This is a genomic window from Flexithrix dorotheae DSM 6795 (genome assembly GCF_000379765.1).
Taxonomy (GTDB): Bacteria; Bacteroidota; Bacteroidia; order Cytophagales; family Flammeovirgaceae; genus Flexithrix; species Flexithrix dorotheae.
Window position 1 is genome coordinate 57672 of the sequence record NZ_KB903443.1, and the last position, 57671, is coordinate 115342.

Annotated in this window: 54 protein-coding genes and 1 pseudogene (1 of these 55 only partly in view); 20 read left to right on the forward strand and 35 right to left on the reverse strand. The window is 35.8% G+C overall.

The window, feature by feature from the left end; genetic code table 11:
- The first annotated feature begins 55 nt into the window (after window positions 1-55).
- Window positions 56-649, forward strand: a complete 594-nt coding sequence (locus A3EM_RS0115640) for a hypothetical protein (protein WP_020529166.1) — start codon at window positions 56-58, stop codon at window positions 647-649.
- A 2-nt stretch (window positions 650-651) separates the two neighbouring features.
- A complete protein-coding gene (locus tag A3EM_RS45875) occupies window positions 652-1566 on the forward strand; it encodes a DUF6048 family protein (protein ID WP_157637918.1) in 915 nt (304 codons plus the stop codon).
- Here the strand turns inward: A3EM_RS45875 and A3EM_RS0115650 are convergent.
- Window positions 1563-2549, reverse strand: coding sequence for a lytic transglycosylase domain-containing protein (locus A3EM_RS0115650; RefSeq protein ID WP_020529168.1), 987 nt, complete (start codon window positions 2547-2549; stop codon window positions 1563-1565). The two genes, A3EM_RS45875 and A3EM_RS0115650, sit on opposite strands and share 4 nt — an antisense overlap.
- 223 nt (window positions 2550-2772) lie before the next feature.
- Entirely contained in the window at window positions 2773-3483 is a 711-nt protein-coding gene (locus A3EM_RS0115655) for an LOG family protein (RefSeq protein ID WP_020529169.1), read from the reverse strand.
- A 403-nt stretch (window positions 3484-3886) separates the two neighbouring features.
- Here A3EM_RS0115655 and recG point away from each other — a divergent pair, with 403 nt between their 5' ends.
- Window positions 3887-5980, forward strand: a complete 2094-nt coding sequence (recG, locus tag A3EM_RS0115660; protein WP_026210329.1) for an ATP-dependent DNA helicase RecG — start codon at window positions 3887-3889, stop codon at window positions 5978-5980.
- Window positions 5981-6080: 100 nt separating this feature from the next.
- Here recG and A3EM_RS0115665 read toward each other — a convergent pair whose 3' ends face one another.
- Both A3EM_RS0115665 and A3EM_RS0115670 read right to left on the reverse strand, forming a co-directional pair.
- A complete protein-coding gene (locus A3EM_RS0115665) occupies window positions 6081-6464 on the reverse strand; it encodes a hypothetical protein (RefSeq protein ID WP_020529171.1) in 384 nt (127 codons plus the stop codon).
- A gap of 93 nt (window positions 6465-6557) precedes the next feature.
- Complete coding sequence (locus tag A3EM_RS0115670) at window positions 6558-7109, reverse strand: REP-associated tyrosine transposase (RefSeq protein WP_020529172.1); 552 nt, start codon at window positions 7107-7109, stop codon at window positions 6558-6560.
- A gap of 101 nt (window positions 7110-7210) precedes the next feature.
- On the opposite strand from A3EM_RS0115670, the pseudogene A3EM_RS0115675 reads away from it, so the two are divergent.
- Window positions 7211-7405: pseudogene (locus A3EM_RS0115675) on the forward strand (hypothetical protein); the annotation flags it as partial.
- Between the two features lie 566 nt (window positions 7406-7971).
- Here A3EM_RS0115675 and A3EM_RS0115685 read toward each other — a convergent pair.
- From A3EM_RS0115685 to A3EM_RS0115715, 6 genes are all read right to left on the reverse strand, one after another.
- Window positions 7972-8514, reverse strand: coding sequence for a DUF1697 domain-containing protein (locus tag A3EM_RS0115685; protein ID WP_020529175.1), 543 nt, complete (start codon window positions 8512-8514; stop codon window positions 7972-7974).
- Between the two features lie 14 nt (window positions 8515-8528).
- Window positions 8529-9164 (reverse strand): polysaccharide deacetylase family protein, encoded by a 636-nt coding sequence (locus A3EM_RS0115690; protein ID WP_020529176.1) that lies wholly within the window; start codon window positions 9162-9164, stop codon window positions 8529-8531.
- 94 nt (window positions 9165-9258) lie between these two features.
- A complete protein-coding gene (locus A3EM_RS0115695; RefSeq protein WP_020529177.1) occupies window positions 9259-9768 on the reverse strand; it encodes an FKBP-type peptidyl-prolyl cis-trans isomerase in 510 nt (169 codons plus the stop codon).
- Between the two features lie 194 nt (window positions 9769-9962).
- Window positions 9963-10625 carry a DUF5683 domain-containing protein gene (locus A3EM_RS42580; protein ID WP_157637919.1) on the reverse strand — a complete coding sequence of 221 codons (663 nt, stop codon included), beginning with the start codon at window positions 10623-10625 and terminating at the stop codon, window positions 9963-9965.
- A 218-nt stretch (window positions 10626-10843) separates the two neighbouring features.
- A complete protein-coding gene (locus A3EM_RS0115710; protein ID WP_020529180.1) occupies window positions 10844-11782 on the reverse strand; it encodes a ParB/RepB/Spo0J family partition protein in 939 nt (312 codons plus the stop codon).
- 415 nt (window positions 11783-12197) lie between these two features.
- Window positions 12198-12974, reverse strand: a complete 777-nt coding sequence (locus A3EM_RS0115715) for a ParA family protein (protein ID WP_020529181.1) — start codon at window positions 12972-12974, stop codon at window positions 12198-12200.
- A gap of 250 nt (window positions 12975-13224) precedes the next feature.
- Between A3EM_RS0115715 and A3EM_RS0115720 the strand changes: the two genes are divergently transcribed.
- Window positions 13225-14922: an ABC transporter substrate-binding protein gene (locus A3EM_RS0115720; protein WP_020529182.1), complete on the forward strand. Its 1698-nt coding sequence runs from the start codon at window positions 13225-13227 to the stop codon at window positions 14920-14922.
- Window positions 14923-14994: 72 nt separating this feature from the next.
- Window positions 14995-15732 (forward strand): lysoplasmalogenase, encoded by a 738-nt coding sequence (locus A3EM_RS42585; protein ID WP_020529183.1) that lies wholly within the window; start codon window positions 14995-14997, stop codon window positions 15730-15732.
- Here the strand turns inward: A3EM_RS42585 and A3EM_RS0115730 are convergent.
- The gene (locus A3EM_RS0115730) at window positions 15719-16213 is read right to left on the reverse strand and encodes an NUDIX domain-containing protein (protein ID WP_044238722.1); all 495 of its coding nucleotides are present in this window, start codon (window positions 16211-16213) and stop codon (window positions 15719-15721) included. The genes A3EM_RS42585 and A3EM_RS0115730 overlap by 14 nt on opposite strands.
- 136 nt (window positions 16214-16349) lie before the next feature.
- Between A3EM_RS0115730 and A3EM_RS0115735 the strand changes: the two genes are divergently transcribed.
- Window positions 16350-17159, forward strand: a complete 810-nt coding sequence (locus A3EM_RS0115735; RefSeq protein WP_020529185.1) for a ThuA domain-containing protein — start codon at window positions 16350-16352, stop codon at window positions 17157-17159.
- A gap of 216 nt (window positions 17160-17375) precedes the next feature.
- Window positions 17376-18596, forward strand: a complete 1221-nt coding sequence (locus A3EM_RS0115745; RefSeq protein ID WP_044238636.1) for a glycosyltransferase — start codon at window positions 17376-17378, stop codon at window positions 18594-18596.
- Window positions 18597-18605: 9 nt separating this feature from the next.
- Here the strand turns inward: A3EM_RS0115745 and A3EM_RS0115750 are convergent, their stop codons facing one another.
- The 3 genes from A3EM_RS0115750 to A3EM_RS0115760 form a co-directional block, all read right to left on the reverse strand.
- Window positions 18606-19928, reverse strand: coding sequence for an oligosaccharide flippase family protein (locus A3EM_RS0115750; protein ID WP_083925246.1), 1323 nt, complete (start codon window positions 19926-19928; stop codon window positions 18606-18608).
- Between the two features lie 115 nt (window positions 19929-20043).
- Complete coding sequence (locus tag A3EM_RS45880; RefSeq protein ID WP_020529189.1) at window positions 20044-20754, reverse strand: FISUMP domain-containing protein; 711 nt, start codon at window positions 20752-20754, stop codon at window positions 20044-20046.
- A gap of 584 nt (window positions 20755-21338) precedes the next feature.
- Window positions 21339-21581 (reverse strand): hypothetical protein, encoded by a 243-nt coding sequence (locus A3EM_RS0115760; RefSeq protein WP_020529190.1) that lies wholly within the window; start codon window positions 21579-21581, stop codon window positions 21339-21341.
- Window positions 21582-21958: 377 nt separating this feature from the next.
- Between A3EM_RS0115760 and A3EM_RS0115765 the strand changes: the two genes are divergently transcribed.
- From A3EM_RS0115765 to A3EM_RS0115790, 5 genes are all read left to right on the forward strand, one after another.
- Complete coding sequence (locus A3EM_RS0115765) at window positions 21959-22753, forward strand: SDR family NAD(P)-dependent oxidoreductase (RefSeq protein WP_020529191.1); 795 nt, start codon at window positions 21959-21961, stop codon at window positions 22751-22753.
- A 14-nt stretch (window positions 22754-22767) separates the two neighbouring features.
- Window positions 22768-23625 carry a fumarylacetoacetate hydrolase family protein gene (locus A3EM_RS0115770; protein WP_020529192.1) on the forward strand — a complete coding sequence of 286 codons (858 nt, stop codon included), beginning with the start codon at window positions 22768-22770 and terminating at the stop codon, window positions 23623-23625.
- A gap of 222 nt (window positions 23626-23847) precedes the next feature.
- On the forward strand, window positions 23848-24201 hold the full coding sequence (locus A3EM_RS0115780; protein WP_020529194.1) for an L-rhamnose mutarotase: 354 nt from the start codon (window positions 23848-23850) through the stop codon (window positions 24199-24201).
- Window positions 24202-24220: 19 nt separating this feature from the next.
- The gene (locus A3EM_RS0115785) at window positions 24221-25060 is read left to right on the forward strand and encodes an amidohydrolase family protein (protein ID WP_020529195.1); all 840 of its coding nucleotides are present in this window, start codon (window positions 24221-24223) and stop codon (window positions 25058-25060) included.
- Between the two features lie 39 nt (window positions 25061-25099).
- The gene (locus A3EM_RS0115790) at window positions 25100-25885 is read left to right on the forward strand and encodes an L-fucose dehydrogenase (RefSeq protein ID WP_020529196.1); all 786 of its coding nucleotides are present in this window, start codon (window positions 25100-25102) and stop codon (window positions 25883-25885) included.
- A 98-nt stretch (window positions 25886-25983) separates the two neighbouring features.
- On the opposite strand, the gene A3EM_RS0115795 is transcribed toward A3EM_RS0115790, so the two are convergent.
- Together A3EM_RS0115795 and A3EM_RS0115805 are read right to left on the reverse strand one after the other, a co-directional pair.
- On the reverse strand, window positions 25984-26364 hold the full coding sequence (locus A3EM_RS0115795) for a hypothetical protein (RefSeq protein ID WP_020529197.1): 381 nt from the start codon (window positions 26362-26364) through the stop codon (window positions 25984-25986).
- A 208-nt stretch (window positions 26365-26572) separates the two neighbouring features.
- Window positions 26573-28180: an alpha/beta hydrolase family protein gene (locus tag A3EM_RS0115805; protein WP_020529199.1), complete on the reverse strand. Its 1608-nt coding sequence runs from the start codon at window positions 28178-28180 to the stop codon at window positions 26573-26575.
- A 154-nt stretch (window positions 28181-28334) separates the two neighbouring features.
- On the opposite strand from A3EM_RS0115805, the gene A3EM_RS47575 reads away from it, so the two are divergent.
- Window positions 28335-28511, forward strand: a complete 177-nt coding sequence (locus A3EM_RS47575; protein ID WP_020529201.1) for a hypothetical protein — start codon at window positions 28335-28337, stop codon at window positions 28509-28511.
- On the opposite strand, the gene A3EM_RS0115815 is transcribed toward A3EM_RS47575, so the two are convergent.
- Together A3EM_RS0115815 and A3EM_RS0115820 are read right to left on the reverse strand one after the other, a co-directional pair.
- A complete protein-coding gene (locus A3EM_RS0115815; RefSeq protein WP_020529202.1) occupies window positions 28508-29620 on the reverse strand; it encodes a hypothetical protein in 1113 nt (370 codons plus the stop codon). The genes A3EM_RS47575 and A3EM_RS0115815 overlap by 4 nt on opposite strands.
- A gap of 32 nt (window positions 29621-29652) precedes the next feature.
- Window positions 29653-30177 (reverse strand): hypothetical protein, encoded by a 525-nt coding sequence (locus A3EM_RS0115820; RefSeq protein WP_020529203.1) that lies wholly within the window; start codon window positions 30175-30177, stop codon window positions 29653-29655.
- A 238-nt stretch (window positions 30178-30415) separates the two neighbouring features.
- Between A3EM_RS0115820 and A3EM_RS0115825 the strand changes: the two genes are divergently transcribed.
- A complete protein-coding gene (locus A3EM_RS0115825) occupies window positions 30416-31174 on the forward strand; it encodes an alpha/beta fold hydrolase (RefSeq protein WP_020529204.1) in 759 nt (252 codons plus the stop codon).
- A gap of 18 nt (window positions 31175-31192) precedes the next feature.
- Here the strand turns inward: A3EM_RS0115825 and A3EM_RS0115830 are convergent, their stop codons facing one another.
- From A3EM_RS0115830 to A3EM_RS0115855, 5 genes are all read right to left on the reverse strand, one after another.
- Window positions 31193-32740: a hydroxymethylglutaryl-CoA reductase gene (locus tag A3EM_RS0115830; protein ID WP_020529205.1), complete on the reverse strand. Its 1548-nt coding sequence runs from the start codon at window positions 32738-32740 to the stop codon at window positions 31193-31195.
- A gap of 423 nt (window positions 32741-33163) precedes the next feature.
- Complete coding sequence (locus A3EM_RS0115840; protein WP_020529207.1) at window positions 33164-34654, reverse strand: sensor histidine kinase; 1491 nt, start codon at window positions 34652-34654, stop codon at window positions 33164-33166.
- A 112-nt stretch (window positions 34655-34766) separates the two neighbouring features.
- Window positions 34767-36122: a lysophospholipid acyltransferase family protein gene (locus A3EM_RS0115845; RefSeq protein WP_020529208.1), complete on the reverse strand. Its 1356-nt coding sequence runs from the start codon at window positions 36120-36122 to the stop codon at window positions 34767-34769.
- Window positions 36123-36338: 216 nt separating this feature from the next.
- Window positions 36339-36590: a hypothetical protein gene (locus A3EM_RS0115850; RefSeq protein WP_020529209.1), complete on the reverse strand. Its 252-nt coding sequence runs from the start codon at window positions 36588-36590 to the stop codon at window positions 36339-36341.
- 3 nt (window positions 36591-36593) lie between these two features.
- A complete protein-coding gene (locus tag A3EM_RS0115855; RefSeq protein ID WP_020529210.1) occupies window positions 36594-37928 on the reverse strand; it encodes a dihydrolipoamide acetyltransferase family protein in 1335 nt (444 codons plus the stop codon).
- A gap of 483 nt (window positions 37929-38411) precedes the next feature.
- On the opposite strand from A3EM_RS0115855, the gene A3EM_RS0115860 reads away from it, so the two are divergent.
- Together A3EM_RS0115860 and A3EM_RS0115865 are read left to right on the forward strand one after the other, a co-directional pair.
- Window positions 38412-39038, forward strand: a complete 627-nt coding sequence (locus A3EM_RS0115860) for an RNA polymerase sigma factor (protein WP_020529211.1) — start codon at window positions 38412-38414, stop codon at window positions 39036-39038.
- Window positions 39013-40365 carry a hypothetical protein gene (locus A3EM_RS0115865; protein WP_020529212.1) on the forward strand — a complete coding sequence of 451 codons (1353 nt, stop codon included), beginning with the start codon at window positions 39013-39015 and terminating at the stop codon, window positions 40363-40365. Before A3EM_RS0115860 ends, A3EM_RS0115865 begins: the two co-directional genes overlap by 26 nt.
- Before the next feature lie 132 nt (window positions 40366-40497).
- Here the strand turns inward: A3EM_RS0115865 and A3EM_RS0115870 are convergent, their stop codons facing one another.
- Window positions 40498-41559 carry a glucosaminidase domain-containing protein gene (locus tag A3EM_RS0115870; protein WP_020529213.1) on the reverse strand — a complete coding sequence of 354 codons (1062 nt, stop codon included), beginning with the start codon at window positions 41557-41559 and terminating at the stop codon, window positions 40498-40500.
- Between the two features lie 144 nt (window positions 41560-41703).
- Window positions 41704-42738, reverse strand: coding sequence for a glucosaminidase domain-containing protein (locus A3EM_RS0115875; RefSeq protein ID WP_020529214.1), 1035 nt, complete (start codon window positions 42736-42738; stop codon window positions 41704-41706).
- A gap of 358 nt (window positions 42739-43096) precedes the next feature.
- Here A3EM_RS0115875 and A3EM_RS42595 point away from each other — a divergent pair, with 358 nt between their 5' ends.
- Entirely contained in the window at window positions 43097-43792 is a 696-nt protein-coding gene (locus A3EM_RS42595; protein ID WP_020529215.1) for an XRE family transcriptional regulator, read from the forward strand.
- 11 nt (window positions 43793-43803) lie between these two features.
- Here A3EM_RS42595 and A3EM_RS0115885 read toward each other — a convergent pair whose 3' ends face one another.
- Complete coding sequence (locus A3EM_RS0115885) at window positions 43804-45501, reverse strand: DUF6909 family protein (protein WP_020529216.1); 1698 nt, start codon at window positions 45499-45501, stop codon at window positions 43804-43806.
- A gap of 325 nt (window positions 45502-45826) precedes the next feature.
- Here A3EM_RS0115885 and A3EM_RS0115890 point away from each other — a divergent pair, with 325 nt between their 5' ends.
- Window positions 45827-46444, forward strand: coding sequence for a DUF3137 domain-containing protein (locus A3EM_RS0115890; RefSeq protein WP_020529217.1), 618 nt, complete (start codon window positions 45827-45829; stop codon window positions 46442-46444).
- Between the two features lie 55 nt (window positions 46445-46499).
- Here A3EM_RS0115890 and A3EM_RS0115895 read toward each other — a convergent pair whose 3' ends face one another.
- From A3EM_RS0115895 to A3EM_RS0115915, 4 genes are all read right to left on the reverse strand, one after another.
- Window positions 46500-47642, reverse strand: a complete 1143-nt coding sequence (locus A3EM_RS0115895) for a cystathionine gamma-synthase (RefSeq protein ID WP_020529218.1) — start codon at window positions 47640-47642, stop codon at window positions 46500-46502.
- 231 nt (window positions 47643-47873) lie between these two features.
- Window positions 47874-48245, reverse strand: coding sequence for a hypothetical protein (locus A3EM_RS0115905; protein WP_020529220.1), 372 nt, complete (start codon window positions 48243-48245; stop codon window positions 47874-47876).
- A 336-nt stretch (window positions 48246-48581) separates the two neighbouring features.
- The gene (locus A3EM_RS0115910) at window positions 48582-49166 is read right to left on the reverse strand and encodes a hypothetical protein (RefSeq protein WP_020529221.1); all 585 of its coding nucleotides are present in this window, start codon (window positions 49164-49166) and stop codon (window positions 48582-48584) included.
- A 659-nt stretch (window positions 49167-49825) separates the two neighbouring features.
- The gene (locus tag A3EM_RS0115915; RefSeq protein WP_020529222.1) at window positions 49826-51868 is read right to left on the reverse strand and encodes a M3 family metallopeptidase; all 2043 of its coding nucleotides are present in this window, start codon (window positions 51866-51868) and stop codon (window positions 49826-49828) included.
- 368 nt (window positions 51869-52236) lie between these two features.
- Between A3EM_RS0115915 and A3EM_RS0115920 the strand changes: the two genes are divergently transcribed.
- Window positions 52237-52746, forward strand: coding sequence for a DUF2480 family protein (locus tag A3EM_RS0115920; RefSeq protein ID WP_020529223.1), 510 nt, complete (start codon window positions 52237-52239; stop codon window positions 52744-52746).
- Between the two features lie 239 nt (window positions 52747-52985).
- On the opposite strand, the gene A3EM_RS0115925 is transcribed toward A3EM_RS0115920, so the two are convergent.
- The 5 genes from A3EM_RS0115925 to speA form a co-directional block, all read right to left on the reverse strand.
- Window positions 52986-53654, reverse strand: a complete 669-nt coding sequence (locus tag A3EM_RS0115925) for a hypothetical protein (RefSeq protein WP_020529224.1) — start codon at window positions 53652-53654, stop codon at window positions 52986-52988.
- A gap of 62 nt (window positions 53655-53716) precedes the next feature.
- Entirely contained in the window at window positions 53717-54100 is a 384-nt protein-coding gene (locus A3EM_RS0115930) for a GntR family transcriptional regulator (RefSeq protein ID WP_020529225.1), read from the reverse strand.
- Window positions 54101-54102: 2 nt separating this feature from the next.
- A complete protein-coding gene (locus A3EM_RS0115935; RefSeq protein WP_026210333.1) occupies window positions 54103-54864 on the reverse strand; it encodes a hypothetical protein in 762 nt (253 codons plus the stop codon).
- Between the two features lie 89 nt (window positions 54865-54953).
- Window positions 54954-55790 carry an ABC transporter ATP-binding protein gene (locus tag A3EM_RS0115940; RefSeq protein WP_020529227.1) on the reverse strand — a complete coding sequence of 279 codons (837 nt, stop codon included), beginning with the start codon at window positions 55788-55790 and terminating at the stop codon, window positions 54954-54956.
- Between the two features lie 183 nt (window positions 55791-55973).
- Window positions 55974-57671, reverse strand: partial view of a biosynthetic arginine decarboxylase gene (gene speA, locus A3EM_RS0115945; protein ID WP_020529228.1) — the 3' portion only. The gene runs 195 nt beyond the window's last position; 1698 of the gene's 1893 nt are visible here — the last part of the coding sequence; its start codon lies off the right edge, out of view; the stop codon is at window positions 55974-55976.

Consider the following 57671-nt stretch of genomic DNA (forward strand, 5'->3'; position numbering starts at 1 on the left):
GAAAATAGAGGTGGATTTTAAAATACCTTTAAATTTGCCCCTAAATTTTTTGCAGATGAGAATTATTTTGAAATTTGGTTGGGTTTATATTTTTCTACTTTTTGCTGGATGTAATGATTGTGAACCAGTAGCAGATCCTGGGAATACACTTATTGTATCTTTTTATGAAGTGAAAAATTATTTATGTGATGACAAACTCGTAAGACAAAAAGTCCCTTTCTTATCTATTAAAGAAAAAGACAACGACAATATCCTTTATCCTGCAGATACTCCTGAAAGTGATTCCTTGATAACGACCGACAATATTACCTATGCATTGCCAATGCCTTTTGATAAAGATAACTCCACTTATGAATTTGTTTACCCTAAGCCATTAATCAAAACCTATACTTTTGAAGGAGAAACAAGATCAGATACATTGGCTAATCTAAGTCCGGATTTTTTAGAGGTTTCCTTTCTAAGAAAAGTAATTTTTGAAAGTCCTGATTGTGGCCTCATTCAACAATTGAGTAACATAAAATTAAATTCTGAATATCCTTCAACCTCATGTGATAAAGAGGCTAAGAAACTGATTGGGTTTGAGGCTGGAGAGGTTTTTATCGATGCCTTACAATCAAATGACACCACAAATATTAGAATATTCTTTTAGACATGACCTTAATACGACCACTATATAAAAAGAAACCTGTGATGAATTGGTGCTCTAAAAGCTATTCCCGGTTATACAAACCCAATATAGTAATATCCCTCATTTTTATGCTACTATTGGTTTCCAGCATTTCCAAGGCGCAGAAACCTGAAATTGAGCAGGCAGAGAAGGACAAAAAGGTAAAAGAAGAAAAGCCCAGGAAAGAAAAAAAAGAGTGGGAAAATCTCCAGATTTATGGGGTAAGACTTGGGACGGATATTGTGCGGCTGTCAAGTTTAATTTTTGATTCGAATGTAGACCATCAGGAATTCAATTCTGATTTGATTTTAAACAATAAATATTTTATTGCCTTCGACTTTGGAGCATCACAAATCAACCGAAACAACCAATTTAATGATTTTGATACCTACAAAAGCGAAGGTACTTATTTTAGAATTGGAGCGGATTACAACCTGATCAGGAAAGCTACAGATGATGACGGTGTCTCCCTTGGTCTTCGGTATGCCAGGTCATCGTTCAAACACACTTCTACCTATAGAATTGAAGATCCGTATTGGGGAACAACTGGAGAGGAAGGTACCTCCAGCTATTATACAAATACAGTTGAGGAAAATAAATTAAGTGCTGACTGGATCGAATTTGTAGTAGGTCTTAAATTAATGGTTTTTAATAATTTTTACCTTTCTCCCAATCTTAGATTTATGTTTAAATATTCTGTGGATGATCCTCAGGAAATTCTGGAAATTGCTGAAATTCCGGGGTATGGCAAGGCTAAAAACAATACCAATGTGAATACGAGCCTTACCCTGAGTTACAGAATTCCTCTGGTGAAGAAATTGAGAAATCCAGGCAAAAAGAAAAAGGAAACAGCACCAATAGAAGGCACTGCCCCTACTGAGGAAAATCCGAACAATTAATGTCCAATCATTTCTTCTGAAATTGAATCTTCGATTTCAGAGGAAGTATTCAATTCTGATTGCAAATCAAATGAGGCAGGTACAATTACCGGAATTTTTAAAATCACGGGTTCATCCACGGTAAGTGTTTTTCCCTTTATCCAGGGGTTATGCCTCACCAACAGTTTGTAATTGATGCCCTGACCCAGTGCAAAATCCACCAGATTATCAATACTTTCAGTAATTTGAATTTCTTTGGTATCCTCAATTTTATACTTCTGGCTGTCTTTCAGGTTAAATTTGTATTTGTCAGGATTGGTGAAAATTTCTTTAAAAGCCATTGCTTTAAAGACATACCTGGCCGTTTCACTATTTAGATTTAAATCGTAATAGGAATTTACTTTTTGGTCTCTCAGGCGCCTTTCTATGCCGGTAATGCCCAGATTGTAGGAAGCCGCAGCCAAAGTCCAGCTACCAAACTTTTTATAAGCCTGTTTAAAATATTTACAAGCCACATGGGTGGATTTGATGGGGTCATACCTTTCGTCTATTTCCTCATTGATCACAAGACCAAATTCTCTTCCGGTTGTTTCCATGATTTGCCAGAAACCTGTAGCTCCAACCGGAGAAACTGCGTTGGAGAAGGCACTTTCAATAATGACCAGGTATTTTAAATCTTCGGGCAAACCATAACTCTCAAAAACCTTTTCCATCTTGGGGAACCATCGATTGGCTCTTTTAAGCATCAGATTGGTATTGGCATAATGAAATACATTTTCATGGATTTCCCTGTCAAATTTCTCACTGATATCTGGCTCTTTTAATGGCACTTTTTCCCCACAAAAAATAAACTCACTTGGGAGTTCTATATTAAAAATTTCAGATTCATACCTCAGTTGAGAATTGATCTGGGTATTTTCTTTGCCCTTAATTTTATCAAAAATCGTATAGGCAAGAAGCCCCAGAAACAACAAAAGGATTACCGAATTTTGTAGCGCTTTCAAAAGAATTAATTTTAAAGTTAGAGACCAATGCCAATAAAATATAGAACCAGTGCCACAGGAGCTTAATTAATACAATAAATTATCCTCTGATAATCAATTGATTAACATCACTAAAGCACGTGCGTGTTTTGTGCTGGTCACACTAATATTTTATCAATATGCTGTTCCTATCATATTAGATTGAAAATCAGCACAGGTCTGTACATAACGATAAAAAGCCTCTTTAGAAGTTTGGTGACAATAAATATTTCGAATAAAAATCATCAATCACCTTCACGGCCTCGGTTGGGGAATCTACAAGGTTAAATAATTCCTGATCCCCAGGACTGATAAACTGATATTTATCCAGTAAGACTTTATTTATCCAGTTGAGCAACCCCGACCAATAATCTTTTCCCACCAATACAATTGGGAACCTGCCAATTTTTTTAGTCTGAATTAGAGTAAGTGCTTCAAAAATTTCATCTAATGTTCCAAAACCACCGGGCATTCCAATAAAACCCTGAGAGTATTTTACAAACATCACTTTTCGCACAAAAAAGTAATCGAAATTCATCAGTTTATCCGGATCGATATAAACATTAGCTCCCTGTTCGAAAGGTAATTCTATATTTAAACCTACCGATTTTCCATCCTCACTTTTTGCACCTTTATTACCGGCTTCCATTACACCGGGGCCACCACCAGTGATCACCCCATATCCATGTCTTACCAGCTTCGCAGCGATTTCTTCAGACATTTTATAAATTTCGCTATCCCGCTTGGCTCTGGCTGTGCCAAATATTGAAACACAGGGGCCTATTCTTTCCATTTTTTCAAAACCTTCCACAAATTCCGCCATCACCTTAAAAATCACCCAGGAATTTGCACTTTTTATTTCACTCCAGTTCTTTCGCTCGAACGCTTTTCTAATCTTGTTTTCTTCTTCACTCATAAGATTCTTGTGGTTAATTTATGATATTTGATTAAGTAGTACACAACTGATCAAAATGGCCAAATTAAAACCAATGTCATTATAAATCAGTTCAAACAGATTTTATATCCATTTTCCGAATACATCTATAATTTATTGGCTAAAACCTGAATTTTTAACTGTAAGAAAATCGAAAAATGGCCTTCACAAAAAATTTGCTTTATTTACTCAAATAATGCTAAAAAAATTTGGACAACGGGATTTTTAACGTAAAATATACTAATAAAGTTTTATAATCCATTAAATCGAATCAAAAGAAACCGTATCTTAAAACTATTGAATTATTAACGCAATTGATCAGTCGATTTGGGTAATTCAAATCCTATGAGTTTTTTTGTACTACATTACCATTACCTTTCTTTTGATATTGAACTACTTTGAAACCAAAATAGAATTCCTTAAAGGTGTAGGACCACAAAAAGCAGCCCTGCTTAAAAAAGAACTGAATATCCATACCTTTGAGGATTTACTTGCCCATTATCCCTTCCGGCATGAAGACAGGACCAGGTTTTATAAAATTGGAGAAGTAAATGATACCCTGCCCTACGTACAGATAAAAGGTGTAATTAAGTCCATAGAAACTGTAGGTGAGGGCAGAAGGCAAAGACTGGTGGCCACTTTGCAGGATGAAACCGGATGGCTGGATTTGGTTTGGTTTCAGGGAATTAGATGGGTAAAACCAAAATTGAAAGTTGGAGTGTCTTATATCGTTTTTGGTAAACCTGCCAGGTTTGGTAAAAATTATAATATTTCCCACCCTGAGTTTGAAGTACTTACCCTTGCCAATGAAGCCAAAGGAGGTTTAGAACCAGTCTATTCTACTACTGAAACACTTAAAAACAAATTTTTAGATTCCAGGGGGATAGCCAAATTACAAAGGGTTTTATTACCACAAGCCTTTGATAAAATCCCGGAGACCTTGCCTAATTACATCCTTGAGCGTTACAAATTTATTCCCAGAAATGTGGCCATCGCCAATGTGCATTTCCCTAAGGATACCAAAATTCTTGCTCAGGCAGTTTCCAGGCTTAAATTTGAAGAGCTATTTTATGTTCAGCTCAAAATGCTGAATCTCAAGCAACATCATCATGCAAAATTCAAAGGTCAGGTATTTGCCCACATCCCTACCGTTACAGAATTTTACAATAATCATTTGCCTTTCGATCTTACCAATGCCCAAAAAAGAGTAATACGGGAAATATACAAGGATATGAAAACCGGCCACCAAATGAACCGTTTGCTTCAGGGAGATGTGGGAAGTGGGAAAACCATTGTAGCTTTTATTTGTATGCTGATGGTACTTGACAATGAAGCACAGGCATGTATGATGGCCCCAACGGAAATTCTTGCCGATCAACATTACCAGGGGCTAAAAGAATATGCTGATAAACTGGGAATCAGGATTGCCAAACTAACAGGTTCTACCAGAAAAAAAGAGAGAGCGGTAATTCATGAAGGACTATTGAATGGGGAAATTAAAATTATTGTAGGAACACATGCACTCATTGAAGATACAGTAGATTTCCAAAATCTTGGACTTTGCGTGATTGATGAACAACATCGTTTTGGAGTAGCTCAGCGGGCAAAGTTGTGGAATAAAAGAAGTGAAGCTTACCCGCATATTTTGGTGATGACAGCCACTCCCATCCCCAGAACACTAGCCATGACTTTATATGGTGACCTGGATGTTTCTGTAATTGATGAATTACCTAAAGGCAGAAAACCTATTCAGACTGTTCATTATTTCGATTCTAACCGACTAAGAGTTTGGGGCTTCATAAAGTCTCAGGTGAAATTAGGCAGGCAGGTTTATATTGTTTATCCATTGATTGAAGAGTCTGAAAAAATGGATTATAAAAACCTGATGGATGGCTATGAAAGTGTTTGCAGGGCATTCCCTGATTATCAGATCAGCATTGTGCATGGGAAAATGAAAGCGAAGGACAAGGACTTTGAAATGCAGCGCTTCATTAAAAAAGAAACTCAGATTATGGTGGCTACCACTGTAATTGAAGTAGGGGTAAATGTGCCCAATGCCTCCGTAATGATCATAGAAAATGCCGAAAAATTTGGACTGGCACAACTCCACCAGCTTAGAGGAAGAGTAGGAAGAGGAGCCGATCAATCCTATTGTTTATTGATGACCAGCTTTAAATTGAGCAAGGAGGGCAAAATCAGAATAGACACTATGGTAAGAACCAACAATGGTTTTGAATTAGCCGATGTGGATTTAAAACTAAGAGGACCAGGAGATTTAAGTGGTACGCAACAAAGCGGTGTGCTGGATTTGAAATTTGCAGACTTGGGCAAGGATGGGAAAATTATTCAGGAAGCCAGGAATTTAGCCAAAAGGATTTTAGAAGCCGATGCGACACTGGACAAACCAGAAAATCAGATATTAAAAAACAGATTGAGGAAACTAGAAAAAACCCAGACTAACTGGAGTAGGATTAGTTGAACCACCGAATGTAAGCTTTTTAGGTTATCACCTTCCTCCAAACTTTTTTAATTACAAGTCTTGATATCGCTAAGACTTATACCAGTTGGAGGTATATAAATTATCTTACAGGTGGAATAAAAGGTACTTCTTTCCATCCTTCTTTTGGAGCTTTAATATACTCTGGTAATTTCTTTTTTAAATAAATTTTGTTAAAGCTAGGATTTTCCGTTGAAAATTTCACAATATACCTTCCTCCTTTTTCTTGAGCCTCCCATCCATATATATCACTCCCAATATAGTCTTCATCCAAATATCTAAATTTGAATCTAATATTTTGTCCTCCTCTAGATGTGCTATATTTTTCGATAGTTTCACCAATAGTAAACCGTGGAAATTTCCTCAAACTTTTTTCTTTTTTAAAAGCCTTGTATGAAAAAAAGACAAAGAATAATAGAAGAATTGTAAAACTAATAATGCCTACAATAGAGTTCTTGCCTTTCATTTATTTTTGATCGTAAATTTTTTAAAAAAATTATTTGTTAATCCCCCATCGCTGGTGCACGCGTGTCGCGTGTACCAATTCCACAATGCCTTTCTAACCATCAATAAAGTCAATTTCCAAAAGGCCCTTTCCACCGCTGTAATCTATGGCACTACTATACTTCCAATGCCAAGGTTCAGCCACAAAGCCAGCAACTACCGGATTGGCATGAATGTATGAAACTTTTTGTTCGATCACTTCAGGACTCCACAATTCAATAGGTTTGTTATGATGCTGCCATACTTGACTTCTCGATACATTACTACTCTTTTTTGCCGCTCGCTCCATCATCCAAAGAAGCCATTCTTTTCTACTTTCCTGAGGATTATCTGCTATTGATTTTCTTAAAGCTTTTGAGGTAAATTCTTTAAAACGACCAAGAACCTGAGCTGGATTGTTGTCACTGGCTCGCATAATCAAATGTATGTGACTCGGCATGATACAATAGCAAAATATTTGCAAACCCAGATTTTTTCTGCAATAATCAAGGCTATTAATGAGCAGGTTAAAGTAATCCTCACGTACCATAATATCCATCCAATATACGGTTGCAAAACTCACAAAATACAAACCTTCCTGATTTAAAAACTTATATTTTCGACTCATTTAGCTAATATACAGAACATTAGAAAATTTATCATGGATGTGATTGGCTTAATAATAGACACACGCGACACGCGTGCGCCAGCTTGTGAGATTTAAGTGGTACGCAACAAAGCGGTGTGCTTGATCTGAAATTTGCAGACTTGGGCAAGGATGGGAAAATTATTCAGGAAGCCAGGAATTTAGCCAAAAGGATTTTAGAAGCCGATGCGACACTGGACAAACCAGAAAATCAGATATTAAAAAACAGATTGAGGAAACTAGAAAAAACCCAGACTAACTGGAGTAGGATTAGTTGAAACACCTTTATTCTAGCATTCTCTATTTCCAACAGTTTATAGTTCAAGTTTTTCACAGGAAGGTCTTCGCCAGTGACCTTGCACCAGTTGGGGAATTAATCCCCTATAAAGCTAGTGAATAAAGCAGAAAAATCACATAACTATCTCTAAACCATCCTTTATTTGTAGCATTAACTTCATCTAATTTTTTTTTGAAAAATTTGGGGTCTTTAAACACTAAATAATGTCCATAGAATAAAAATCCTGCAAAAATTGACAAACATAAAAAAGACAATATCAAGGGGAATTTTTCCTTAAAGAAAATTTTATTCAATGCCCTTAAAATAATCATAATTAAACTAGATAAATAAATTCCTCCCTGTAATGCCGAAAAACCCAATTCAGCATTAAATGAAATTTTTATAATGATATTTATTCTGTAAAAAAAATTGGTAATCTTAAAAAAGATCCATTGTATCAAATTCATAGAAATGATTAATTCTACTAAAACTTGTACATATTTTCTTGATGGTCCAATCCATCCTCCTGCTGGCTCCCAATGCCACGGTTGCCCAAGTGTAAAGACCTTAACCTTTCCCCATTTCCACCAACTTATTTACCGTTCTCCAATTTCTGGTAGTGGCAATTACTTTCAGTTTTTGTTCGATTAAATTATTGGAAAATTTGGTAGTGCCATAGCCATTGGGGCAATGCAGGTAAATTGCCTTGCCGACCAAAACCACTTTATCTTCTCCACTTTTTACCGCTTGTAGTTTTTCAAAATTTTCAGCAGCAGGAATTTCATCCAGAAAAGTAACTAGTAGTTTTCTATCATCATTGTCCCAGGTAGAATCATAAGGATTATGGTTGGCTACTTCTTCAAATTCTGCCACTGTTTTCACAATTACCGGAACATCAAACCCATATTTTTCTTTTATTTTGGCTGAGATGTTTCCAGCCAGAATTTTTGCATCAGTTTCAGTAAAATCAAAAATCACATTTCCACTCTGAATATAAGTCTGGATATTTCCAAAATCTAATTCGGACAAATGAGCCTTCAGCTCGGCCATTTTAATTTTCTTCTGACCACTCACATTTATTCCCCTTAAAATTGCGATATACTTTCCCATTTGTTAATTCTGAATTACTCTAATGCCTTAAATAAAAATCCCTTTTTGGAAAAATACTCCAAATATCTTGGAAGTACATAATCCAGATTTTTTTTTGCTTTCAAATTATCATGGAAAACTATAATTGAACCAGGTTGGGCGAATTTTATAGACTTCTCAAGACATACTTTTTTATCCAGCTTCTGGGAAAAATCTCCACTCAACACATCCCACATAATGATTTCGTATTCTTTTTGAATTGGTTTTATTTGAGAGCGGGCAATTCTCCCATAGGGAGGCCGAAAGAATTTTATTTCTGGAGATTTAACCAAAACAGCAAACTGATCCCTACAACGCTCAATATTTTCAAAATAGGAGTCATTTCCGGTATTCCAGCCATTAAGGTGATTGAAAGTGTGGTTGCCCAAAACATGCCCTTTCCCCAGGGTTTCAGATGCAATCTCAGGATATTTTCGCACATTATCTCCCACACAAAAAAATGTAGCTTTGGCATTGAACTGGTCAAGAATTTCTAAAATTTCCGGGGTCATTTCCGGAATGGGTCCATCATCAAAAGTGAGGTAAATTACTTTTTCATCTGAATACCTGCTCCAGGTTAAGGAAGGATATAATACTTCCTGGAACAACCATCCCATTTTGTGAAGAAACATAAAAAATGTCTTTTATGAAGCAAAAAAATCAGGACATAAAAAAAGTCCCATAGTTTTACAAAGAAGAAAACTATGGGACTTCATCAAATTAATTTTAATGGTGATGTCCACCTGGTCCGTGTACGTGTCCGTGTTCAATTTCTTCCTGAGAAGCTTCTCTCACCTCTAGCACTTTTCCAGAAAAATGGAGGTTTACTCCAGCCAGTGGATGGTTAAAATCCATTCTCACATATTCATCAGTTATTTCCTGAATTAGTCCGTTTAATGGGTTTCCTTCCTGGTCCTGCATAGGTAAAGTTCTACCCACCTGTAACATTTCATCTTCCTGTTCTTTTGTAGGGAAGTTCAGGTTATTTCTATCTACAGCCACTACAGCCTCCTCATTTACAGGCCCGTAAGCCTCATCGCTTGGTACAGAAAAGTCAAATTCATCTCCTACGGTTTTACCCTTCAAATGCGTTTCAAATCCGGCAATTACATTTTTATGTCCGAAAAGAAAATAAAAAGGATCAGATTCATCTACTACCTGAATCATTTTACCTTCTTTGTCATTTTCTTTCAATTCATAAGTAAGGGATACAACCGAGTTATTATCAATATTCATTATTAAAAAGATTTATTAAAAAATTTCATTCAAAATATAATGCTGGCGATAATTCAAAATCACCAATTTAAATTTACTGAAACTTAAAATATTTAAAAGAATTAAAAATTTCAGTGAAATTATAGCTAAAAGCAGGTATTAAAATATAAGCCTTATTTTTTTAAAAGGATAGCTTTTAGAACAAAATCCTCAAATTATTTCAGGTTTAATGTCAGGGTAACTCCGGGAACTACCGCATTTAGTTGTGTATCTATAAGGCTTGGTTTCACAATGGCGGCAAGGTCATCACTCACATTAAATGCAGCCAGATGAGAATCAACAGTGGCATCGGCAATTGTTAATCCGTACCAAAGGAAAGTCAGAATTACATTAAAATCCCTGTTTCGTCTGAATAAATCCCTACCCTGTCGAAGCTGGTCTGTGGTACGGGAAGTGGGAATAAAGTCATCAAAATCATTATCATTACTACTATCAGAATCCGTTCTATTAGCCAGAGCATCCCTGTAAGCCAGATACCTCACATTATTAAAATCAATCAGGGAAGCAAATATCACAAAACCACCATACACAATCGGAACTTTCCAGTATTTTTTATTATAAATCTGTCCTAAACCGGGAATAGTAGCCCCCATTAAAGCTGCTTTCGATGGAGGGTTCAACTCTTTTTTCTGATCTAAAAATGATAAATCTAAAGAATCGAGCACTGTGGTGGTAGAATCAAAGACTACTGTAGCAGAATCTGTTTCTTCCTGCGCCAAGGCCATACCCACGCCAAAAAACAGATAAAACCCCAGAAGTATAACTATTTTTAGTTTACAACATCTAAAAAAATATACAGAAATTTTAGTAGCAAACATCTTTATTAATCAGGTGTTGAATTCGGTTTAATTTCATCCTTCATTCAACGCTTTGGTAAAGAATTTTAATCCTTTTGTGAAAACGAAAAAATTTACAGATTTAAAACTAGGATAATTATTAAAATAGTTTTGAGGCTAATTTTTTTTAACATCACTTTTAACAGAATTTTGAATCTTTTTTATTCCAAAGGAGAAAATCAGACTATTTCACCTGAAGATTAGTCTGAATAATTCAATAATTCCAGAATTCTGTTGAGGTCATCAGTAGAGGTAAATGGAATTTTTATTTCCCCCTTTCCTTTATCTGATGACTGGATTTTTACTTTAGTTCCAAACTGAGTGGCCAGTTTGTTTTGTACTCTTTTTATTTGAAAGTTAAATTCTGTATCCTGAGGTTTTGCTGCAGGCTTTTCCTCCTGTTTTTCCAGCTTAAGGTTTTTCACAATTTCTTCTACCTTCCTCACCGATAAATCCTCCGCAATAATCCTGTCGAAAATGGCCAGTTGTTTTTTGCTGTCCTCTATATTCACCAAAGGTTTGGCATGACTAAAAGAAATTTGATTTTCTTTTATGGCCACATGAATCTCGAATGGCAATTTTAATAACCGGAGATAATTGGTAACTGTAGCCCTTTTCTTCCCTACTCTGTCTCCAAGTTCTTCTTGTTTTAAACCAAATTCCCTGATTAACCTTTGGTAACTATGGGCAATTTCAATGGCATTGAGGTTCTCCCGCTGGATATTTTCAATCAGGGCCATTTCCTGCATTTGCTGGTCATTGGCCGTCCTGATAAACGCAGGAATCGTTTTTAATCCAGCTAGTTTGGAAGCCTGTAATCTTCTTTCTCCAGAAATTAACTGATACTTTTTAGCTTCCAGTTTTCTAACAGTAATTGGCTGGATTATCCCATGGATTTTTATGGAATCGGCAAGTTCTTCCAGCTTTTCCTGTTCAAATTCCTGCCTGGGCTGATAAGGGTTCGCATCGATCCAGTCCGTTTCGATTTCCGAAACTGCACTGGACAAGGCACTGGAATTTTCTTTTTCAGAATCTTTCTTGGAAACATGTACATCAGACAATAATGAGCCAAGGCCTTTTCCAAGAGATTGTCCCCTGCTTCCTCTTTTTTGTAATTTTACTTTTTTGGGATCAGTCATTATCCTTATATAAGTAGATTTCTATTTATTCAATTTCAAAATATTCCCCCCATCATACCAACTGCAAAACTATTGAATTTTACCTTCACATAACCAGAAAAACCTTCAGTATCTTCTCCGAATTCTAAAAAGAAAGTACCTGAATGATTAACCTTATGTTGGAAAAGCTTTTTACTGCCTCAACTATTAAGTGCATCAATAAAACTTCAGGAATTTAGGCAGTTGAATTCCCTTTTTCCTTTTTGGAAAATTTAAGAATTGGACATTTCTTTAATTCTAAAGATCTGATTGTAGAATTGTTAAAGCGAATCTCGAAAAAACTCTATTATTATTCCAAAAGAACAGTTTTTCAAGATTTCAAGTACGGGTATTGGGCCTTTCGTGTGATTTCAAATTCTTTAATTAGAAAGAATTTCTATTTTTTTACCATATTATTTTTCTCTAAGATTTCCTGAGCCAGGTTTAAGTAACTGATAGAACCTTTACTCTCAGCATCATGTGCAATAGCCGGCAACCCGAAACTTGGAGCTTCGCTTAATTTGATATTTCTTGGGATAATGGTACTAAAAGTCAACTCCTGAAAGTGTTTGTTCACATCTTCCACCACCAGATTAGAAAGCCTTAACCTTACATCAAACATGGTAAGCAAAATACCTTCAATCACCAATTCAGGATTCAATCTGCTCTGGATAATTTTGATCGTACTCAACAATTTTCCCAATCCTTCCAAAGCGTAATATTCACATTGAACCGGAACAATTACAGAATCTGCAGCTGTCAGTGAGTTTACCGTAATCAAACCCAGCGATGGAGAACAATCGATTATGATAAAATCATACTTTTCCTTTACAGGCTCCAAAGCCTCTTTCATCTTTTCCTCCCGGTTTTCCGACTCTATCATTTCCACTTCAGCTCCCACTAAATCTATGTGTGAAGGAATAATATCAAGATAATCAAATGCAGATGGTTCAATTACATCTTCCACAGCTACTCCATCAACCATGCAATTGTAAATGGTTTGTCTTTCTATCTTAGGATCAAGCCCAAGGCCTGAAGTTGAATTGGCCTGTGGATCAGCATCTACAACTAAAGCATTAAATTCAAGTGCTGCGAAACTTGCTGCCAGGTTAACAGCTGTGGTGGTTTTTCCTACTCCTCCTTTTTGGTTGGCAACGGCAATAATTTTCCCCATGTTTGTTTGATGGTATAAATTTATTTCACTTCAACTACACACATTTATTACTGAATAGCCTATCGGAAAATGCAGTTGATTATGGTGATTTTTATTTGGTTTTTGAACTGCAAGGTTAACTAAAAAAATAAAAAATTCATTGAATTAACTGGTAATTCTCTCCAAGAAAACTACCACTCTTGCGTTAACTTTTATTAAAGATTCTTTCAACGGGCACAAATATAATTTATAAAAGCTAAATACTAAGGATATGATCAGACAATTTCTAGTGCTACTGACTTGTTCATGGGCATTCTGGGGATGTGGAAAAGGAGACCAGGAAATTGTGGAAAACAGGCAGAAAGTATTCAAATATAACCAACACGAAGGACTTACCTCCCTGGATCCGGCCCTGGCCAAAAACCAGGCAAATGTGTGGGCAGTCTCTCAATTGTATAATGGTTTGTTTGAGTTTAACGAAGATTTATCCGTACATCCCTGTCTGGCAAAAACCTGGAAAGTTTCTGATGATGGACTTACATATACTTTTGAAATAAGAGATGATATATATTTCCATGATAGTGAGGTATTCCCAAATGGAAAAGGCAGAAAAGTGACAGCAGAAGATTTTGTTTACAGTTTTAAAAGGATTGTGGATAAAAAAACAGCCAGTTCGGGTTCATGGGTTTTTAATGATAAAATTCTTAAAGATAAAAATGGGCAAATTTCTGAATCAGGTTTTGAAGCCACTTCTCCAACTCAGTTAATCATTCGGTTAAGGAAACCATTCCCCCCGTTTTTGCAAATCCTTTCTATGCCATATACCTATGTGGTACCCAGGGAAGCCATAGAATTTTATGGGAAAAATTTTGGAAGAAATCCCGTTGGCACAGGTCCATTTACCCTGAGCGGAAAGGACTGGGATGAGGGAACCAACCTGATCATGAGGAAAAATAAAAACTATTGGAGACGGGATAATAATTACAATCAGCTCCCATATCTGGATATCGTACAAATAAATTTCATTGCGGATAAAACTCAGGAATTTCTGACATTCAAACAGGGAAAACTTGATTTGGTGGCAGGAATTGATCCCAATACAGTTGATCAGTTATTAAATAAAAAAGGAGAGATTAAGGAGGAGGTTCTTACTAAATATAATGTACAACAAGTTCCTTATCTTAACACAGAATACATTGGCTTTCAGTTAGATCCATCAAAATACAGGGACCCTAATCATCCTTTCTTGGATAAAAGGGTAAGGCAGGCAATGAGCTACGCCATTAACAGAGAAGAACTGGTATCATTTCTAAGGAATAATCTCGGAGTTCCCGGCACAGGAGGGTTTGTCCCAACAGCACTTCCCTCCTTTGACAATGGAACTATAAAAGGTTATCATCTAAATGAAAAAAAAGCCAAACAACTTCTAAAAGAAGCGGGCTATTCAGAGGGAAAAGGCTTCCCGGAAGTTACTCTTTACACCAACCCTGTTTATGCCGTAATGATGGAATATTTGCAAAGACAGTGGAAAGCAGTTTTGGGAATTAAAATTAATGTAGAAGTTAATAATTTTACTAACCATCAGGAATTGGTAGATAATTCTAAAGCTTTACTATTCAGAGGTTCATGGCTTGGAGATTACCCGGATGAGGAAAATTACCTGGCCTGTTTTTATTCGGGAAACTTAAGTCCATTAGGCCCAAACAAAACTCATTTTAAAAGTGAGAAATTTGATAATCTTTTCGAAATAGTCCATCAGGAAAAAAACAAGTGGAAAAGGCATGAGCTTTTTCACCAACTGGATCAAATGGTCATGGACGAATGTGCAGTAATCGTTCTTTTTTATGATGAAGTGATGAGAATTACTCAGAAAGATGTAGTAGGACTCACCGCAAACCCTATGAATATTATCCATTTGGAATGGGTAGATTTTGCGGAGGAAAATATTCAGCCAGTTGCTGAGAAATAGTTTTTTAAACGATATTATATTTTTGGATCGTTTGGAAATTCCTTAGCTTTAAATAGCCTGAATAAACAAACTATGCCAGGAAACAAAACTACATTTTTTCATTTTATTTTTGGAGTAATTGTTATAGGAGACCTGATCGGGCAATTTGACGCCTTCTCAAGTCTCAACAATATATTTAAACCCCTGATAATGGTCTGGATTGGAATTTACTTTTACCTACAATCCAGAAAGATTTCTAATAATTTAAAACCACAGATTTTCTTCGCATTTTTCTTTTCCTGGCTTGGAGATATTTTCCTCATGTTTCAGGAATTTAATCCCCTCTTTTTTATTACCGGCCTGGCTTGTTTTTTAATTTCTCAAATTACTTATATATTGATTTTTAAAAAGGCTCAAGATAATTCTAATCCACAAAAAACCATTTTTCAAACCAAATCGTATTTGGTTTTACCCTTCCTGATTTATGGAGCATTTTTTTACTTTTTGCTCTTTCCGAATCTGGATTTAATGCTAAAAATTGCAGTTTTGATTTATGCTGTGGCACTTGTGGGTATGTCTGCCACTGCTTTCAATCGAAAAGACAGGGTAAGTAATCCTTCCTTTTGGTCAGTTTTTTTCGGAGCTATTCTATTTGTAATTTCTGATAGTCTGATTGGGGTAAACAAATTTCTGTTATCAGAACCTTTGCCTTTAGAAGGAATATTAATTATGGGCACATATATCCCTGCTCAATATTTGATTATGAGAGGATTATTGGTCTATTTAAAGGAAAATACCAGAAAAACAGCACCAAATCTCATTCCGGAATAAAGGAATAATGACCTGATAAGCTCAATAACCCGGAGATGGAATTACACTTTGTGAAAATATGATGCACACAATTTTTTGGTTCCTCAAGTATTTCTTCAAAGGATAATAATTCTACTTTATCAATAATCTGTTGCTCTCTTTCCAATTCCGGGTCAATCCCCTTCCCTATTGCCCCTCCCTCAGGCTGAACTTCAAAAAACAGCTCAATTCCATGCAGTGGTTTGGCTAAAAACTCATGAACAAACAAAAATTTTTTGACAACCACCTTCAAACCAGTTTCCTCAAGAAATTCTCTTTTTAAGGCTTCTTCTGTAGTTTCTCCATAGTCTAAGCCTCCACCTGGTGGCGCCCACAAATATTTCTCGCCTACAGATAAGTGTTTGATCATAAGAACCTTACCACCAATTACACAAATTCCACAAACCCTTACCCTTAGTTTATTCCCAAAATTTTCTATAATTTCCTTATCCTGATTTTTCATTCTTTTCCCAATAATCAAATTATTTCATTTCAAAACACCAAAATTCCCTATTCTTCAAAAAATAATCCTTCCAACCGATCAAAAGTGTCTAAATTTAAGGGTTATCAATTAATGTTAATTTTTTCACTAAAACTTTATGAATACCAAACTAACTAAACTTCTGATACTTCTGGGATTATTTTTAAGTTTTAATTCAGGCTTTTCCCAGAATGGAAAAATCTTAATTATTCAGGACGAAACTCCCCAGCTCAAGCCATTAATTACCTTTCTTGAAAATGAAGGAAAATTCTCCGTAGAGATGGTGGACCAGGCCAATTTGCCGAAAAACTTTAGCGATTACAAAGCCACAATCGGATACATTCACGGCAAACTCGAGGTTGAAGCAGAAAAAGCCATTATAGATTACACAGAAAATGGTGGGAAGTTTATTTGTTTACATCATTCCATTAGCAGCGGAAAAGCAAATAATGAGTTTTATTTCGATTTCCTTGGCATTCAACTGGACCATCCCGAATTTTCCAAATACCCTGTAAATCCGGGGGAAGGGTACGGATGGTTTCACGATGGGGAAAAAGGAGTACCCCTAACTTTGGTGAATCTTAACCCTAATCATTACATTATAAATCATAAAATTGAGTGGGGTAAATCCATCTCCTATTCTTCTTCAGATGGTCCGTCAGCTGAAGGGACGTTTCCAAGTATCACTCTAAATGCCACCGAAGTTTATATGAATCACAAATTTACAGATGGGAGAGAAAAAACTGTTTTATGTGGCTTTAAATATTACGACTTCAGAAATGGGAAAATCTTTATGCAGGACCGTGCAGTATGGTATAAGGACTATAAAAAAGGTCAAATCTTTTATTTCATGCCAGGAGATAGAATTACAGATTATCAAAATAAAAACATTTCCCAGATGATACTCAATGCTATTAATTTTGACTGAAAAATAAATTAAGGAAGTATAAGGAGTAGTTGAAATTCTCTTTTACTTCCTTAATTTTTCTCTATTTACAATTATTAATAAATTGTTAACCCTCCTAAAACAGTATTACATCACTTATTGTAACCTTTATCAGATTTTTTTTAATAAAAGCACATCTTTGGTAATTTATTTGCCTTTCAATTTTCAATTAAATATAAAAACCAAATTAGATGGCTATTGGAAGGTAGAAGCATAATAATACTAGGTAATCACCATTGGGATAAGCACCACCACGACATTTGTCAACAATTTGCCATTGCATTTTCCAAAACATGCAATGTGCTTTATGTAAATCCCCCACTCAACAGAATTTCTTCTATAAGGCATTCGGATAATCCTGCTATAAAATATCAGAAAAAAGTAAATGTCGGAAAATCGGAAGACCTTGTTCAGGTAAATGACAATTTATGGATACTTTATCCTAAAATGATGGAGGAACCCATCCAGTGGCTGGCCAGCTCTTCTATTTATAATATTCTTAACAAACAAAATGCAAGAAAATTAGCCTATCAGATAAAACTTTCTTGTAGAAAATTAAGAATTGAAGAATTTGAAATATTCTCTACTGAAATACAAGGAAAAAGTATTTTTATAAAAGACATTCTCAAACCTACATCACTTACCTATTTTACTGAACACTATCAGATTTCAAAAAGGCGGGAATTAAGGTCACAAACGGATGTGGTAATTCAGTCCGATTTTGTTTTTACTAATTCCATGACATTTATGGCTCAATTCGAAGAATTAAATGAAAATGTCTTCTATCTGCCAACAGGTTTTAACAAAAACCTTGTCTCATTAAATGAAGAACAAATTTTTCCAGCAGACCTGAAAAATACAAAATATCCTATAATAGGATATTTTGGTAATCTTGACAGTGAAAATATTGATGTTTCTACCCTGCATCACATGGTGGATGAAAGACCCCATTGGAATTTTGTGATTGTAGGAAAAGTAAGCGAAAGTTTCCTTAGGGAAAATAGCTGGCACAACAAACCAAATATTTGGTTTTTAGGAGAAAAATCGCATCATTTAATTAATTCCTATATGCAGGCTTTTGATGTCTGTATTTTGCCACTTGCTATAAATGATTTTACTGATAGCACTTATCCTGAAATCCTGGATGCATACCTTACCCTGGGAAAACCGGTGGTTGTTACCCACTTAAAAGCAACCAAACCATTCCAGGAGCATGTTTATTTAGCCTCTTCTCCACAGGGATTTGTGGTAAAAACGGAACATGCATTGGCAGAAAATAATGAAAAGCTAATAGCAGAGAGAATTGCTTTTTCAAAAAGTCATACCATAAACCATTGTGCTAAATTAATTTTGGAAAGCACACTCCAAAAACAAAATATTCAGACAAAAATATCTGACGACTATTCAATTATTAGTTGATCATCCATTTTAGCCGACCTTATTGATCCTCAAAAAATTGACCACAGGATATTTAATGAGGTCCCTCAAGGAAATATTTAATCCTGCCCTTTTTGTTAAAACCATTCCGGATAACATACCTAGAAAAAATACAAATACCGTCAACATGGCTACACACCAGACTTCCTGAAAAAATAGTAAAACCAAAAAATCACCCAATACATTAAAACTCAATAAAAATAAAATCCTGTAGAAGTTATAAGCGGGCTTGTTTATCGCGTCAAGGGCCACTCCTGAAAACCTGTAAAAGGGGATAAACAAACAGCCACATACTAAAATTCTAAATATAAATACTGCCTCGAAATATCCAGAACCTGCCACAATTGCAATCAAAACCTCTGCAAAGTAAAAGGTAAAAAACATGATTAAAATGAAAATTAAGGTGACGCCTACAGTATATTTTTTAAATGTCAAATGAAATGTGTGAGCTTTTTTTTGATTGGCTGCAGCTGACAATTGAGGGAAAAGGTTATTTGCCAGACTTCTAATTAGTAGATCGAAAACTTCTGTTAATCTTAATGCAATGCTAAAAACCGCCACTGATGAAGCATTCATTATTAATCCAATGATTAGTGTATCTGCAGTTTTTAACAAATTTCCTCCAATCATAGTACCCATGCTAAACTTACCGTAATTCAATATTGAATGAAGGTGTTTTTTTGAAAAATACCTGTATTTAATTCGAAATAGATTGGACGAAAATAAAAGCCAGATAGAATTAATCCCCTGACTGGTAATATAGGCTATGGGGAGAAAGTGAACAGGGTAACTTTTCAGGTAATGAGCTATTACATATCCTGAGAAAAGACCGAAAGTTGCGAATTGTGATTTAAAAATCCCTACAAAATTCCTTTCCCCCTGTGCGTTCCACAAATAAAAATTTCTTGGAAATGAAACTAAAAATAAAAGAGGGAACCATTTTAAAAACAATCCATAACCCGATCCAGTTTGTGTATTAATTCCAGGAAGTTGACTTATTAATACCAAACCGGATATTAGCATGGTAATACCCAAACCAATGATAAAACCGGTGGAAATGAATTCACATTTAAATCTTTGATTCTGGATTCCGGAGGTAAATTTAATGAGCGGGGTTTGCACAATTCCGGCCCGGATCATTTCCAGCATGGTACTTCCTGAGATAAAAATGACCCAATGCCCAAACTCTTCCTTGGTTAAGGATCTTGCCAAAAGGGAAAAATTAAGAAGCCCCAGGCAGGCTACCAAAAGATTGCCATAAACCGATTGGAAATTTTTATTTTGGAATAAAGTTGAAAAAATTCTGCTCATCATTTACCCAACGCATGAGGAGAAATTTATTTCTGAGGCAAAGAGTGAAAATCGTGCAAAATAAAAAAGGGGAAAACTTTTCAGTGCATTCCCCTTTTACAAATAACTTCTATTATTTTCAGTCTTTAACGCACCTGCAACTTAAGCCTACATCCTCTGTAATGTATTCATATAACGGATCTTGAGCTGGCTTCACGACTACTAATTGATCTGAAGCATTAAATTCATATTCCAAACCGGTTTGGGAATCACTGTTTTTCACACCCCAATAACTGCCATAGTTACTAATTGCAGTAAATTTTTTCTTGAGGTTCCTTCTACCTCCAAATCTGGCATCAAAACCACTGATACCTGTATGTTTCAATCTTCCTGCGGCAAGCCGTTTTCCTCCAAATTTTGTGGCTAATAGCATCCACTCATCATGTGTGGGTAAATGCCAGCCTTCCGGGCAGGCTTTTTTAGCCGCTTCAATGGTATAAAGTCTTCCATATTGTTCGGCAAAATCTGGGTTATTATCATAATAAAAAGACCCGGGAATGTCATAATCAAGGTTTTGAGTCATCCAGGTTTTTTTTATTTCTGCTCCGCTTTCTGCAGCAAGCACGATGGTCATGGCTTTATAGGTTTTTCCATCTCTTGAATCTGAGAATTCTCCATACTCTATTCTTTTCTCCATTTTTTCCCTTTCAAGATCTTCTAAATTCGCTATAGGTATTTCATTTCTGCTCACTACCATTGCATTGCTGGATCCACCCGGAACCTGGGCAAAACTTACATAGCCAAATACAACAAATAACAGAGTGAGTTTTAGTTTCAGCAACTTTTTCATTTCTAGTTTTAATTAGTTCAAAAATTTAATCAATTACTCAGGTGGTTAGAAAATCTACAATTTTCATTTCCTAAGAAGTTAAAATTCAGCTGGTTATTCTTATTATTTAAATATAAAGATTGGTATAAAAAAATATACTAATTAATTATATTAATAAAAATTCTAGTTTTAGGTATCTGGATTTGGAAGATGAAATGTAGAAAAATTATGCAATATCTTCAAAAATCTTTCATCTTATTAAGTAACACGATTAAATCAAAAACCGGTCCTTTTAATAAACTTATCTTTAGGCAAAGTGTTGGAAACTCACTTAAATCGCCTCAGATTGTCGTAGTTTATCGGCTATAAAGCCCTTTATAAAAGGCCTAATGTCAATAATTGATTAGGGATACAAGGCTCCCACTTTTTTTTTTGAAAAAATAAGGACAAACCATAAATGCTTTCAATTTCATCAAATGTTAATCCTTCTTTTTAATTCCAATTTCCCAATTCTGCAAGTTTGTTTTCAGTACAACGGGTCATAAACCGTCTTAAATAAAAAAGCCATTCAGTAAAAATGAATGGCTTGACCTATAAAATTTTTGCTAGTGATGTTTGTGAAATTTTTTCATTTTTTTCCTCTTCTTCTTCTTTAACCTCAGGAAAGTAAGGTATTCTGCGGCAAAAAATGTTATTACCAATAAAGTTAAGGCCATTACTTTGTCTACATTTGAAGAAGAGATATCAAACTTATTCAATAGGATAAATAAAATTACTCCTATCAATAAAATAACAGCTGATTTTTTCTTCCTTTTGAGGTGTATGCCTTGTGTGTTTATCCATTCCATAGCTTTATAATTTTTTAATGTTGATAAAAATTCATGTATGCACTCCTAATCCTTCTCTGTCATTCATTAAATTTATGATTTCATGACAGCAGACCTGCACGATTTTAGTATTACCATGCTGCTCAACCTTTAATGCAAACGACATAAATCATATTTTATTAACACAAAGTTAACATTAAATTAACATAAAATCAATTTTTAGTTCATCGATAAACCCCTCAATTCATATTAATTATTTTTTAATATCTCCTGCGCGCCTTAACTTTATGCTCCAGTTTTTTTAGGATAGAGGTAACATCTCTACTTTTTTGAGTATTTAATCTTGCCTGCATTCAGGAAAATTGGATTTAATAAATTGACTAATTTTTTATTATTCTATGGAAAATGGAACACTGCCCTTCGACCTTACAGGAAAAATAGCATTAGTTACCGGAGGAGGAAGTGGAATAGGTGAAAGTATATCCATGACACTTGCCAAACATGGAGCAAATGTTCAGATAATTGAACTAAATAAAGAAAATGCAGAAGTAGTTGTCGGAAAAATTAAAGAAGCTGGAGGATTAGCCAAAAGCCATTCTTGTAATGTTGCCAATCAGGAGGAAGTTTTAAAAGTTGTAGAGGATATATTTAGTGACACCGGCCAGATAAATATCTTAGTAAATAATGCCGGAATTGCCCATATAGGGAATGTAGAAAACACTTCTGAAACAGATTTAGACAGGATTTATGGGGTAAATATCAAGGGTGTGTATAATTGCCTTCATGCCTGTATACCCAAAATGAAAGCTTCAGGAGGTGGCTCAATTATCAACATGGCTTCTATTGCTTCATATTTGGGAATACCAGATCGGTTTGCCTACTCCATGAGCAAGGGGGCCACTATGACCATGACCTATTCGGTAGCCTGCGATTACATAAAGGATAATATCAGGTGCAATGCTATTGCCCCCGCAAGAGTCCATACTCCATTTGTAGATGGGTTTTTAGCCAAAAATTATCCCGGGAAAGAAAAAGAAATGTTCGAAAACCTTTCTAAAACCCAGCCTATTGGCAGAATGGGAAAGCCAGAAGAAATAGCTCATTTAACCCTTTACCTATGCTCTGATGAGGCTTCTTTTATTACCGGAGGCATTTATCCTATTGATGGAGGGTTTTCTAATATTAAACTATAAAACAAATTTAAACTATGAAACTAATAAGATTTGGAGATGCAGGTCAGGAAAAGCCCGGTTTGATTCTCGAAAATGGAAAAAAAATTGATGTTAGCGGGTTTGGGGAAGATTTCACAGAAGAATTTTTAACCAATGATGGAATCAGCAGACTTTCGGCCTGGTTAAAGGATAATCAGGATTCTTGTCCTGAGGTAGGAGATGAAATTAGGTTTGGTGCCCCTATCTATAAGCCTGGTAAAATTGTTTGTATAGGTTTAAATTATGCTCTCCATGCGAAAGAAAGTGGAATGGAGCCCCCAAAAGAACCAGTTGTTTTCTTTAAGGCAACTTCCTCTTTGGTTGGACCAAATGATGACGTAATCATTCCAAAAAATTCAAAGAAAACGGATTGGGAAGTGGAATTGGCTGTAGTTATTGGAAAAAAAGCTTCCTATGTGAGTAAAGAAGAAGCGCTGGATTATGTAGCCGGATATTGCCTTCACAATGATTATAGTGAAAGAGAATTTCAATTAGAAAAAGGCGGCCAATGGGTGAAAGGAAAAAGCTGTGATACATTTGCCCCACTTGGGCCATATATAGCCACCAAAGACGAAATTCCTAACCCTCATAACCTAAGGCTTTGGCTCAAATTGAATGGGGAAACCATGCAGGATGGAAATACTTCAGATTTTATTTTTGATGTTCCCACTGTTATAAGTTACCTAAGCCAGTATATGTCATTACTTCCAGGTGATATCATTTCCACTGGAACTCCCTCAGGAGTGGGACTGGGATTTAATCCTCCAAAATATTTAAAACCTGGTGATGTAGTTGAACTTGGAATTGATGGCCTTGGTTCATCAAAACAAAACCTGAAAGCCTACGAAGGTTAGAAACTAAATATAAGGGATTGCGAAAGAAGACTGAAAATTCATTAAAGCTATGAAGTTTTCAGTCTTCTTTTTTTTAGGTTTATTTTCTGAAAACGTTTTCCTTGAAGAGTTCCAAATTTTTCCCCATCTTTCCATTCTGATAGGAACTTTTAACTAGGTTTGATATAATTGTAAATAAGGAAATCTAACCCGAAAAATAGGGAAAGAACATAAATTTTAAACATGAAAATATTTGCACAAACACTCAATCTGAAGGATGATCCGGAAATCATTAAACAATACGTGGCCTACCATAAAAGTACATGGCCCGAAGTGTTAAAATCGCTTCATTCGGTTGGTGTAATTGATATGAAAATTTTTCTTTTGGGAAGAAGGTTGTTCATGTATATGACGGCAACTGATTCCTTCAATCCTAATGTAGATTTCCCAAAATACCTTACCCTGCACCCAAAATGCCAGGAATGGGAAGACCTGATGGGTACATTTCAGGAGCCGGTAGAAGAAGCAAAGGAAGGGGAAAAATGGGCCATGATGGATCAGGTATTTGATATGGAAGCACAAATGAAAGCATTGTAAAATTTCAAGATATAGGGATATGAAAAATATGAAAATAGATGCTCACCAACATTTCTGGAAATACACTCCAGAAACTCATCCTTGGATTACGGATGATTTGGCGGTAATTAAAAAAGACTTTTTTCCTGAGGATTTGGAGAAAGAATTGAAAAAAACCGGATTTGATGGATGTATTTCAGTTCAGGCAAGTCAGACTTTAGAGGAAAACGATTTTCTGCTTGGGCTGGCCAAATCCAATAAATTCATTAAAGGAGTAGTGGGATGGGTGGATTTGCAGTCACCAGAAGTTGAAGATCAGCTTTATAAGTATGCCAACGAAAAGAAATTTGTTGGGGTAAGACACGTAGTTCAAGATGAGCCAGATGATAACTTTTTACTGAGAGAGAATTTCCTGAAAGGAGTTAATCAATTGCACAGGTTTGATTTAACTTATGATATACTCACTTTCCCTAAACACTTAAAGGTGGCTTCAAAGTTTGTAAGTAAATTTCCTGATCAAAAATTTGTACTCGATCACATCTCCAAACCATTCATTAAAGATGGAAAAATCTCTCCATGGGATGAGGACATTAAGGAACTTTCAAAATTTGAAAATGTCAGTTGTAAATTATCGGGGATGGTGACTGAGGCCAACTGGAATAATTGGACAAAGTCTGATTTTAAACCCTATTTGGATACCATTCTGGAGGCATTCGGTACGGAAAGGTTAATGATTGGTTCAGACTGGCCGGTTTGTAAATTATCCGGAGATTATGAGGAGGTGATGGAAATTGTAACAGATTATATCGGTTCCCTTTCCAAATTAGAACAAAAGCAAATTCTCGGTGAAAATGCGATAGAATTTTATGGTCTGTCTTAAGGAATCCAGGCCTGGTTACCCATTAAAACATCAATATAAATGGATTTAAAATTAAAAGATAAGGTAGTTATAATAACAGGAGGAACCAGTGGTATAGGGAAAGGAATTGCTATTTCCTTTGCCAGAGAAGGTGCCATCCCGGTAGTAATCGGAAGAAGGGAAAATATTGGAGTTAAACTGGTTGAGGAACTGAAAAGTGAATTTGGGATTGAGGCATTGTTTATTCAGGCCGATTTATCGGAAATTCCTGCCAGCAAAATGGTAATTGAAAAAACTTTAGAAAAATTTGACCGAATTGATGTACTGGTTAATAATGCCGGAGGAAATGATGGAATTGGTACTGATTCCAGTCCTGAAGAATTTTTGGCTTCCCTAAACCGTAATCTTACTCACTATTTTTCTTTGGTTCATTACGCAAAACCGGCTTTAATCAAAACGAAAGGTAATATTATAAATATCGGATCTAAGGTAGCCAATACCGGCCAGGGAGGCACCTCGGGTTACGCAGCATCCAAAGGTGGAATTCAAGCTTTAACAAGGGAATGGGCCGTAGATTTATTGGAATATAATATTCGGGTAAATGAGGTAATTCCTGCAGAAGCCTGGACTGAAATGTATGAAAACTGGATTAACAGTTTTCCAAATCCCAAGGAAAAATTACAAACAATCACCCAGCGGATTCCTCTTGGAAATAGAATGACAACTGTAGAAGAACTGGCAGATACAGTTGTATTTTTGGCATCGGAAAAAGCCAGCCACATTACCGCTCAGCATATTTATGTGGATGGAGGTTATACTCATCTGGATCGCTCTATTGGTAGTTAACAATTCAGTATTTCCAGACAAAAGCAAAAATGCCAATACACTTTAGGGTTATTGGCATTTTTTTCTCAATAATTATTGAGCTCCGTAAACGGTATATTTTAGATTTTCACTAAAGTAGCATTGATGTTGTGCTGCGTAATTAGTTCCTGGGTAAATCTCATAGTACCTGAAGGAACAAATATTTTAAAAATTCCCTCTTTCATTTTAGCCAGTGTGTCAATTAATTTCCACTTACTTACAAGTGGCTCTGTGTCAGTAACTTTACAGGAAATTTCGAAGTACGCTTTTAAGCCATTTCTGTTTTTGGCTGTAGCATCTGGGATAAAAACCTGATCTGTAGTTCGGTTTACTAGCTTGGCAGGAGGTTCCATACCTTCAAAATCAGCTTTAATTTCGTCAAATCCAGTTTTCTTAATATTCGAGATAGCCTTTTCTAATAATTTCTGATAACTGTTTTGTTTACGATATTCTTCTAACATCAATTAATGGTTTTAATTAAAATAAAAAAACAAGTAATAATAGCTCGCTTTGTGATTAGGATAGTTTTTGAAAGGGTTTTTGCAGGTAAAAATCAAAAAATTAAACAACCCTTTCTTTATATACGAAAAAAAAGGAGAAATAACAAATAAAACTTGAACTTTTAAGTTTTAAGTAGATTTTCCAGTTCCAAAATCTGGCTTTTAAAACCTATTTTTTCAGGCCCGTCTGTTCTCCAATCCAATTATTTATGGTAGAAAATAAATTTTCCGGATAACCTTCAATTTCAGAAAACTGAACATCACCCCTTTTTTCTCCCAACAATAGTAAATGGTTTGCTGCTTTAAATTCCAAAATGGAATGATGGGTACCCTCCAAATACTTTTCCATCAGGGGAATATTTTCTTTGGGAGGCACTAATAAATCTTTCTCTCCATAAATAACTAATTGTGGTATTTTTAAGTTCGGAAGATAGTCCTTAGGATTGCAGGTATAATTTACCCGCCACCAGTTTATCCATTCTTTTTTATCAAATGAAGTAACATAACCCGACCAGGATTTCCCAGCCATTTTATCAGATGCCAGCTGAAAAGCTACAGAATCTACCTTGCCTCTTAGAAAATCAAACATTTTTTTCTGGTATTCCACTGCTTCATTTATTTCATCTTCAGAAAAACCATCGGCTTTCATCCTTAAAGCGCAAGCCTGATATTCCTGATCTTCAATTCCTTTTGCCGACCCGGAAATATTCACCATGAACTTAACCTTATCCGATTTTGAAGCAGCCATTGGCATAATAAATCCGGCCTGATCAATTCCCAACAATCCAATTTTCTCCTGATTAATACTTTTCTCTTTGGAGATCCTTTCCAATACGGCTTTTAAATCATTGGCCAGCTCTTCAAAACTTGCTCCCTGCAATTCTCCGGTAGATTCCCCGCAGCCTCTTTTATCATAAACCAGGGTAGCAATTCCATAATAGGGTAAGAGCAAACTAAAATCTGCAAAAGAATTATTTTCCCTGGTCTGATTCCCCCCTCCATGCACAAAAACCACAAGCGGATGCGGACCTTCGGATTGAGGAAGTGTCAGGCTGCCTTTTAATTCCACCCCCTTGTTTTCAGCAACAATGTCCTTTGGATTGGGTAAACCAGCCAACCGTTCCCCATTCAACGTTTTTCCATTATCCTCAAGGGAAAGTTTAATATTATCTTCTGTTTTGGAAAAAGTCAGGTTAAAATCTTTGGGATATGGAGCCAGCATTTTTTCCCCGGCTTCGAAAGTATTTTTGGAAGTGGGGAAGGCGACTCTTTTTTTACCAGTTTTAAAATCAAGTACTGATAATGGAGTGAGGGAAAAGTCCAGCATAAAGGGATTGACCTGAATGATATGATCTTCTTCAAGCTGATAAAAACCTACATATTCCGAGATTTGCCCCAACCCAATGGGTTCTATTTTAAAGAAATTACAAGCAAAGTCTTTTCCTCCAATATTAAAATTCCCTTTAATCTCATCTCCTTCAAGTTTTCCGGTAAATTTCCCATTTAATTCTGGTTGATCAACCTCAAATGTAATTTCAGGAGTGTTGAGGTTATATGATTTTGCCACATGCAAATCGATTCCGGTATAGTACATTTTCACCAGGAGGGCAGAATCTATGTAAAGACTTACCAGTTCGGGAAATGGTTCTTTTTCCAGGGTTCCAATCCAGGATCCTTCCAGTTTTTCATAATTATGATCGATTTTCCCGGTGCAGGAAAAACAGAAAAGTAACAAGCATGAATAAAGACTAATAGCTAAAAAAATTGGATTCCTCATATTTTTCGATTGGAAATAGTCTTCAAAGTTAAAGGGACTTGATGAATATCATAAAATTTTCGCAAAAATTCTAATACATTTCGGCAAGGAGAAGGAATTCGGAAAATTACCATAATCCTCATAAATCCTTCATTTTCAAATAATCAGAATAATCATGAAACACATAAAATTAAACCCCGGGGCAAAAGTCATTCAGTTTCTCCCTACCTACAGGTTTTTTAATGATAAAATACCTGATTTGTCGGTTATTCCATTCCATCATTTATGGAACAAAAATCAACTCAAAAGGCCAAAAACCGGGAAATCTGTCCTCCTAAAATTGGAGGTTTAGGAATTAAGAAAAACTTTTTTGAGGTAGGGGTTTTTAGGATTTCCTTTCCATATGTAACCGTCAATAATGTAATGAGCAACCTGAGGCACTGAAAGAAAAGCCAGGCAAAAAGCCTGTACCCATAAAATATTAAATGCCTGAACAGGATAAGGAAATAAACTTTCAAAAAATACGCCTTTTTCCCTGTAAAGTAGCATATCCCAAAAATACTCTTCCCCCATTGCAAAAAATAATACTACTGCTAACATGAAAAAAACATGAAGGAGCACACCTAACCTACCATTTGCGGACTGAGGCCGAACAAGCGTTTTCTTTTTTTCCACATAAAAGAAAATGAGGGTAAAGTATGGAATCCCATGAGCAATTACATTGGTAAGTGTAAATGCAAGATCGGAATTGAAATATACAATGCCTAAATACCAGTTTAAGGCTGTAGTCAACATCCAGAGTATTTTTCCAGTAAAAAACCCTTCCTTTTTTTGATGCCTGTTTAGAAGTTCCTCCCCCAGCCATCCCAGGAGGATTAACCAATATAAAACATTAGTTAGGCTGGTCACCTTTTTGAAAAAATCCCCACTGTTTAATAGCAAAAAATCGCCATCTATAAACCAGTTGAAGGCTCTGTCTCCACTAAAGTGCCAATACAAAACCGGATAAATCATAGAAAAATAAATCACCCATTTATCCCTAAATATTTTTTTTGGCATAAAATCTCCAGACCTGGCTTTGTAGAGGGCAAGAAAACCATACTGCTGTTTGATGAAATGATATAGGGCAAGGTAGGCCATAATCCGCCAGAACCAGGCCTGGGAAAATAGGGCAATCACAAATAACACAGAGAAAGCAAGAATGGGGGAAAAAATTAACAGAGGCTTGTGATTTTGGAATTCTTCCTTATCAAAATAAGTCCTGAAAATAGTGCTCCACACATGCCCTACATCTATTCCAAGGATAAAAATCACCCACACCCAAAGGGGCACCTTTGCATCCAGTACTTCCTGAGAAAGGGAAAAACAGACGATCCAGGTAAGCCAAACAGGAAGGAATAACAGACCCAAGTCAATTTTTCCGGAAAACAACCAATTTTTCTGTTTTAAAGTCCTGTTCATTGATTCTTACCCAAGAGAATTGCTTGTTCAATTTATAAATTTCTGATCAGTTCCTTTTTGTTGATCCAGATATTTAATAGCCCCAATTGATGAATTATACTGTCATTTTCTGATTTTTCAAAACTAAACGGAAAGGAATAAACCAATTCCCCATCCTCAAGTTTTTGAATATTGTCTTTCAGTGGTAAGCCATTTTGGATATTATAATGATAAGCCTCCCAAACCTGCTTTCCTTTCGAATCCCTGAACGGATTCTCCTCACAGGAGACTTCTATTTTTTCAATAAATATTTTTTCTTTGGCAGAAAGTGCGCTAAAATCTGTTTTTCCACACAATAGGGTATCCAATTTCAGATCTTTCAGGGCACTTTTTCGCAATTCTACGGCCTTGTCATAAGCTCCCTGAACTATTTGGGCATCCGTAAGCCGTTTAAATTTTCTATCTGCCATTTCCTGCTTCACTTTTTCCACATCTATATTTTTATCAGTTTCTATTTTACATGATGTTTCTGAAATAAGGAAAATAAAAACAATTAATAGGAATCTATAATCTTTCATCTTATGCATACTATTTTATGAACTTGTAAGCCAAATGGCTTTTAGTGCATGTTTAAAATTTAACTATTTCCCTACAAAATCTAAAATTTAAACACCCTCTTATAGGAACAAACCCGGAATTCATTTTTTCCTAAAAAGAATTTATTTTTCTTTATCCTAGCCTTCCCGTTTCAAAAATACAATCAAAAGGCTATTATTGTTATTACTTTTTAATCTAACATTACTTTTAAACTCTAATATGCAACTTTTTCACAGAGAAGTCGGACAAGGTTCACCACTCATTATTTTGCACGGATTATTTGGTTCTTCTGATAACTGGCTGACCATAGGCAAAGCCCTTGGAGAACATTTTAAAGTATATATGATTGACCAAAGAAACCATGGACAAACGGAAAATACGGAAGAATTTAATTATTCCCTCATGGCAGATGATCTGAAGGATTTCATAGAGGAGCATCATATTTCCAACCCTGTAATTATGGGCCATTCCATGGGGGGAAAAGTGGTGATGAAATTTATTTTAAAATACCCGGAAATTGCTATAAAAAGTATTGTAGTAGATATTGCGCCCAGGTTTTACCCTCCCCATCATCAGAAAATTTTAGAAGGGTTAAACGAAATCCCTGTCCATCAACTAAAAAGCCGAAAGGATGCGGAAATAATTTTGGCGAAACACGAACCTCAAATTGGTGTAAGGCAATTCTTATTAAAAAACCTTTACAGAAGCAGTTCCGGAGGTTTTGACTGGCGGATCAACCTTTCGGTTCTCACAGAAAAGATTGAGAATGTAGGAGAAGCCATTACCTCAGAAAGCCAATATTTGAGTCCTGTTTTGTTTATAAAAGGAGAGAAGTCCAATTATATCCTTGAAAAAGATGAAAAAGATATAGGAACACTTTTCCCCAAATATCAGCTCAAAACCATTGCCAATGCCGGCCATTGGGTGCATGCAGAGCAGCCTTCCGTTTTTATTCAGTCCGTTTTAAATTTTATTTAGAAAAAAATATAGTTTAGGTTAGCGGTTCCGGCCATATCGTTCATGGCTGGAAACCCAATCTGAGGAGGAAATAGCCGAACCAAGGGAAATTTCCCCTGCAAGTGCTACACCTGCAATAATTTCGGCCAGTTTATTTACCTTGTTTCTACCCACACAGCCCAAAACTTCCAAACATTCTTTCTGGGTGGGCAGACCGGTTCCACCACCAAAAGTTGCTACAATTAAGGACGGAATAGTTAAAGACATATACAAATCTCCCTCACTGGTAATTTCACTATAAAAAATCCCAGCTGAAGATTCTGCTACATTGGCCACATCCTGGCCGGTAGCGATAAACATTGCAGTAATGGCATTGGGTGAATGTGCCCCATTATTATTGGCGCCACATAGAAATGCCCCTATGGTAGAAATTCCGGAATGGTAATTCAGTTGTTCAGGCTCCACCCTCATATTTTGAATGAGTACATCTCGTTTCAGGGTACATTCTGCAATCACCCGCTTCCCCCTTGTACGCATAATATTTATCTGAGAAGCCTTTTTATCAGTGGCAAAATTAGATTCCAGATAGAAGTTGGTAATTCCCCCTTCAAAGTGATCTAAAATCCAGCTACAAGCCGCAAAAGTTGCCCTGCCTACCATATTTTGTCCGGCAGCATCTCCTGTGGAATAATTAAATCTGAGGTATACAAATTTATTGGTAAGATAAGGATCGATATAAAGCAGTTTAGCGATGCTGGAAGTTGCTTCAGCATGATCCCTGATTTCGTCCATATTTTCATTTACCCAACCCACAAATTCCCTGGATTGACGGGCATTCTCAAATACAAAAACAGGAGCCCTTTGCATGGCATCCCCCACTACAGTCACATAAGCACCTCCACACAGATTCAATACTTTTATTCCTCTATTATAAGAGGCCACTAAAGTGCCCTCCGAAGTGGCCAGTGGCACCAGGAATTCTCCCTTTGCATATTCGCCATTTATTTTTATAGGCCCGGCAAAGCCTAAAGGGACCTGGGAAATTCCTGTAAAATTCTCGCAATTTCCTTCGGTTTCATGCGGATCAATAGAATATTGAGAAGAATGGACCAGTTTTGCTCCGGAATAATCCTCCACAAACTTTTGTCTTTCTTTTATTATCCTTTCAGAATAATCATCATCATTATCTCTTGGGATTTTCACAATATGGTCATCACTCGCAGAAATGGAATCCTCCACTTTTAAATGCAGCTTCCCATACGATTTGGTATTAAAATCTACTTCAATTTTATACTTCCCTTCCTTCAATTCTCTTCCTTCTATTACAATCTGCAATTTTGATTTTAAAGGGAACTCCACTGGTCCGTCTTTCCCAAAATCTTCCATTTTCATCACATTTCCCTTCCCCAAATCCAGGGAAATAAGCGACTTATCAATTTCTTCTCCCGCTACTTTTATGGTGTTAATACTGATTATCTTTACATCAGTTAATCTGTTCTTTAAAGAAAATTCAAGCCCGTTAGCTGTATTTTCGAGACTTCCACGGGTATATAATTGTTTGAGAACTAAACTTGGGATTATAGTCATGATCTGTTAAGGTTTTGGTCAGAGGAAAATAATGCCATTATAAAGTTTTTCCAGGAATTTCTGCTTTGGTTTTGGCCAGGGGATTGAATTAACCCATTCAACTACCATTTCCCAGAATTTCATATGGAATAAATGGACTTCAACTAATTAAAAAATGTGTAAAAAAATAATTCTTACACTTGTTACTTTCAGTGAGTTAAGATAAGAAATTTTCCTCTCCTGCCAAATTAGCCTGGCTTTCTTTTTAAGAAAGGATTCAAAAAAAAATTCGTGGGATAACGCTGTTAAGCTTTTTAAAACGTATCGTCTAAGGCAAAAATAAAGGCATACAAAAGCTGGTTTTATTCTTTCAACTTTAAGTACCTGAGTTCCACTCCGGGAGGCAAATTATAAGATATTTATTTCTGTACAAATCCTAACTTACTAAGTGATTTTCTTGTGGGTAAATTTGAAAAGCGTAAACTCTCCGGGCTCACTTTCTACTTTAATTTCGCCTCCCATTGATTCCACCTGCAAATTGATCAGGTATAGGCCTAGGCCTTTTCCTTCCACATGAGAATGAAACCTCTGGAAAATCTGGAATAACCTTTCTCCGACCTCCTGCATATCCATCCCAAGCCCATTATCCCTGACTGTCCACCTAAAAAAGCCATCACTTTCTTTCACTGTTATATCAATCTCAGGTGTCCTTTCAGGTGACCTGTATTTTATACTATTGGAAATCAGGTTAAGTAAAATACTCCTCAGCTTATGTTTGTTCACTACTATTTCAGTCTCACAATGCCGGGTAAAGTTTATTTTTACCTTTTGAGAAATGATATCCTTTCTTAGCAAGTCAGTAATATAGTCTACCTCCTTATCCAGGTTTTCCAGTGAGGTTTTTTGGTACAATTCATTTCTAAGATCAATAATTTCATTCAGATCACTAAAAAGATCGATCATAGAATCTACTGTTTTGTACATGTAATCATATACTTCTTTATTGGCGGGGGATAATTCATTGTCTTCAAATAAATTGAGCAAACCTTTCAGACTGGTAACCGGTGATTTCAGGTTATGGGAAATGGCAAATGAAAATTGAGTCAGTTCATTTTTTTGAATCACTAATTGTTCATTGGCATTTAATAAGTTTTTTGTCCTTTCAGCCACAACCATTTCCAGTTTTTGGTTCTGATCTTCTATTATCTTTTTGGCATTTATGAGGTGGTCGTGATTGGCCCGTAATTTTTCTGATTGTGCAGTGATTTCAAAGTTTTGTTTTTCCAGTTCCAGCTTCTGGTTGTCTATTTTTTTGTAATACCTTTCATTTAGGTTCTTAAGATTAAAAATAAATCCGAAAAGGGCTAAAAAAGCCAGTCCCACCATGATATCAAAGGCAAGTTTACTGGGATCCTGATAACCAAAACTCCCCAATCCCACCCCAAGCCATTCATGAATCTGATCGCCAAATACCAACACAAAAAATCCTGGGATGGAACATAATATCATTTTTAGGAGATCTTTAGTTCTGAAAACCAGTAAAGGAAAAATAGTGGTACAAAGGGCCATAAAGCGATAAAAGAAAAAATCTTTTATCGTAACAAATTCAGGGTGAACCTGCTTATCAAATATGGATATAAACAGAATAAATAAAGGGGTTCCACAGCAAATGATGAGTTTGGAAAATTGAAATTTTCCAAGACTATTAAAAATGATATTTCCAAAATAGAAAACACCTGCTCCCAATAAAAACAACCTGGTGTTTGTCCATCCTCTGCCAGGTAAACTCACAAATAAAATTAAGATCAGGAGAAAACAGAAGGTAGCTGTTAAGAATGATATCGAATTAACCAGGATAATATTCTGTTCCTCAAGAGCATCAGAATTATGCCTCAGGCCTGTTTTCTCAATATTATTCCATATTTTTTTTATCATTTTGGGAGATCTGCAATCTAACTTCCAACTTACAACGAGAACATCCTAAGAATCTGATAAGTAACATTTTTGATTTTAGGTAATTGGCATAATCTCAGAAAATTAAAATATCTTAAAGAGAATTAGTCAAATATTCTTCTTTAGTCTCCTTAATCAAATTAAAAAGTGCTTTCCGCTGGGCTACCAAATTGAAAATGATATCTTTTCGCTTTCTAAACAGGGTGAGCAGCCTTAAATTTTTACCGGAATGCATCATAAAATTCCAATAATGCATTACAAAAAATCCTGATAAGGGAAGACTAACCCCATACAAAACCGTAAGCCAGAGCACTGAGAAAAGCTGGTAAAAAAAATAAATCTGTAAAGAATAAAACAGGGAAAATGTAAATATCCCGGTAACCATCATGATGGGAGCCAGATATTCTACATCTCTAGTAATTTTGCCGGCTACTTGAGATGGGATAATATAAGGCAAATAATTATTGATTAACCCATATACATAAACTGGGAAGCCAAGTATTAAATAAAATAAAGCACTTAACCCCTTTAAAAAAATACTTCCGCTTAAGTTCTTTTTTGTAAATACTTCATCATTCAGTTTGAGCCTTTCTATATCATTGAAATATTTTTCAATATTCAGTTTTATAGTTTCCAGCCTGCCAGGATTTTTTTCTTCAAAATAGTTAATTGCTTTAATTACCTCTTTATTCACCACAAAATCCCGCTCCTTTTTTGAAACCTCTGCTCCTTCCAAAAGTGTAGATTTGAAAATTTTTTCGATGGCCAAAACCAATTTATCTTCTTCCTCATTTCTGGTCAGGATCAAATGTTTTTCAAGTCGTGCTCTGATTTCCTCTGTTAATTTTTTTACTGCGGAATATTCATCTCCCTGGTACTCATTTTTATATTTAGAAAGTTCAATGGGTTCATCAATATTCAGGGTAACCTTACTTCTAAATCTTCTTCCATCCGAATAGTTCAGGCCTATTCCTAGAATCTTTAAATCCAGCTTAAAATCATTCTCCTTTTCAGCACCAAGAGCAATCCTGGCGGTTCCAGTTTTTATTTCCCTCAATTTTCGTTCTAAATAACTGGTCCCTTCCGGAAAGATCAGAAGTGTTCCTTCGCTTGCCAAAAACTCAAAACATTTGGCAAATACAGCTTTATTATCGGGTTTTATCCCCGGTTTTACGTCCTGTTTTCTATAAACGGGAATCATATGAAGGACTTTATTAAAAATCCAGTGCTGCAGTTTAGATCTCCCAAAAACAGTGGCGTTGGCCAAGAAATGGACTTGCTTTGGAAGAATGGAGGCAATTAACATAGGATCCATGAATGTATTGGGATGATTGGCCACAACAATTACAGGTCCTTTCCGGGGCATAAAATGTTTGTTATTAACGGAAATCTCCTTAAAGAAAATCCTTAATGCAATTTTTACAATAAGTTTGAGAAGGGCATAAATCATCTTTAGGGTTTTAGTGAAAGACCATAAGTTGAATCGACTAATTCATCCAAATTTTAGCAAATTTGATGTGATGCATTAACCGTTCACTCAAAGTGATATTTGATTTAGGTGTATATTAGTTTTACTCAATATTTTAGCAAACTGATTAAAGTAGCCTAACGATTGAACTTTCGGCCCATTTCCAGTCGATTAAAATGGGTAAAAAATTTTGCTTTCTTACAAACCCACTTTTTTTACCTTTTGCAGGTCATTTGAAGCATCTATCATTTTTACCCAAATTACCTGTTTTCCCGATTCCAATGATTCGTAATAAAACTTCCCCTCAATTTTTATGATTTTGCACTTCCCTAGTTCGTACCGAAGAGATTCCACAATATCACCTTCTTCCAATACATTATTATTTAAATCTATTAACTGAGGTTCACTTTTCGGCTTTTCCTTCTTATTCCGCTTAAAAAATCCAAACATTGGCTATATTTTTTGGGTATCATCAAATTGTTCCAGGTAATCAGCTACTTTTCTTACAAACATTCCCCCCAAAGAGCCATCCACAACCCTATGGTCGTAAGAATGGGAAAGGAACATCATTTTCCTGATTCCAATAAAATCACCCTGTGGAGTTTCAATTACAGCAGGTTTTTTCTTTATCGTTCCAAAAGCCATTATACCCACCTGCGGCTGAACCAAAATAGGTGTTCCCATTACATTACCAAAAGTACCCACATTGGAAATGGTATAGGTACCTCCAGTAAGCTCATCTGGCTTAAGTTGATTCAACCTGGCCCTTTCCGCAAGGTCATTCACTTTTAAAGCAAGACCCGATAAATTATAATGATCCGCATTTTTGATTACCGGCACGATAAGATTCCCATTCGGTAATGCCACAGCCATTCCAATATTGATGTCTTTCTTCACTATGATTTTATCCTCCTTCACAGAAATATTAATCATCGGGAAATCCTTAATGGCTTTTACAATTGCCTGAATGAAAATAGGGGTAAATGTCAGATTTGACCCTTCTCTTTCACTGAAAGCCCTTTTTTCTCTTGATCTCCAGTCAAAAACAGTAGTGAGATCAGCTTCTACAAAGGAAGTGACATGAGGAGCAATTCTTTTAGACTCTACCATTCGGTCTGCTATCATTTTCCGCATCCTGTCCATCTCAATGATTTCATCATGACCATTGAGGGATTTGGTTCGAGCTTCAGTTGGGGCCTGAGCCACAACAGGTTGAATGTTTTTATTTTCATTTGGAGTCTGTGTGGAAATACTTTGTAATTCTCTCTCAGTACCTACAGTTCCACCTTGTCTGGAAGACACATAATTAAGGATGTCATTCTTGGTAACCCTACCACCATTTCCAGTGCCGGGCACAAGTTCCAGTTCTTTTATGGTAATATTCTCCTTTTTGGCAATATTCATTACCAATGGAGAATAAAACCTTGAAGCCTCTGATTTATCGAAATTTCCCACTCCATTTGCCATTTCCATTTCTGGTTGTGGAGCTTCTGCCATTACCAATTTTTCTTCCTCCTCTACTGGTCCATCTTCAATACTCGTTTTCGACTCGGTTAAAATTCTTGCGATAGGCTTATCCACTTCTACCACATCCCCTTCATTGGCCAGAATTTCCTGTAAAACTCCGGAAAAAGGAGCCGGGACTTCTGTATCCACCTTATCGGTAGCCACTTCAAGAACTGCCTCATCTTCTTCTATCTTATCACCTGGTTGTTTAAGCCACTTCAGGATGGTACCTTCCATCACACTTTCACCCATTTTGGGCATAATCATTTCCACTAATGCCATTGTCTATCTAAATATGTGTTTATAAAAAGGGTTCAGTTTCGATCAAATAATATAATAACCTGTCAATTTTTGCATATACCTTTTGCCAAATACTTTTTTGGTTTAGGTAGTTATGCTAATTCTCTCAAATATACCTTCACCTGAGCAATAATTTTGGCATATCAATCCCCACTTTATTATTTGATGGTTACAAATAAAGAATAAATTGAAAATAATCTTCCAGAAACCGGGCATAAAAAAGTACTGGAGATAATAATAATTTAAAAATTTTGTATCGGATTTAGGCCAGAAAAAACAAAAAACCATAGCCAACCCACAAATTCTCTATCGATACAAAGGTAATAATTTTTCTTTCAAAATTGATCAAAATGTGCATCCGGGCAACTCATGCAGCGTTTTTAGAAGAGAAAGCGTACGGGTTATAAAAATAAAACCATAATCAACTAAAATTTTAGGGAAAACAATTATAAATTTGGTATAGTATTGAATGCACTGGCACTTGATCATTTAGATTCATTTGACTATCAGACCTGGATAACCTTGGATAACAGACTCTCAACAAAAGAGATTGATCTAATTAAAGGCTGCCTAAAAGGGAATGCTGTAGCACAGGAGAAATTGTATAAACATTTCTATGGCTATGTCATGTCTATTGCATTACGCTATTCATCTAATCAGGAGGAAGCCAAAGAAATTCTGAATGAAGGTTTCCTTAAAATTTTTACCAAACTCCAGCTATACGATAAATCCAAATCTTTTAAAGGTTGGGTAAGAAAAATAGTAATCAACACCTCAATTGACTATTTCAGAAGCAAACAGAAACATCTCAATCAGTGTGAACTAACGGCTGCAGCCGACTTCGAACTAGATTTCAACATTATTGACAGACTTTCTGTTAATGAATTGTTGGATTTACTTCATCAACTTCCTGAATCTTACAGACTGGTATTCAACCTGTTTGAGATTGAAGGGTATTCACATAAAGAGATAAGTGATATTTTGAAAATTCCAATTGGAACCAGCCGGTCAAATCTGACGCGGGCGAAGCAAAAATTAAGGGAAATGGTAATAAAACTTTACAATAATGAACTCGAAAGATCAATTCGATAAACACCTGGCCGATAAATTCAGGCAGGAGTTAGAAGCTTTCGAGCCTGATTATGAACCGGGAGGCTGGGAAGCTTTTCAGTCAAATTTAAAACAGGTGAAAACCAATAGTGGAACTGGCATAGCCCAAAGGGCATTTATGGCATGTGCTACTTTTCTACTGCTGTTTGTTAGCTTACCTATCGAAAATTTTTTAAACTTTTCAAATGAATTTGAATCAGACTCATCAACGGCTTCAATTATCCAAAACATTGAAAATCCAAACCTAAACGAAGAAATTATTAATTCAGAAAACTCTAATTCTGAAACCATTAGTAATCAGTCTGTTCAACAACCAAACAAGGAAGAAGAACTTGAGCAACCCATTGCTTTGTTTCACACAAATACTATAAAAACATGGAATAACCCGAAGGATTTTCAACCATCCTCCCCGGGTTTTCCTTCAAAACAACAGACTTCATTTGTTCAGCAGAATCCTGCATTATCAGTAACCAATATGTCAACTGATTTACAGGAAGAGGAGGCGCTTTACCTTTCTACCATTTCCTTCCAGAAAAGAGATCTAAATCTTTCAATTGAAAATGATGGAAAATCCTTAAGAGGTAAAAAGGTAGATTTACAAACCGGAGAAGCTAATTTTGCTTCTTTTTTCCATCGAAAATGGTCATTGAGTCTGGTAGGAATGGGATTCATGAATTATAATTCCCGAACCGATAATTACAAAGCGCTAAATGGCGGGTTAGGGATTTTGGTTAATTTACCCACTCAAAATAGATTTCAATTTGCTACCGGCCTGGTTTTACAATCATTAAACTCAAAAGCCTTTCCTGATCAATCCCAATTTGCAGCCAATCAGCCTGCTTTTGAACAAGGCAGCAGAAATGAATTCGCCTTTGATAATCTTAACGGTACGGAGGTAGTGGAACTGGTAACCAATACTGCCTCTCTGACAAGTGTAGAGATTCCGATAAATTTAAAATTTAATCTTAGCCCAAATTCAAGAACACAGTTTTATTTTTTGGGTGGTTTTTCAAGCTATTTCTATCTTAAAGAAAAAAATCATTTTAAAAGTGAAAAGTTTGAAGTTATAAGTCCAAATTCTCTGTTAGCCATCAGAAAGGTGGAAGAAACGAGAGAATATGGCGCATTTAACCATTTCGATCCGTTTGCCACCGCAACTTTAGCCTTTGGAATAGAAAAACCCGCTGGTAAAAACACTGTTTCATTCGAACCATTTTTGCGGTTGCCTATTTTTAAAATGGGAACGGAGAAAAGTCCGGTAAATACTGCAGGGTTAATCTTCAAGTACAACTTCGGGATAGGGAAATAATAAAAATAGTTTGGTTTAAAAAAAAATGGACAATTGATCAGCTCAATTGTCCATTTTTTTTAGGTCCAGCCTACAAAAGGTTAAACTTCTTCACTTATAATTTTTCTTGAGAAGATTTAATAGTGTATGGACTTAAAAATCCAGTAAATCCAGGTTATAACGCTTGATAATTCCTTTCAATATTTTCCCATAAATTGGAGAAGTAGCATAGCCAACACCTCCATATTTTGTTGAACCAATATTATCTGCCCAGTCCTGATATTTTCTTCCTCCTCTAAAAAGTGGAGCATATCGTTTGTTCTGAAAAAGGTAAATAGAGTGTGCCCTAAAGGACTGCCAGGGAGTAGAATAAGCCTGAAAATGATCTTTCACAGTGCATTTCCAAAACTTTTTCCCGTTTTTATCAATCAGGGTTTTAGAAACTACTTTATGTTTGTTTTTCTTTAATTCAGCATCGTTATAATACTCTGTGGTAGTAATCAGATTAGTAGATCTCGATTTATCCTTTATCCCAAAATAATTATTGTTAATTACCCTTCTGCCATAAGAAGTTTCCAAAGCTGACTGGGCTAGTTTTATGGAGGCAGGGACATTAAATTTCACCTGTTCCATCAATGCGGTTTCTACTTTATGCAAATCTGTAGAATCTGTAAAAAATTTATAAACATGTGGCTCTGGATTGACATTATTTAATACTTCATCAATAAATAGGTTGGCTATTTTTTTATTAATTTCCAAAAGTTCTGTTTCATCCATCTGGTCGAGCCTCCAGATATTATTGTGATATTTGAATTCGTAAATAAGTTTTTCTCTCTTCTTAATAAACTTTGTTCGATAGGAATCCATGGAAGCATTCTGAAAAATCTGTAAGTTTTCATCTTCCAGTTCAAAATCAAGCGGAAACTCTAGTTTGTCAGAATCCTTACTCTCCTGTTTCTGTTCAAGTAATTTTTTGTCTATAGGTTCACTTTGCTGTACCAGGGTATACACATTTTTAATGTTTTGCGTCCTGTTGGAGAAATAAACAATCATAAATGGGATCAGCCCCAGGAATATGGCAATATATATACTATCTATCAGGATAATATCTTTCCCACCATTGTATTCAAAATAGGCAGCCCGGCCCCTGATACCCACATGAGCAGGTTGCTTAATCAATTTGAAAGGTAGTTTTAACCTTAATTCTGTTTTCATTGTTTTTGAGGTGTTAAAAAATTGCTGAACTACATCTTGTTGGTAATGCCCACTGAGCCTAAAAATTTGGATTGTAGGACACGAGTATCCCTTTCTAATCAGGAAAGGGCGGATATTTGGAATAAGAATTAAAGAAATTGTGAGTTAGTGATCGAGTAAATAGAGATGATATTTTTGGATAACTTCTTTAAGCATTTTCGGATATTCGGGAGAAGCATGATAACCCAGGCCACCAAATTTTTTTGGTCCTAATTTTTCCACCCATCGCCTGTAATCTTTCGTCTCATCAAATAAGGTTTTAAATTGTCTGTTTTCACTTAAATATGTTGAATGTGCTCTAAAGGATTGCCATGGTGTCTGATAACTTTCAAGATAAACTTTCACTTTGCATTCATACAAATCCATTCCATTCAGGGGTTTTACCTTTTTGGAAATAATTTTGTCTTTTTCCCGCTCAATTTCACTGGTACTTAAAAAAACTGTTTTGTAATCAGTGAAGCCATTTTTATTTGCACCTTCCAGTTTGAAGTAATTATTACCAGGGATTGATTCCCCAAAACTGGTAGCTATCGCAGCCTGGGCAAGTGTAATTGAAGCGGGGATACCATACTTTTTTTGTTCCATCAGGGCCGTTTCAATTTTAAATAAATCCTCTGTATTGGAAAAAAACTCAAACCCCTCCTCATCCTCTCCAAAAAGCAACAAAATATCCTGAATAAAAGCATCGCTCAACTCCTTATTCATTTCCAGAGTAGTCTGATTATTCAGACCGGAAATAGTCAGTCCGGTTTTCCTGACATACTTCTGAAAAATACTTTTCTTCCTTTCCAGAAATAATCTACCAGGGTTAGTTGGCTGGCCTGTCTGTTTTATATTTTCAATTTTCTTAAAAGTTTCAAAAGGAAACTCTATTTCATGGGCATTGCCATACTGATCCAGATATTTATTTCCCTCATATTCAACAATTTGATAAACTCTGGTAACTTCCTCCTGTTGCTTATTAAATTGATAAAAAATCAGGCAAATGATCATCAGCACGAATACCATCACCCACGAATTGATTCTAAAAATTTTAATCTGCTCAAAATATTGGCGATTAAAAGAATGGAGTCCAAGATTAAATTTTATTTGTAAGCCACCTTGTTTTAAGGCGGGCAGAGTAATTTTCACAGGTTTCATAATCAGCGATAATTAAGTTCGTCATTAAAAAATAGTAGTTGACCTATACGGACTCTGAAATAATCGAAAGTTTGATTGTAGTTAATTGTTCAAAAGAATATTGGATCATCCTGAGCCAAACTAAAAGATATTAAAAGCAAATCCCTCCAAATAAATTAGTCTGGAATTAAAGGATAATTGGTAATAGTAAATAGAAGCCTGTTCTGAAGTGAAATACTGGTTGAATTTTCCTAATTCCTTTAATAAAGAGGAATTATTACAATTTTAAATTGTTTAATATATAAACATTTATTAGTTTTGTTTTGTAGCAAATGTAAGATAGGAAAAATTAAATGTCAATAAAATTAACATTAAAATTATGAATTTGTCAAAAAACCTGAAATTCCTGAGAAAGAAAAGAAAAGTAACCCAGGATGATCTCGCTACTTTTTGTGGAGTAAAAAGGCCCACCTTAAGTTCTTATGAGAATAATCTCAACGAACCTTCAGCCACAGTTTTAAAGAAAATGAGTGAGTTTTTTTCAATTTCTTTAGATGACCTTTTAAGTGCTGACCTGGAAAATGCAGGCTGGACAGGGAAAAAAGGGCCGGAGGTTTTAGCCATTACAATTGATAAAGAAGGAAATGAAAACATTGAATTTGTTCCAGAAAAAGCCGTTGCCGGATATGTTACCCAATATGGAGATCCTGAATATTTAAAAGAGCTTTCTACTTTTCATTTGCCATTTATTTCCACTTCGGGGAAAACAATGAGAGCCTTTGAAATTGAAGGGGATTCCATGCTGCCCAATTTCCAGCCACAGAGTGTGGTTATAGGAGAAAGGATTTTCAAACAGGATTTAAACAATTTAAAACCCGGGGAAACCTGTGTATTAGTTACAGAAAATGGAATAGTGCTAAAAAAAGTGTATCACAAACCTGATCAGGGTAAATTCTTTTTAGTTTCCAACAACCCTGGTTATGAATCTTATACTTTACCTGAAAGCGAAGTAAATGAAATCTGGAAATTTATGGCTTACCTGGCTAAGGAAATTCCCGATCCCAGAGCATTTTAAGACATCAATTTCTATTTTAAAATCTTGTTCAAAAAATTAATGGTAATCAGGTAAGTTGGTTTTACGCCAACCATTCCCAGGCTGCCCGATGCTAAGGTACTCCCTGAAATTAAGGGATTATCCGAAGCGTAATAGGCATAATTTACTTCCAAATGAGTGTGGTCAATACTATTTCGGATGAGCGCAGCCGACTGGATGGCTTTCTGGTAGTGAGCGCCCTCCATTTCTAATCCTATTGCCCCCCAGGAAGAATTTTTAAAGTATTTTAAAACTTCCTTATTCTGTAATGATGTCCCCAATACTGTGATCATGGGTCCTGTAAATACTTCAAGCCCCTTTCCTTTATAATCCTCTCCAGACTGCCCATTGTTGAAAGGATAATTGTCAGCCGTACCTTCAAAAATATGAGCATTGGGAATCATGATATCTCCCTTTACTCCTTTAAGGATACCAGCCTTACCCATGATAGAAATCGAACAAACCTTTAAGGGAATTTCCTTGCCATCTACTTCATAAGTTTTCAGCAGTTCATCCATTGTTTCAAAAGCCTGTTCCCCAAAAGCATAGTCCATCACAATGATGACCGGCTTTTTTGATTGAATATACTCCTTATCAATGGTAAGTTCTTTGGAAAGCAGGTTGGTGTCAAGTTGACCAGTATCGATTATTTGTACATTTAAATTTGTCCCGGAACTATCCTCAATGAAGTGGAGCCCGTTTTTATTGGCATAATTCACCACATTTTCCTGTAGGCCCTGATGCTCGGCTTTGCTCAGTTCAAGTGCCATTTCTTCAATTGACTTCTTCTTATATACATCCTTTAGCACAGCTGGTGCATATAAACAATTCATCACACTATGCATATTGGCACTAATAATATGAATTGGCCGCTCAATTAAATTTTCCTGAAGTAACCTTTCTTTTATATTGGAAGCCCAAATTTCTCCATAAATATGATGACCCACCTGTTCGCGAAGAGTAGGTGTAAAACTTATTTGCCTGAACTTTCCTTTGCCGTGTTCATTATGGGCTATTTTACCCAGATAATAAATTACTTTAAAAAGCCCATTATTACTCTTTTTATTCGCTTCCAATCGCTTGTAGGCACTTTTAGATTCTTCAAAAGTTCTTCCTAAAATGGTACTGAGGTAAGTGAAAGCCATATCCTTATTGCTTTCATCAATCTCCACATCTCCTTTTACTATTTCCTCCAGTTTCTCCCATTCACGGGTAATTTTATTCTTTTCATCCAGGGAATGGCGCATTATTTTATTGGCCTCGATAAATAGAAAAGTAAGGTGAGTTAGAATATCATATATTTCACTTCTTCCTCTCGTAACCTCAATCAACATTTGTTCCTTATCAATCCGGTAACAGTTTCGCCTTCTTTTTGCAGGAATAATCCTCTCAAAGCCTGAATTCACATATCCTTCTTCAGCAATTAGTCTTACAAACCTGCATTGCTCAATCCCTTTTGGTAAGCGATCAATTACATACACCAATCCTTCCAACTCCACCTTATGCTGGTCCGCCATTGAACCATAAATCTCCGGACTTAAGGTAAGTAGAGCTTCAATTATTTCCTGCCCTGAAATTCCGGAGGGCTTGTAATGTCCCCGGTTAAACAGGTGACGCATCACAATATAAAGTCTTTCAATGGCAGCTCTGGATTCCTGTGCTTTTGTTCTATTGGCAATGTTTTTTTGCATATATTCTGTTTTTATTCCCTTGAGATACCTGTTAACATTATTCAGGGACTTTTAATCGCTTTTTTCTAAATTTTATTTTAAATTCAAATGATTGAAACTTTAGACACCTGGTTTATTTCAGAAAGTTTGAATTTATTAAATATTATGGGTATTTGAATGATTAGTAATAACACTTTTTAGATCAGGAACAATTCCTTGCTAATTATGGAGCAGTTTCAATAAAAGATAATCTTTTCTTTTTTTTAATAACTGCCCCTCCTTTTGAAGTCGATTAATTCTATTTTTTCAAATTAAATCCCAACTTTGACCATCATACTCTAAGATAATGTTAGAAAAAATATTTGGCCCATCGAAAGAAGAAATCTGGAAACAACTGGCATCTGAATTAAGTGGCAATTTTGATAACTCCGAGTTTTCAGAAGGAAGTAACCCTAAAGTCCAGGTCCAATTTAAAGAATGGACGATTACTCTTGATAGTTTTTACCGATCCACAGGAAAGTGCAACATCCCTATTACCCGAATAAGAGCTCCTTTTCTCAATAAGGACGGCTTCAGGTTCAAAATTTCCAAGGAAGATATTTTTACCAATATCAATAAATTATTTGGTACTCAGGATATCATAATTGGAGAGAGCGAATTTGACAAGAAGTATTTGATTCAGGGAAACGATGAAGCAAAGGTTAAAAAATTACTTTCCAACAAAATGATTAGGAATTTAATTGATCTGCAACCTGATATTCACTTTGAAATTAAGGAAGACGAAGGTTTTTTTAATAAAGAACTGTATATCCAAAAAGGAGCACACCTTTTATATTTTGAAAGTACCCATACCATAAAGGACATAGAGCAATTAAAATCCTTATATAGTTTATTCGCGGAAATGCTTAACCAGCTTTGTCTCTTGGACTCTGCCTACGAAAGTGATCCCAAGATAGCCTTATAAAAAAATGGGGAAGTAATTTCCATCTTCCCCATTTCAACATAACTAATTAAATCCATTAACCGGCTATTGCTTGTTTAATATCCTCAATTAAATCTTCGCTATCTTCAATACCCACACTTAACCGGATGAGTGAATCACTCAACCCGGCTTTCATTCGCTCCTCCCTTGGAATACTGGCATGAGTCATTGAAGCAGGATGCCCACACAAAGACTCTACTCCTCCAAGAGACTCTGCAAGGGAAAATACTTTAAATTTTTCCAGGGTTTTCAGAGCTGTTTCCACATTATCATCTTTTAAAGTAAAAGAAACCATCCCTCCAAAACCACGCATTTGGGCTTTTGCGATTGCAAACCCCGGATGACTTTCCAGCCCAGGATAATAAACCTTACTCACATTTGGATGTTCATGTAAAAATCTGGCTATTGCGAATCCATTTTCACAATGCTGTTTCATCCTTAAATGCAGGGTTTTAATCCCTCTTAAAACCAGAAAACAATCTTGTGGACCGGGAGTTGCTCCAGCAGAATTTTGTAAATACTTATAGCTTTCATATAAATCCTCATTGTTGGTAAGGATGGCTCCCATAACGGTATCGGAATGCCCCCCGAGGTATTTGGTTACAGAATGCATCACCAAATCAGCTCCCATATCAATAGGATTTTGTAAATACGGTGTAGCAAATGTATTGTCAACGGCAAGCAAAACATTTTTCGATTTGGCAATCCCCGCCACCCCTTTTATATCTATAATATTCATTAAAGGATTTGAGGGTGTTTCAATCCAAATAAGTTTTGTATTACTATTGATATATGCAGGAATCGATTCCAAATTATCCATAGGAATAAAATGGAATTTTATGCCATATTTTGCATAAACTGTGGTAAAAAGTCTGTAGGTCCCACCGTATAAATCGTTTGAAGCAACCACCTCATCCCCCGGAGAAAGGGTTTTCATAATCGTATCGGTAGCCGCCATCCCTGTAGCGAAACACAAACCATACTTTGCATTTTCCAATGCAGCAAGGCTGTTTTGCAAGGCATCCCGGGTTGGATTCTGGGTACGGGCATATTCATAACCTTTATGTTTTCCCGGTGCTTCCTGCACATAAGTGCTTGTCTGATATATTGGAGTCATTATCGCTCCGGTAGTAGGATCTGGCTCTACACCAGCGTGTACTGCTTTGGTTCCAAATTTCATAATCCTGTTGACCTGATGTATTAAATTATTAAATAACAATTCCCTTGAATATGAAAAGGGAAAACAATGCCCCATTTAGTGATGCTAAATTAAAAACAAGGGGATATTAATTTTTGGTAAAAGTAATTATAAAAAGAAAAGGTTCATTAATTCCTTCTAAAAAGGAAAATAAAAAAGCCTCAATTTCCTGTTTGAAACCAAGGCGTGAAAAATAAGTTACTGATTTTAATTTCATCCATAAAATGAGAACCAACCAGTTGCATTCATCCTGTCAAGGATTTTATTCCCGGCAAATAATAGGGAAAGGTATACTATAGCTGATACACTTAAAAAAACCAGTCTGTTTTCAACTAAGCCGAAAGAATACGAAAAATAACAGATTGGGAAAGTAATTCCTGCCAAAATTAGTCCCAGGAAAAAACCATCAGCATAATTTTCATAATCTTTGATGTGCATGATAAACAGAAAACACAAATAGTAAAATCCAATGGAACTTGCTAAATAAACCAAACTCATGGTAAGATCGATACTGGTCACCAGGGTATTGATAGTAGTGAGGCAAACACCCAGAAAAAAAGTTGCAATTAGTATTAATAGTTTCATGACCTAAAGTGGGTTAATAAAAATGCGAATAAGTAATGACGATATTAAATTGGATATTTAATACCTTTTATGTTAATCATTACTTAAGGTAACCTGAATACACTAAAATTTAAATTTTCAAATGTTAACTTATTTAAATAAGTGCAATAAAGGCCTTTCTATATAACTATTCCAAGATTTAGTTGTATCATTAAAGTCATTTAAACACAAACTTTTGGGCATAAAAAAACTCCTCAAAAATTAATTAAAGGAGTTATAATTTCCATTTAAAAAGTTGTTCCTCTAGCCGGACCGGGAAGAATTCGCCTCTTCCACAACCTGGAAAATAATGGGATTTTATTTATGAACAACTTCCTTAATTTCAACATTGGAATCAAGAATATCTTCCTGATTGAGTTTATTCAAACTTTTAGTCTTACCAAATAACTCTTCAGATTTTTTATTATAGGCAGCCGCAGCTTCTTCGGCACTTTTAAATAATCCTAAATCAAATCTTTCATTACTGGTATACAATACTGCTCTGTAAGTATTTTTACTCACTTTTACCACACCCCGGTATCCGGTTTTGTTATTGTGTTTTTTCTGATTCCTTCTCAATTCGGACATGGTAGCCCAGTCAAGATTTTCAATTCGGCAGTCTAGAGGTTTTCCATTTTTGATTCTCACGAAAAGTCTTTTTGTGGCATCAGGCTTGGGAACAAACTTTTCAGCGATCAACTTGTGCAGGTAAATAGTTACATTTTTGTAACCATCTTTAAAAGGATAATTCCTTTGATAAAATACATAACCACTGGAATGAAGTCTTAAGTTTTTTAAAAATTCGATGGTTTTGTAGTATTCATTCTGTTCGATAAATTCATAAGCCTCTCCAGAGATCACTACGTATTTATCTGCGTTTTTTAATTTTACTTTGTAAAGCATACTTTTTTGACCTGGATTGATTAATTAATAAAACTGTACGTTTTGCTAGTATTCTGACAGAAAAGAAACCTTACTTTTCTCTCAATTTGGTTAGTGCATTAATAAATATAAATAGGTGTTTTTGTGTTCCTTAGTATCTTCATCAAAAATCTTTAAAAGCGTTAGAAACGCTAGACAAGATGCAAAAAAGGTCTCAGTGATTTGATTTTAAATATAAACTATGCTAACCTTAATATAGTTATTTCGGGAATCTGTTAATTTCAAATCATCAAATATAAACCGAAGTTATGATTATGATAAGATTAAGGCAAAAATAAAATTATTATACTAATTTACAATACCTTTAACAGAATAATTCTCAAATAGTACTTTGTTATTCCTAACAATAAAAAATCATGAATTGTTTTTTTATTTAAATAAAATTAGAATATTATAATTTTTTCTTATAATAATTCTATTGTCTACAATATTAAGCGAACATTAATTGGTCATTGTTATGTGATTAATTAGGATTCTTTTTTGTGTGAGAGTAACAGTTATTTTCTCCATGGATTAACTGTTTTAAAACGGCTTTCCTATCGTTTTTAAGCCTCCTTATTATTGAACTCTCACACTCATCTACTGCCTTAAAGTAGCCTGTGTATCTCAGGAACCTCTTGCTAATTTTCCGATGGTATTAGGCCTGTTCTTTTAAGCAATGGTTTTATAGAAGGTTCCTTACCCCTAAAGCGTTTGTACAATACCATTGGGTGTTCACTTCCTCCGGCCGAAAGTACATGCTTCTGAAATAATAATGCAGTTTCTCCATCAAAAATTCCTTTTTCCTTAAAAAAATCAAATGCATCCGCATCCAGCACCTCTGCCCACTTATAACTATAATAACCAGATGAATACCCGCCTTGGAAAATATGGGCAAATGCGCAACTTGAAAGACTTCCTTCTACCTCTGGGAATAATTCAGTTTCTTTTATGGTTTCTGTTTCAAACTGATACACATCGGTAATTCCAGTGGGGTCACCTGAATGCCAACCCATGTCCAATAAACCAAAGCTAATTTGTCTTACTGTTTGATATCCACCTAAAAAATTGGAACTCTCTTTTATTTTCCGGATCAGTTCTTCAGGAATTTTTTCTCCGGTTTCGTAATGGCTGGCAAACATATCCAGACATTCCTTTTCGTAAGCCCAGTTTTCCAACACCTGTGATGGCAACTCTACAAAATCCCAGTAAACACTGGTTCCACTCAGGCTTTCATAAGTCCCATTGGCAAGCATACCATGCAAGGCATGCCCAAATTCATGAAATAAGGTGGTGACTTCATTAAAAGTTAATAGGGAGGGCTTGGTTTCAGTTGGTTTAGTAAAATTACAAACTATGGAAACATGGGGTCTTTGCTCCTTCCCTTCCTGTTTCTTTTGTCCCCTGAAGGAAGTCATCCAGGCTCCTGCCCTTTTCCCTTTTCTGGGGAAAAAATCGGCATAAAAAACAGCTACATGCTCTCCCGCTTTATTTTCCACCTCATAAGCAGTCACTTCCTTGTGGTAAACCGGAATCTCCTTGTTTTCCTTAAAACTCAATCCAAATAGCTTATTAGCCACTTTAAAAACCCCATCAATTACATTTTCCAGTTTGAAATAAGGTTTAAGAATTTCATCATTGATTGCAAACCGTTCTTTTTTTAACTTTTCAGAATAATAAGAAAAATCCCACCTTTGCAAATCGGATAATCCTTCCGTTTTAGTGGCATACTCAGTTACTTCTGCTACTTCCTTAAAAGCAACCGGCTTGGCATAATTCAGCATATCGGTTAAGAAAGAAGTAACTTTCTCTGGTGATTCTGCCATTCTTTCTTCCAGCACAAAATCCGCATGAGTTTTATAGCCTAACAAGTTGGCTCGCTTAAATCTTAAATTGGCAATTTCCTTTACAATTTCCCGATTATCGTTTTCATCATTTTTAAATCCTCTTGTAGAAAACACCCTGAAAAGTTCTTCCCTTCTTGCCCTGTTTTTTGCATAAGTCATAAAGGGCACATAGCTAGGATAATCAAGGGTAAAAACCCACTTGCCTTCCTCTCCTTTTTCTTTGGCTGTCATTGCTGCGGCTTCCTTGATGTAATCTGGTAACCCTTCCAGTTCGTTTTCATCGGAAATTACCATTTTGTAAGCATTCGTTTCCTTGAGTAAATGCTCCCCAAATTCCAATGACAACTCCGCCTTTCGCTTGTCAATTTCCCTCAGTTTTTCTTTATCTTCAGCACTTAGGTTTGCACCATTCCTTACAAAACTTTTGTAGGTTTTGTCTAAAAGGGTGGCCGCTTCAGGGGTAAGATCGTATGTGTTTTTACTTTGGTAAACAATCTTTATTTTTTCGAAAAGTTCCTGATCCAGCAAAATATCATTGCCATATTCGGTAAGTAATGGGCTGATTTCTCTGGCCAGTTTCTGAATTTCGTCATTAGTCTCTGCAGAATTCAGGTTAAAAAAGATGGTTGAGATTTTATTGGCCAGAGCTCCACTTCGTTCCAAAGCTTCTATTGTATTGCCAAAGTCCGGAGCCTCCGGATTATTTTTAATGGCTTCTATCTCCGATTTTCCCTGGGCAATAGCCTCTTTAATGGCAGGCAGGAAATGCTCTTCTTTAATAAGGTGGAAAGGTGCTGTTTCAAATGGTGTTTCGAATTTATTTAATAAAGGATTCATTGTTTAATTTTATTTTTTAGGATCCAATGAAGGTTTTAATCGAGAAAATTCCACACTTGCCACATGCATGCAAAGCACTTCCTTTTCATTTTATAGATTTTAACCTTTTGACAACTTCATTGCAATTGTAATCATTCCGCTAAACAATTTTAGCAAAAAAATTCTATTTAAAGTGAACCTCTTTTTTTAAATGGAAAATCTTTAAAGGTAATATGATGCATTACAGGTAAATCCGGGCTTCTCAGATTCAATTTTTGAGGTTTTTAGTCACATAATTAATTTCATTCCGGAAAAGTTTGATTGAAAGCCAAAAAACTAAACTTTGAAAGCTTTACTTTTGTTGAAACAAGCACACTGAATTATACACCATGGAAGAACAAATCATTAACAGAGTAGCCAACAGCCCATTAATTTCTATCGACCTGGAGGAATATTACCATCCCGGTGAACGGGTAGTTTATGATCTCAAGCAAAATCTGTTTCAGGAATTAATTTTAAGGGAAAAGGATTTCCGTGCATTTGTAAAGGAAAATGACTGGTCTCAATACAAAGATAAAAATGTAGCTATTGTTTGCACTGCCGATGCGATTGTACCTACCTGGGCATTTATGTTAATTGCCTCCAAACTTCAGCCCCATGCCAATATGGTTACTTTTGGAAGCCTGGAGGAGCTCGAATCTGCTTTGTTTAGAGAAGCCATTTCAAAAATAAATACCGAAGAATTAAAAGACAGAATGGTGGTGGTAAAAGGCTGCAGTGATTTGCCAGTACCCGTTTCTGCCTATGTAGAATTGACCCGAAAGCTCAGGCCGATAGTAAAATCAATTATGTTTGGGGAACCATGTAGCACCGTACCTATTTATAAAAAACCTAAGTAATGTTGAAAAAATTAAATCCGATTTTATGCGCAGTTATTTTTGGTCAAGACGATGCGTTTTTGAGGCGCATAGCAGCGTTACGCAACGAAAAAACAAAGACGTATTGAGCAAAAAGAACAAGTAGAAAACGGATGTTATTATTTTATCATTACTAAACCAAAGGCATAAAAAAAACCTTGGCAAAGTATCCGCCAAAGTTTTTGGTTTATAAAAACAAATTCAAGTTTGATACCTTCACATTAGTGTTTGTACATTTTTGCACTTTCCCCAAATTTAACTCCCAAACTATCCACAGCTCCAAACAATCCTAATGAGGAATTCCCATTCACTTCACCAATAATTTTTTTGGCAGAAAAATGACTTTGCCCTCCCTCCTCAAAATAGACTTCAGCTACTTCAATTTTTGTATCATTACAATTGATTCTGCCATTTTTATTTTTCATGACAATAGTAGAAAAATTACAATTTGAAAAATGGGAATTTGCATCATCTACATCTAGCATCAGGCTATCAATAGATAATCCTTTCATATTCACAAAAGCATTTTTAACTTTTATGCTTTTTAGATTTTTGACAGTTACCTTTCCCGGAAATCTGTATCTGCTATCTTTATCCTCACTAGTTTTAAAAATTAAAACTCCATTTTCCACAACTACGCTTCCATTTCCTTTTTCATCTTCAATAAATTCTCCTAAGCTTACGTCTATTGATTCACCATTTACGATTTCCACATTCCAATCCCTTTCTATTTGGATAGAATGAAAAGCTGGAACACTTATCTTATTGAATTTTGCAGGTTCAGCTGCAGTAGCCGATTGCATATTCATTCTTAAAGAAATAAGGAAAGTAAATACACAAACTGCAATTAAGCTGGCTAAACCGATGATGATTTTATTTGTGATCTTCATTTTTTTATAATTTGTTCAGTGGAAATTCTTTATAAAATCTCCGCTGAAGGTTATCAGAATTATTAATTCATTGATGGTGAATGCCCGTTTTTCCAGAAATTATTATACATTTCTTTAATATCTTCCATTCCCAAATCCAGCATTTTCATTGATTTAAAAAAGGTAGGGACCTGCTGATCGATAAAAACCTTTTTCTTAAGTTCTTGGGTTTTTTCAAGACCATCTTCGGCCACAAAATATCCGATTCCTCTTTTATTGAATATAATCCCCTGCTCCTGCAGATAATTGTAGGCCCTCATTACGGTATTGGGATTTACCTCTATTTCTACGGCAGTTTCCCTCACCGAAGGAATTCTCTCCTCCTTACCCCACTTATTCATCAATATTTTTTCGCAAAACACATCTGCGATCTGAAGATAAATGGCTTGTTTATCTTTAAATTCCATAATTAAACCTCCTTTTCTTTAAGTGAGAAAAATGCGATTACCCAGAAAACAGGAGCCATGGCCCAATCGAAAAAATTTTCCACTATTGGGACAAGTGTATATTCTGTAAAATCTTTAAATTCCTTACTAGGGCCAGATGGCTGATTTTCACCATGAATCAGGTCTGCAAAAATTAAATAACCTCCTAACGCCAGTAAAGCTCCAAAAACAACTAGGGTGAATAGGGTCCTGAAAAAAGCGTAATTTTTAAAATAGGCAGCCCCAGCCAAAAACAAGGCCTGTACAGAAATGTAAGCCTTAATTCCATCCCAAGCCATTTCGCTAAAAGGATTAAAAGACTCAAATTCTAATCTGTTTCCGGTATAGTAGGCTCCGATGCCATTGGCAATTTCCGAAACAATCGCATAAACAATAGTGAATCCAAGCACCCACCCCACCGTAGTAATCAATAGCATACTGAAGAACTTCTCAAAAGAAGAAGATGGAAGCAAAAGATAATTAAGGCGCTTAAGGTTGTTATGCAAATCACTAAAGGAAATGCTGGTGAGCAAAATTCCTCCCGGAATTAAAATTGCCAGATAAATATTCGTATGAATATTGAACACCGACATGCCATCTCCATAAACATTTGCAATGGCCACAAAAAGTATAAAACATAGCAGCCCCACAATGGCCCCTGTTACGATACCAATAAATTTGGCATTTATTCTGAATTCCCGATTGAGCAATAAGCCAAACCGTTGTATATTAAATATATAATCCATTTTCCAATTTATTTAAGTACTTGTGCCGAGAATTTTTTCCTTCAGGATTTCTGGCACAGTTAACGAATGTGCAAAAATTTAAAAAAGACTTACTTATTAAAGATTTCAGAAACTTTATCCTTATTGCTAATTACTGCATTGAACAGGGTTTCCAAATCAGTTTCCGTTTCTTCATTAGCCTGGTTTTCAGTCACCACTGCATAACCACCCAGTGCCGATTCCGAATAAAGTGTGTAATCTGGATTGCTTAATTCAATTTCTGTTTTAAAGGCCAGCTTTCGGGTTACTTCTTCATATGAATAATTGAAAATAATCTTTCCATTGTCCACAATTATGATGGGATCTATCAGGTTTTCCATATCTCTTACCTGATGAGTAGAAATGATAAAACTTCTTTCATCTGACATACTGGAAGCCACAATTTTCCTGAATTTACTCTTCGATGGAATGTCCAGTCCATTAGTAGGTTCGTCCAGAATCAATAATTTGCAATTGGTGGCCAGCCCAAAGCAAATCAAAAATTTCTTTTTCTGCCCGTAAGACATATTCGAAAGTTTCTGATCAGTGGGAAGACTAAACTCCGCAATATTTCTGTTAAAAGCTTCATGATCGAAATTGGGGTAGAATGGCGCATAAACATTTACAAAAGTTTTAATCTTCACCGGAGGGACATGAAATTCCTCAGAAATAAAATAGATGTCCTTTAAAAAGGAGGGATTTCTGTCTAAAGGGGCAAAACCAAAAACTTCGCAACTTCCCGAATTAGGGGTAAGCAACCCGGCTATTATTTTTAATAAAGTGGATTTTCCAGCCCCATTCTTTCCCAGCAAACCATATATATTCCCGGAAGGTAGTTCTAAAGAAAGTTGATCAAACAACTTTTTCTTTTTGGTATAGCTATACGATAAGTCCTGTATGTTTATCATTTTGTTAGAAAATTAGTGTACTACTAAACTAATACACTACAAATGTATATCAGGTTGTGTCAACAGTCAATTATTTTAAGAAAATTATTTTAAACGGCAGGGATTTATGTTGAGTGGAAAATAGAAAGGGCAAACCAGTTTTGCTGATTTGCCCTTTTATCAATGATAATTAATGAGTTTTATTTACTCCAAATAAGTATACCCATACAATCCTGATCGGTAATTGGACAAAAATTCCTTGCCCTCCTGAGTAGAGATTTTGCCAGCTTTCATGGAACTGGTTACCCAGGTTTCCACATTTCTCACAAGCTTTTTAGAATTATACTGCACATAATCCAATACCTCAGCCACAGTTTCCCCATCAATAATCTGATCAATTTTATATTTCTTATCATCTGCAGTTACATGGACTACATTGGTATCCCCAAATAAATTATGCAGATCCCCCAAAATTTCCTGATAAGCCCCAACCAGAAACACACCGATATAATAAGACTCTTTTGCTTTAAGCTGATGGACTGGCAAATGATAAGACCGGTTTCTGGTGGAAATGAAATTGTCTATTTTCCCATCAGAATCGCATGTAATGTCCTGTAAAGTAGCGGAAGAATTTGGCCGTTCATCATGTCGCTGAATAGGAATTATTGGAAAAATCTGTCCTATCGCCCAGGAATCTGGAAGAGACTGGAACAGGGAAAAATTACAGAAATATTTATCCGATAGCAATTTCGGCAAACTGTATAATTCATCCGGAACATTTTTCATAGTTCCTGTCATTTTATGAATTTCCCTCGCTATAGACCAGAATAATTTTTCAATCTGGGCTCTGGTTTTGAGTTCGAGTAATCCCAGACTAAATCTATCCAATGCTTCCTCTCTGATTTGCTGGGCATCATGCCAGGTTTCCAGCATTCTAGTCTGGTTGAGCGTATCCCAAAGGGCATATAATTCCCGCACCAGTTCATGGTCGTTTTCACTCACTTCATCATCATCATCCCACTTGGGCAAACTGGCCGATTCCAGCACTTCAAATATTAAAACGGAGTGGTGAGCAGTGAGAGACCGTCCAGATTCTGTAATAATATTAGGATGGGGAATGTTATTTTTATTACTCACATCCACAAAAGTGGAAATGGCGTCATTCACATATTCCTGAATGCTGTAATTTACACTGCTTTCGCTATTGGCCGACCGGGTTCCGTCATAATCTACCCCAAGACCGCCTCCGATATCTACAAAATCCACCTTAAAATCCATTTTGTGTAATTGCACGAAAAACTGGGATGCTTCTCGTAAAGCAATTTTGATCATCCGGATTTTATTCACCTGACTGCCTATATGAAAATGTACCAGTTTCAGACAATCCTTCATTTCGTACCTTTCCAGATAATCAAGTGCATCGAGCAATTCACTGGAAGTAAGCCCGAATTTACTGCCATCTCCACCGGAATCTTCCCACTTTCCACTGCCCGAACTGGCCAGTTTTATCCTGATTCCAATATTAGGTCTTACTTTATGTTGCCTGGCTACCTTGGCAATTAATTTTAACTCATTTAATTTCTCCACTACAAGGTAAATCCTCCTTCCCATTTTCTGAGCTAAAAGCGCCAACTCTATATAATCTTCATCCTTATAGCCATTGCAAACGATCAGGCTGTCATTATTTGTATTTATGCCAATTACAGCATGTAATTCAGGTTTTGATCCGGCTTCCAACCCAATGTTAAACTTTGTTCCATGACTCACAATTTCCTCCACCACCGGGCGCATTTGGTTTACTTTTATGGGATAAACCACAAAACTTTCCGCTTTGTAATCATAACTCTCGGCTGCAATTTTAAAACATCTCGACATTTTCTCGATCCTGCTGTCCAGGATATC

What these genes read in the sequence shown, in the direction of transcription:
- A3EM_RS0115850 (WP_020529209.1), bottom strand. Translation starts at nt 36,590, where the DNA reads ATGTTTGGATTTTTTAAGCGGAATAAGAAGGAAAAGCCGAAAAGTGAA.
- A3EM_RS0115640 (WP_020529166.1), top strand. Translation starts at nt 56, where the DNA reads ATGAGAATTATTTTGAAATTTGGTTGGGTTTATATTTTTCTACTTTTT.
- A3EM_RS0115935 (WP_026210333.1), bottom strand. Translation starts at nt 54,864, where the DNA reads ATGGATTATATATTTAATATACAACGGTTTGGCTTATTGCTCAATCGG.
- A3EM_RS0115905 (WP_020529220.1), bottom strand. Translation starts at nt 48,245, where the DNA reads ATGAAACTATTAATACTAATTGCAACTTTTTTTCTGGGTGTTTGCCTC.
- A3EM_RS0115920 (WP_020529223.1), top strand. Translation starts at nt 52,237, where the DNA reads ATGGAAGAACAAATCATTAACAGAGTAGCCAACAGCCCATTAATTTCT.
- A3EM_RS0115785 (WP_020529195.1), top strand. Translation starts at nt 24,221, where the DNA reads ATGAAAAATATGAAAATAGATGCTCACCAACATTTCTGGAAATACACT.
- A3EM_RS0115790 (WP_020529196.1), top strand. Translation starts at nt 25,100, where the DNA reads ATGGATTTAAAATTAAAAGATAAGGTAGTTATAATAACAGGAGGAACC.
- A3EM_RS0115750 (WP_083925246.1), bottom strand. Translation starts at nt 19,928, where the DNA reads ATGATGAGCAGAATTTTTTCAACTTTATTCCAAAATAAAAATTTCCAA.
- A3EM_RS0115765 (WP_020529191.1), top strand. Translation starts at nt 21,959, where the DNA reads ATGGAAAATGGAACACTGCCCTTCGACCTTACAGGAAAAATAGCATTA.
- A3EM_RS0115830 (WP_020529205.1), bottom strand. Translation starts at nt 32,740, where the DNA reads ATGACTATAATCCCAAGTTTAGTTCTCAAACAATTATATACCCGTGGA.
- A3EM_RS47575 (WP_020529201.1), top strand. Translation starts at nt 28,335, where the DNA reads ATGAAACACATAAAATTAAACCCCGGGGCAAAAGTCATTCAGTTTCTC.
- A3EM_RS0115815 (WP_020529202.1), bottom strand. Translation starts at nt 29,620, where the DNA reads ATGAACAGGACTTTAAAACAGAAAAATTGGTTGTTTTCCGGAAAAATT.
- A3EM_RS0115720 (WP_020529182.1), top strand. Translation starts at nt 13,225, where the DNA reads ATGATCAGACAATTTCTAGTGCTACTGACTTGTTCATGGGCATTCTGG.
- A3EM_RS0115925 (WP_020529224.1), bottom strand. Translation starts at nt 53,654, where the DNA reads ATGAAGATCACAAATAAAATCATCATCGGTTTAGCCAGCTTAATTGCA.
- A3EM_RS0115840 (WP_020529207.1), bottom strand. Translation starts at nt 34,654, where the DNA reads ATGATAAAAAAAATATGGAATAATATTGAGAAAACAGGCCTGAGGCAT.
- A3EM_RS0115890 (WP_020529217.1), top strand. Translation starts at nt 45,827, where the DNA reads ATGTTAGAAAAAATATTTGGCCCATCGAAAGAAGAAATCTGGAAACAA.
- A3EM_RS0115940 (WP_020529227.1), bottom strand. Translation starts at nt 55,790, where the DNA reads ATGATAAACATACAGGACTTATCGTATAGCTATACCAAAAAGAAAAAG.
- A3EM_RS0115820 (WP_020529203.1), bottom strand. Translation starts at nt 30,177, where the DNA reads ATGAAAGATTATAGATTCCTATTAATTGTTTTTATTTTCCTTATTTCA.
- A3EM_RS0115825 (WP_020529204.1), top strand. Translation starts at nt 30,416, where the DNA reads ATGCAACTTTTTCACAGAGAAGTCGGACAAGGTTCACCACTCATTATT.
- A3EM_RS0115875 (WP_020529214.1), bottom strand. Translation starts at nt 42,738, where the DNA reads ATGAAACCTGTGAAAATTACTCTGCCCGCCTTAAAACAAGGTGGCTTA.
- A3EM_RS45880 (WP_020529189.1), bottom strand. Translation starts at nt 20,754, where the DNA reads ATGAAAAAGTTGCTGAAACTAAAACTCACTCTGTTATTTGTTGTATTT.
- A3EM_RS0115870 (WP_020529213.1), bottom strand. Translation starts at nt 41,559, where the DNA reads ATGAAAACAGAATTAAGGTTAAAACTACCTTTCAAATTGATTAAGCAA.
- A3EM_RS0115665 (WP_020529171.1), bottom strand. Translation starts at nt 6,464, where the DNA reads ATGAAAGGCAAGAACTCTATTGTAGGCATTATTAGTTTTACAATTCTT.
- A3EM_RS42580 (WP_157637919.1), bottom strand. Translation starts at nt 10,625, where the DNA reads ATGTTTGCTACTAAAATTTCTGTATATTTTTTTAGATGTTGTAAACTA.
- A3EM_RS0115695 (WP_020529177.1), bottom strand. Translation starts at nt 9,768, where the DNA reads ATGAATATTGATAATAACTCGGTTGTATCCCTTACTTATGAATTGAAA.
- A3EM_RS45875 (WP_157637918.1), top strand. Translation starts at nt 652, where the DNA reads ATGACCTTAATACGACCACTATATAAAAAGAAACCTGTGATGAATTGG.
- A3EM_RS0115915 (WP_020529222.1), bottom strand. Translation starts at nt 51,868, where the DNA reads ATGAATCCTTTATTAAATAAATTCGAAACACCATTTGAAACAGCACCT.
- A3EM_RS0115770 (WP_020529192.1), top strand. Translation starts at nt 22,768, where the DNA reads ATGAAACTAATAAGATTTGGAGATGCAGGTCAGGAAAAGCCCGGTTTG.
- A3EM_RS0115690 (WP_020529176.1), bottom strand. Translation starts at nt 9,164, where the DNA reads ATGTTTCTTCACAAAATGGGATGGTTGTTCCAGGAAGTATTATATCCT.
- A3EM_RS0115865 (WP_020529212.1), top strand. Translation starts at nt 39,013, where the DNA reads ATGAACTCGAAAGATCAATTCGATAAACACCTGGCCGATAAATTCAGG.
- A3EM_RS0115730 (WP_044238722.1), bottom strand. Translation starts at nt 16,213, where the DNA reads ATGAAAAATCAGGATAAGGAAATTATAGAAAATTTTGGGAATAAACTA.
- A3EM_RS0115910 (WP_020529221.1), bottom strand. Translation starts at nt 49,166, where the DNA reads ATGCTTTACAAAGTAAAATTAAAAAACGCAGATAAATACGTAGTGATC.
- A3EM_RS0115760 (WP_020529190.1), bottom strand. Translation starts at nt 21,581, where the DNA reads ATGGAATGGATAAACACACAAGGCATACACCTCAAAAGGAAGAAAAAA.
- A3EM_RS0115685 (WP_020529175.1), bottom strand. Translation starts at nt 8,514, where the DNA reads ATGGGAAAGTATATCGCAATTTTAAGGGGAATAAATGTGAGTGGTCAG.
- A3EM_RS0115845 (WP_020529208.1), bottom strand. Translation starts at nt 36,122, where the DNA reads ATGATTTATGCCCTTCTCAAACTTATTGTAAAAATTGCATTAAGGATT.
- A3EM_RS0115670 (WP_020529172.1), bottom strand. Translation starts at nt 7,109, where the DNA reads ATGAGTCGAAAATATAAGTTTTTAAATCAGGAAGGTTTGTATTTTGTG.
- A3EM_RS0115715 (WP_020529181.1), bottom strand. Translation starts at nt 12,974, where the DNA reads ATGGGGAAAATTATTGCCGTTGCCAACCAAAAAGGAGGAGTAGGAAAA.
- A3EM_RS0115885 (WP_020529216.1), bottom strand. Translation starts at nt 45,501, where the DNA reads ATGCAAAAAAACATTGCCAATAGAACAAAAGCACAGGAATCCAGAGCT.
- A3EM_RS0115780 (WP_020529194.1), top strand. Translation starts at nt 23,848, where the DNA reads ATGAAAATATTTGCACAAACACTCAATCTGAAGGATGATCCGGAAATC.
- A3EM_RS0115710 (WP_020529180.1), bottom strand. Translation starts at nt 11,782, where the DNA reads ATGACTGATCCCAAAAAAGTAAAATTACAAAAAAGAGGAAGCAGGGGA.
- A3EM_RS0115735 (WP_020529185.1), top strand. Translation starts at nt 16,350, where the DNA reads ATGAATACCAAACTAACTAAACTTCTGATACTTCTGGGATTATTTTTA.
- A3EM_RS42595 (WP_020529215.1), top strand. Translation starts at nt 43,097, where the DNA reads ATGAATTTGTCAAAAAACCTGAAATTCCTGAGAAAGAAAAGAAAAGTA.
- A3EM_RS0115795 (WP_020529197.1), bottom strand. Translation starts at nt 26,364, where the DNA reads ATGTTAGAAGAATATCGTAAACAAAACAGTTATCAGAAATTATTAGAA.
- A3EM_RS0115895 (WP_020529218.1), bottom strand. Translation starts at nt 47,642, where the DNA reads ATGAAATTTGGAACCAAAGCAGTACACGCTGGTGTAGAGCCAGATCCT.
- A3EM_RS0115930 (WP_020529225.1), bottom strand. Translation starts at nt 54,100, where the DNA reads ATGGAATTTAAAGATAAACAAGCCATTTATCTTCAGATCGCAGATGTG.
- A3EM_RS42585 (WP_020529183.1), top strand. Translation starts at nt 14,995, where the DNA reads ATGCCAGGAAACAAAACTACATTTTTTCATTTTATTTTTGGAGTAATT.
- A3EM_RS0115805 (WP_020529199.1), bottom strand. Translation starts at nt 28,180, where the DNA reads ATGAGGAATCCAATTTTTTTAGCTATTAGTCTTTATTCATGCTTGTTA.
- A3EM_RS0115855 (WP_020529210.1), bottom strand. Translation starts at nt 37,928, where the DNA reads ATGGCATTAGTGGAAATGATTATGCCCAAAATGGGTGAAAGTGTGATG.
- A3EM_RS0115655 (WP_020529169.1), bottom strand. Translation starts at nt 3,483, where the DNA reads ATGAGTGAAGAAGAAAACAAGATTAGAAAAGCGTTCGAGCGAAAGAAC.